General features: G+C 72.0%; 32 protein-coding genes (1 of these 32 cut by a window edge). 27 read left to right on the forward strand and 5 right to left on the reverse strand.

What is annotated here, in order from left to right; translation table 11 throughout:
• Positions 1-4,990, forward strand: the 3' portion of a protein-coding gene (locus tag OP18_RS25840; RefSeq protein WP_156089776.1) for an RHS repeat domain-containing protein. The gene continues 1,229 nt to the left of window position 1, outside the view; the window shows 4,990 of its 6,219 coding nt (coding positions 1,230-6,219); its start codon lies off the left edge, out of view; the stop codon is at positions 4,988-4,990.
• 82 nt (positions 4,991-5,072) lie between these two features.
• On the opposite strand, the gene OP18_RS25845 is transcribed toward OP18_RS25840, so the two are convergent.
• Positions 5,073-8,321, reverse strand: coding sequence for an AfsR/SARP family transcriptional regulator (locus OP18_RS25845; RefSeq protein ID WP_033361602.1), 3,249 nt, complete (start codon positions 8,319-8,321; stop codon positions 5,073-5,075).
• 576 nt (positions 8,322-8,897) lie between these two features.
• Entirely contained in the window at positions 8,898-10,037 is a 1,140-nt protein-coding gene (locus OP18_RS25850; RefSeq protein WP_033361603.1) for a chymotrypsin family serine protease, read from the reverse strand.
• 447 nt (positions 10,038-10,484) lie between these two features.
• On the opposite strand from OP18_RS25850, the gene OP18_RS25855 reads away from it, so the two are divergent.
• On the forward strand, positions 10,485-10,763 hold the full coding sequence (locus tag OP18_RS25855; protein ID WP_033361604.1) for a DUF4242 domain-containing protein: 279 nt from the start codon (positions 10,485-10,487) through the stop codon (positions 10,761-10,763).
• Between the two features lie 64 nt (positions 10,764-10,827).
• Positions 10,828-13,431, forward strand: coding sequence for an AAA family ATPase (locus tag OP18_RS25860; RefSeq protein ID WP_081971107.1), 2,604 nt, complete (start codon positions 10,828-10,830; stop codon positions 13,429-13,431).
• A gap of 119 nt (positions 13,432-13,550) precedes the next feature.
• On the opposite strand, the gene OP18_RS25865 is transcribed toward OP18_RS25860, so the two are convergent.
• On the reverse strand, positions 13,551-13,847 hold the full coding sequence (locus tag OP18_RS25865; protein WP_033361605.1) for a hypothetical protein: 297 nt from the start codon (positions 13,845-13,847) through the stop codon (positions 13,551-13,553).
• A 43-nt stretch (positions 13,848-13,890) separates the two neighbouring features.
• Between OP18_RS25865 and OP18_RS25870 the strand changes: the two genes are divergently transcribed.
• Positions 13,891-14,154, forward strand: a complete 264-nt coding sequence (locus tag OP18_RS25870; RefSeq protein WP_156089777.1) for a hypothetical protein — start codon at positions 13,891-13,893, stop codon at positions 14,152-14,154.
• Positions 14,155-14,221: 67 nt separating this feature from the next.
• Here the strand turns inward: OP18_RS25870 and OP18_RS55525 are convergent, their stop codons facing one another.
• Both OP18_RS55525 and OP18_RS25875 read right to left on the reverse strand, forming a co-directional pair.
• The gene (locus OP18_RS55525; protein WP_081971108.1) at positions 14,222-14,821 is read right to left on the reverse strand and encodes a helix-turn-helix domain-containing protein; all 600 of its coding nucleotides are present in this window, start codon (positions 14,819-14,821) and stop codon (positions 14,222-14,224) included.
• A 165-nt stretch (positions 14,822-14,986) separates the two neighbouring features.
• Positions 14,987-15,547 (reverse strand): hypothetical protein, encoded by a 561-nt coding sequence (locus tag OP18_RS25875; RefSeq protein ID WP_156089778.1) that lies wholly within the window; start codon positions 15,545-15,547, stop codon positions 14,987-14,989.
• A 1,239-nt stretch (positions 15,548-16,786) separates the two neighbouring features.
• On the opposite strand from OP18_RS25875, the gene OP18_RS25880 reads away from it, so the two are divergent.
• The 23 genes from OP18_RS25880 to OP18_RS25990 all read left to right on the forward strand — a co-directional run bounded on the left by OP18_RS25880 (position 16,787) and on the right by OP18_RS25990 (position 42,457).
• Positions 16,787-17,515, forward strand: coding sequence for a hypothetical protein (locus tag OP18_RS25880; protein ID WP_156089779.1), 729 nt, complete (start codon positions 16,787-16,789; stop codon positions 17,513-17,515).
• Between the two features lie 237 nt (positions 17,516-17,752).
• Positions 17,753-18,100, forward strand: coding sequence for a pilin (locus tag OP18_RS25885; protein WP_081971109.1), 348 nt, complete (start codon positions 17,753-17,755; stop codon positions 18,098-18,100).
• Entirely contained in the window at positions 18,100-19,365 is a 1,266-nt protein-coding gene (locus OP18_RS25890; RefSeq protein ID WP_052387318.1) for a hypothetical protein, read from the forward strand. The genes OP18_RS25885 and OP18_RS25890 overlap by 1 nt, the downstream gene beginning before the upstream one ends.
• Positions 19,366-19,434: 69 nt before the next feature.
• Positions 19,435-20,460: a PrgI family protein gene (locus tag OP18_RS25895; RefSeq protein ID WP_052387319.1), complete on the forward strand. Its 1,026-nt coding sequence runs from the start codon at positions 19,435-19,437 to the stop codon at positions 20,458-20,460.
• A gap of 74 nt (positions 20,461-20,534) precedes the next feature.
• The gene (locus tag OP18_RS25900) at positions 20,535-22,394 is read left to right on the forward strand and encodes a VirB4 family type IV secretion system protein (protein ID WP_063745589.1); all 1,860 of its coding nucleotides are present in this window, start codon (positions 20,535-20,537) and stop codon (positions 22,392-22,394) included.
• Positions 22,395-22,597: 203 nt separating this feature from the next.
• Positions 22,598-24,991, forward strand: a complete 2,394-nt coding sequence (locus OP18_RS25905) for a type IV secretory system conjugative DNA transfer family protein (protein WP_063745590.1) — start codon at positions 22,598-22,600, stop codon at positions 24,989-24,991.
• Positions 24,992-25,160: 169 nt separating this feature from the next.
• Positions 25,161-26,102: a replication-relaxation family protein gene (locus tag OP18_RS25910; RefSeq protein WP_052387320.1), complete on the forward strand. Its 942-nt coding sequence runs from the start codon at positions 25,161-25,163 to the stop codon at positions 26,100-26,102.
• Positions 26,103-26,406: 304 nt separating this feature from the next.
• Entirely contained in the window at positions 26,407-27,240 is an 834-nt protein-coding gene (locus OP18_RS25915) for an SMP-30/gluconolactonase/LRE family protein (protein WP_033361609.1), read from the forward strand.
• A gap of 752 nt (positions 27,241-27,992) precedes the next feature.
• A complete protein-coding gene (locus OP18_RS58720) occupies positions 27,993-28,700 on the forward strand; it encodes a hypothetical protein (RefSeq protein WP_162189832.1) in 708 nt (235 codons plus the stop codon).
• A complete protein-coding gene (locus OP18_RS55530; RefSeq protein WP_162189833.1) occupies positions 28,697-29,584 on the forward strand; it encodes a GGDEF domain-containing protein in 888 nt (295 codons plus the stop codon). Before OP18_RS58720 ends, OP18_RS55530 begins: the two co-directional genes overlap by 4 nt.
• Before the next feature lie 134 nt (positions 29,585-29,718).
• On the forward strand, positions 29,719-30,801 hold the full coding sequence (locus tag OP18_RS25930) for a DUF4192 domain-containing protein (protein WP_052387324.1): 1,083 nt from the start codon (positions 29,719-29,721) through the stop codon (positions 30,799-30,801).
• A 189-nt stretch (positions 30,802-30,990) separates the two neighbouring features.
• Positions 30,991-31,692, forward strand: a complete 702-nt coding sequence (locus tag OP18_RS25935) for a diguanylate cyclase domain-containing protein (protein ID WP_162189834.1) — start codon at positions 30,991-30,993, stop codon at positions 31,690-31,692.
• 151 nt (positions 31,693-31,843) lie between these two features.
• Complete coding sequence (locus tag OP18_RS57555; RefSeq protein WP_156089782.1) at positions 31,844-33,091, forward strand: hypothetical protein; 1,248 nt, start codon at positions 31,844-31,846, stop codon at positions 33,089-33,091.
• Positions 33,088-34,071: a DNA-processing protein DprA gene (locus tag OP18_RS25945; protein WP_081971114.1), complete on the forward strand. Its 984-nt coding sequence runs from the start codon at positions 33,088-33,090 to the stop codon at positions 34,069-34,071. The genes OP18_RS57555 and OP18_RS25945 overlap by 4 nt, the downstream gene beginning before the upstream one ends.
• Positions 34,072-34,280: 209 nt before the next feature.
• A complete protein-coding gene (locus tag OP18_RS25950; RefSeq protein ID WP_162189835.1) occupies positions 34,281-35,378 on the forward strand; it encodes a DUF4192 domain-containing protein in 1,098 nt (365 codons plus the stop codon).
• Between the two features lie 268 nt (positions 35,379-35,646).
• Positions 35,647-36,507, forward strand: a complete 861-nt coding sequence (locus tag OP18_RS25955; RefSeq protein ID WP_033361613.1) for a DNA-processing protein DprA — start codon at positions 35,647-35,649, stop codon at positions 36,505-36,507.
• On the forward strand, positions 36,508-37,038 hold the full coding sequence (locus OP18_RS25960; protein WP_033361614.1) for a hypothetical protein: 531 nt from the start codon (positions 36,508-36,510) through the stop codon (positions 37,036-37,038).
• A gap of 405 nt (positions 37,039-37,443) precedes the next feature.
• Positions 37,444-38,151: a C40 family peptidase gene (locus OP18_RS55545; protein WP_081971117.1), complete on the forward strand. Its 708-nt coding sequence runs from the start codon at positions 37,444-37,446 to the stop codon at positions 38,149-38,151.
• A gap of 237 nt (positions 38,152-38,388) precedes the next feature.
• Entirely contained in the window at positions 38,389-38,988 is a 600-nt protein-coding gene (locus OP18_RS25970; RefSeq protein ID WP_033361615.1) for an RNA polymerase sigma factor, read from the forward strand.
• A complete protein-coding gene (locus OP18_RS25975; RefSeq protein WP_033361616.1) occupies positions 38,985-39,164 on the forward strand; it encodes a hypothetical protein in 180 nt (59 codons plus the stop codon). The genes OP18_RS25970 and OP18_RS25975 overlap by 4 nt, the downstream gene beginning before the upstream one ends.
• 362 nt (positions 39,165-39,526) lie before the next feature.
• Entirely contained in the window at positions 39,527-40,237 is a 711-nt protein-coding gene (locus tag OP18_RS25980) for a GGDEF domain-containing protein (protein ID WP_052387326.1), read from the forward strand.
• Positions 40,234-41,532: a hypothetical protein gene (locus tag OP18_RS25985; RefSeq protein WP_156089783.1), complete on the forward strand. Its 1,299-nt coding sequence runs from the start codon at positions 40,234-40,236 to the stop codon at positions 41,530-41,532. The genes OP18_RS25980 and OP18_RS25985 overlap by 4 nt, the downstream gene beginning before the upstream one ends.
• Positions 41,533-41,878: 346 nt before the next feature.
• A complete protein-coding gene (locus OP18_RS25990) occupies positions 41,879-42,457 on the forward strand; it encodes a hypothetical protein (RefSeq protein ID WP_156089784.1) in 579 nt (192 codons plus the stop codon).
• Positions 42,458-42,657 lie beyond the last annotated feature (200 nt).

A 42,657-nucleotide genomic window follows, 5' to 3' on the forward strand; every position in this document is an offset into this window, starting at 1 on the left:
CTCCGGCGAACCCTGCCACGCGAGCACGTTCGCCTCGTCGGGCTGCGACCAGGCGTGGAAGTGGAACCTCGACTACGTCGTGGACACCTTCGGCAACACGCAGTCGTTCTGGTACGCCAAGGAGAGCAACTCCTACGCCAGGGCCGGTTCCACGACGACGCTGGCCGGTTACGTGCGCGGTGGGCGGCTGGCCCGCATCGACTACGGCACCCGCAGCGACACCGCGTACGGCAACGCGCCGGCACGGGTCGTGTTCAACCCCGCCGACCGCTGCCTGAGCTCGTGCTACACCAACGCCAAGCCGAACCGGCCCCAGTGGCCGGACACGCCGTGGGACCAGGAGTGCACGGCGACGCCGTGCCTGGTCGGCGGGCCCAGTTTCTGGGAGACCAAGCGGCTCGCGTCGGTGCAGACCCAGGTGTGGGGCGGGTCGGCGTACCGGCCGGTGGAGACCTGGACGCTGACCCACTCGTTCCCCGACCCCGGCGACGGCACGCGGGCCGGGCTGTTCCTCGACCGGATCAGCCACACCGGTTCGGTCGGCACGACCACCACCGTGCCGGACGTGACGTTCGGTGGCGTGCAGCTGGCCAACCGGGTCGACTCCCTCGACGGGTCGGCGCCGATGAACTGGTGGCGGCTGGCGACGGTGACCACCGAGTCCGGTGGCGTCATCGGCGTCACCTACAAGCCGCAGGAGTGCGTCGCCGGTTCCCGGATGCCGTCGGCGCCGGAGTCGAACACGCTGCGCTGCTTCCCGGTGCGATGGACGCCGGAGGGCGCGACGTCACCGAAGACCGAGTACTTCCACAAGTACGTGGTGGACACGGTGACCGAGACCGACATGGCGCTGCCGTCCAACGCCCGTTCCGTCCGGTCGATCAGCGCCTTCCAGTACCTGGACAACCCGGCGTGGCGGTACACCGACGACGACGGGCTCGTCGACGACGCCAGCAAGACGTGGTCGGTGTGGCGCGGTTACGGCCGGGTCCGGGTCACCACCGGGGACCCGGGCGAACAGCAGCGCACCGAGACGGTGTACTTCCGTGGCATGCACGGCGACCACCTGCCCGGCGGCACCCGGTCGGTCACCATGCCGGCCGCCGGCGGCGCCGCGGCGGTCGCCGACGAGGACGAGTACGCCGGCATGACCCGCGAGTCCATCGTCTACCTCGGCGCCACGTCCACCGAGGTGTCCGCGACGGTGACCGAACCGTGGCGCTCCGACCCGACCGCCACCCGGACCCTGGACGGGGTCACCGTCCACGCCCGGTACGTCGGTGAGGCAGCCACCCGGGTCCGCACCGCCCTCGACGGCGGCCGCGGCAACCGGACCACCGTCACCAGGTCCACCTTCGACGGGTACGGGCTGGCCACGCAGGTGGAGAGCCTCGGCGACGAGGCGGTGACCGGCGACGAGGAGTGCGCGATCACCACGTTCGTGCGCAACACCGCCAGCTGGCTGATGGAGTTCCCCAGCCGGGAACAGCGCTTCGCCACCACCTGCGCCCGGGCCCGCGGGACGGGGCTGACCGACGCGGACATCCTCGCCGACACCTACACCAGCTACGACCAGCTGGCCCGGGGTGCCGCGCCGACGAAGGGCGCGGTCAGCAGGATCGAGCAGCTCGTCGCGTACACCCCCGCACCCGTCTACCGGGTGACCGGCCGGTCCACCCACGACATCCACGGCCGTGCCGTCGAGACGTGGGACGCCCGCGGCAACCGCAGCACCGTGACGTACACGCCGGCGACCGGCGGTCCCGTCACCCGGATCGTCAACACCGACCAGGACGGCTGGCAGACCACCACCACCGTCGAACCCGCGTGGGGCAGCCTGCTGACGTCGACCGACGTCAACGGCAAGACGACCGAGGTCGCCTACGACGGGCTCGGCCGCAAGACCGAGGTGTGGCTGCCCAACCGCAGCCGGGCGGCGGGCCAGTCCGGCAACGGGCGGTTCGCGTACACCATGCGCCGCGACGCGGCCTCGGTCGTGGCCACCGAACGGCTGAACCCCGCCGGCGGCTACGTCACGACCTACGAGCTGTACGACGGGATGCTCCGGTTGCGCCAGACCCAGATACCGGAAGGCGGCACGCAGGGCGGGCGGATCATCACGGACACGACGTACGACTCCGCGGAGCGGCCGGTCAAGCAGACCAAGGGTTACGTGGCGGACGGCGCGCCCAGCGCCACCCTCGTCGCGCCGCTGTCCGACGCGCTGATCCCGGCCTGGAACAAGACCGTGTACGACGGCGCGGGCCGCGCCGCCACCGTGATCACCTACGCCAAGGACGTCGAACTGTGGCGGTCCAGCATGGTCTACGGCGGCGACCGGACCGACATCACGCCGCCGGCCGGTGAGCCACCCACCTCCACGTGGACCGACGCGGACGGTCACACCACCAAGGTGCGCCAGTACGCCGGCGCGGTCGGATCGGCCACCTACACCGAGACCAGCTACGGGTACAACGCCAAAGGGCTGCGTGACCGGGTGACCGACTCGGCCGGCAACGTGTGGGTTACCACCTACAACCTGCTGGCGAAGCCGCTGACGGTCGACGACCCCGACAAAGGGCTGACCCGCATGACCTACACCGCCAACGGCGACGTGGAGACGTCCACCGACGCCCGCGGCGAGGTCCTCGCGTACACCTACGACGCGCGGGGCCGCAAGACCAGCGTGCGCGACGACACGGTCACCGGCACGAAGCGGATGGAGTGGACGTACGACACCGCCGCCCGCGGGCTGCTCACGACCGCTACCCGCTACGACAACGGCAACGCCTACACCACGACGGTCACCGGCTACAACGACCTGAGCCAGCCGACCGGCAGGTCCATCACCATCCCGGCGGTCGAGACCGGTCTGGCCGGCACGTACACCTACGTGACGACGTACAACGTGGACGGTTCACCGGCCACGACCCGGCTGCCGGCCGCCGGTGGCCTGCCCACGGAGACGCTGAAGGTCGCCTACAGCGCCACCGGCCAGCCGTCCACCCTGAAAACCGACCTGTCGGCGACCGGTGACGACGTGTTCCTCGTCAACGGCACCAGCTACACCCGCTACGGCGAGCTGGCCACCGTCGGCCGCCGGTACGACACGGGCGCCTCGCTGGACACCACCATGTACTACCAGGAGGGCACCCGGCGGCTGCAGCGGGTCCTCACCACCCGGATCACGGCGCCCGCAGTGGTGTCCGACGTCAGCTACACCTACGACAGGGCAGGCAACGTCCTGGGTATCGCCGACACCCCGGCCGGTGGCACCGCCGACACGCAGTGTTTCGGCTACGACTATCTGCGCCGGCTGACCGAGGCGTGGACACCCGGCGGCGGCGACTGCGCCGCGACACGGTCCCAGGCCGCGTTGGGTGGCCCCGCACCGTACTGGCACTCGTACAGCTACGACACGGTCGGCAACCGTCGCACGTCCACCGAGCGCACGGTGACGACGAGCAGGTCCCGCACGTACGCGTACCCGGCCGCCGGCGCGGACGGACCGCACACGCTGTCCTCGGTGACCACCGGCGGCGGTGGCACGGTCAGTTACGGCTACGACCCGGCCGGCAACACCGTGAACCGTCCGGCGCCCGCGGGCGGCAGCCAGGTGCTGGCGTGGACCGCCGAGGGCAACCTCGCCTCGGTCACCGACGGCGCCGGCCAGACGTCCTACCTGTACGACGCCGACGGTGCCCGGTTGATCAGCCGGGCACCGGGGAAGAAGACCCTGTACCTGCCCAACCAGGAGGTGACCTACGCGACCGGGACCGCCACGAAGACCGCCAGCCGGTACTACGTCCACGCCGGCCAGCTCATCGGGGTGCGGGACAAGGCAGGCCTGACCTGGATGATCGGTGACCACCAGGGCACGACGACGGCGGCGGTCACCGAGGCCGGCCAGGCGGTCACCAGGCGGCGCACGACCCCGTTCGGTGAGGACCGGGGCACCGCGGTCGCCTGGCCCGACGACAAGGGCCTGGTCGGCGGGGTCCGCGACGGCACCGGCCTGACCCACATCGGGGCCCGGGAGTACGACGCCGGCATCGGGCGGTTCATCAGCGTGGACCCGATCATGGACGCCGAGGACTCCCAGCAGATGCACGGGTACGCGTACAGCAACTCCTCGCCCGTCACCTTCAGCGACCCGGACGGGAAGATCATCGTCGGCGACGACCGGGGCCTGCTGGTCGAGCGCAAGCACTCCTGGGGCTTCGAGATCATCGACCGGCGCCGGCCTTCTGGCGGCGGCGGCAGCGGGTCCAGGTTCTTCGCGCCGCAGTTCCCCACCTGCCGGGGCTGCGCCTCCATCAGCGGGACGAACAAACCCTGGCGCCCCAAGGTCCAGCGCTTCTACTACCCGGTCAAGAAGCCCGCGCCGCGCACGTGCACCTCGTACACCGGCGGATACCCGGTGTCGTGCTCCACCGCGTGGAAGCAGTACATGAAGATCGCCGGGCCGACGCTGAAAGCGATCCGGCAGTGCGAGGAGAGCAACGCCAGCCGCCGGGGACCGTGCAACCGCGATCTCGTGCGGGAGGTGCGCGTCAACGGCGAGTACAAGTTCCTGCCGAAGAACCCGCTGCCGTCCAGGCCGGAGTACGACGAGTTCGGCATGCCGTACGGCGAGGGCAAGAGCGAGGAACGCAAGGGCGGCGGCCGCGTCTTCCTGAGCATCAGCATGTGCAGCGGGTTCCTCTGCGTCGGCTTCAACTTCACCACCGACGGCCCGCAGGTGACGACCGGCACCGGTGGACGGTTCGGCGTCTCGGCGGGCGTCGGCTACACCTCCGCACCGGCCCGGGACCAGTCGGCGATGAGCATCGGCGGCTGTACCGTCATCGTCGTCGGCCCCTGCCTGCAGGGCGGCCAGAAGAAGGCGGAAGCCGGCGGTGGCTGGTGGGGCGGCGGTTCGGTGAACATCGGCTTCGAGATCGGCCCCTCCCTGCCGATCAATCCCCAGTGGAGCAAGGACCTCGACTGACGCGAGCGTCGAGTGATCCATGCATCCACCCGGAGGCGGCCGCGGATCGCGGCCGCCTCCGGCGCTGCCGAAGGGTGCCGGCTCACCGGGGAACGGACGCCACCCGAAGCTGCTTGGGCGCTGGCACGCCCAGCTCCGCGAACAGGTCGAGCGCCGCCCGCCGGTAGAGCCCGCCGTCTCGGCACGCCTCGGCGAGGATCGCGAGCGTGCCGGCCTCACCGAGGCGGTGCCCGGTCCCCCGGTGGTTGTCCAGTGCGCGGCGGGCGTGCTCGACGGCCTGGTCGGGCCGGCCGGCGTCGAGGTGGAGCCGGGCCACCGTGCTCAGCACCTGGCCTTCGAGCAGCCGGAACCCGCACCGTGCGGTGATGTCCAGGGCCCGGCGGGCGTGGTCGAGGCCCGTCTCGTACTGCTCCAGCCGACCGTACGCGGAGGCCAGACCGGCCAGGGCGGCAGCCGACAGGTACGGGATGTCGATCTCGTCGGCGGCGGCCAGCGCATCCCGGTACCAGCGGGCGGCGGCGTCCAGCCGGCCCTGGGCCTCGTGCACCGCCGCCAGGGCCGTGGCGGCGGACGCCTCGGCGCGGCGTTCGCCGATGTCGCGGCTGAGTTCGACGCCGGCCTCGGCGAGGTCGAACGCGCGCTCGAGGTCGCCGAGATCGGCGTGCACCCTGGCCGTCCTGCTGAGCAGGCGTGCCTCGTGGTAGCGGCTGCCGACCCTGCGGTGGATCGCCAGGGCCCGTGCCGACAGGTCCAGTGCCCGGTCGAAGTGGCCCAGGCTGTGCTCGACGGTGCCGAGCGAGTCCATCGCCGCTGCCGCACCGCCGTCCAGGCCGGCCTGCCGGTTGAGGGTGACGGACTCGGTGAGGATCACCGCGGCGTCGACCAGCCGCCCCATGTCGTGGTACACGTTCCCCAGGTTGATCATGACGTTCGCCGCGCTGCCCAGGTGCCCGCCGAGCCGGTACAGCTCGAGCGCCCGACGGTGCTGGCGCAGCGCGTCCGCCAACTGCCCCACCTCGTGTTGGACGAGGCCGAGGTTGCCGGTGAACGCGGCTTCGCCGTCCCGCCAGCCGGCGTGTGCCGCCAGGGCCAGCGCCTGCCGCAGGTGCCCGACGGCCGAGTCGTGCCGGCCCAGCAGGTAGTCGGCGCAGCCGAGGCCGTGCCGCATGCTGCTCTGCCCGCCGAGGTCCGCTGCCGCCTCGGCGGCGGCGAGCCCGGCTCCGGCGACCGCCACCAGGTCGACGAGGTGCCCACCCACGACACAGTGCGGCCGGAGCCGGTCGGCCAGCAGCCAGGCCGTCTCGTGCGGGCCGCGCTCCGCGGCATGACGCACCGCGGCGACCAGGTTGTGCCGTTCGCCGTCCAGCCAGGCGAGGGCCTCGGCCGTACCGGCGAACTCCAGCCCGGGCGGCGCACCGGGCGGCAACGGCAGCAGGGTCATGTGGCCGTGCAGCAGCCGGGTGGCCCGGTCCAGCGTGTGCAGGTACCAGCTGAGCAGCCGCTGCAGCGCGGCAACCGACTCGCCGTGGCCGTCGTCGCCGGTCTCGGCGTGCTCCCTGGCGTACCGGCGCAGCAGGTCGTGGAAGGTGTACCGGTCCGCGGCGCACTCGTCGATCAGGTGGGCCGCGGCGAGCTGATCGAGCAGCGGCGCCGTCGCGGCCGGGTCCGCACCGGTCAGCGCCGCCGCGGCGGCGACCGGGACGTCGGCGCCCGGCACGAGCCCGAGCAGCCGGAACATGCGCCGGGCGGCAGGGGACACCGACCGGTAGGACAGGTCGAACGCGACGCGGACCGCCGCCTCCTCGTCACCGTCGATCGTCAGGGCGGCGAGCCGGTTGCCGGCACGCAGCTCGGTCACCTGGCCCGCGATGCTGCGGTGCGGGCGGCCGGCCAGGTTCGCCGCGGCGATCCGCAGCGCCAGGGGCAGGTAGGCGCACGCGGCCGCGAGCTCGGCGGCGGCCTCGCGTTCGGCCCGTACCCGCTGCTCGCCCAGCAGCCGCTCGAGCAGCAGCGCGGCCTCGGCCGCGGCGAGCACGTCCACCGTGACCCGATGGGCGCCGTCGAGCGCCACCAGGCCACCGAGCCGGTCCCGGCTGGTGATCAGCGCGAGGCAGCCGGGGGCGCCCGGCAGCAGCGGACGGACCTGCTCCGGCGCGCGGGCGTTGTCCAGCACGACGAGCACCCGACGCCCGGCGAGCATCGAGCGGTACAGGGCGGTCGCCTCGCCCAGCTCGACCGGGACGCGCTCGGCACCGACGCCCAGCGCACGCAGCAGCGCTGCCAGCGCGTCGATCGGCGGCACCGGCGGCCCGGCGGCGTAGCCTCGCAGGTTCACGTACAGCTGACCGTCCGGGAACCGGTCCGCCCGCTGATGCGCCCAGTGGACCGCCAGCGCGGTCTTGCCCACCCCGGCGGTGCCGGTGATCGTGACGACTCCGTGGCCCGCGGGGCCGGCGGCCTCGGACAGCACGGTGTCCAACGCGGCGAGACCGGCCGCCTGGCCGGTGAAGGCGGCGACCGCCGGTGGTAGCTGCGCCGGCGCGGCCGCCGCCGTGCATGCGCCGTCTGACGGGCTGGCGGGCGCGTTGCCGGCGCTGCCGTGCAGGATGCTGAGGTGGACGACCTGCAGCTCGCGGCCCGGCTCGACGCCGAGCTCGTCGATCAGCCGCCGACGCGTCCTGGCGTACCGGTCCAGCGCTTCCGCGCCGCGCCCGCCGGCGTGCAGCGCCCGCATCAACGCCGCCGTCAGCGACTCATCGAGCGGATGTTCGACGGCCAGTGCGGTCAGCGGGCCGATGACCGCTGCTGGCCGGTCCCGCCGCAGCTCCACATCCGCCCAGGCCAGCGTGGCTGCCACCCGCTCACCGCACCAGCGTTGCCGGGTCCGGGCCGCCCACTCACCGGGCAGATCGGCCAGCGGCGTGCCCCGCCACAGCTGCAACGCCTCCCACAGCGCCCCGGCCCGCTGCGCGTCACTGCCGGCGTCACCCGAGGCCCCGGTGACGAGGCGGCGGAACCGGTGCACGTCGACCCGGTCGGGGTCGATCCGCAGCTCGTAACCGCCGCTGTGGCGGATCAGCGACGCGGGCTCGTCGCCGGGGACACTCGTCCGGCGCAGCAGCCGCCGGAGCCGGCTCACGTACGTGTACAGGGAGTTGCGCGCCTCAGCCGGCGGCTCGTCGCCCCACACCCGGTCGACGAGGTCCGGCACGGTCACGGTGAGCCCCGCGTCCGCCAGCAGGGCCGCCAGCACGATCCGTTGCTTCGCCGGACCCAGCTCCACCTCGGCACCGGCGGTGTCCAGCGTCACCGTCCCCAGCAAGTGGAACATGGTTTCCCCCGCGATCAGCGTCGGCTCGCGTCGCCGCCGATCATCGCACCGGCGTTCAGCCCGATCAAGCTTCGTCCAGGGTCGATGCGGGCCCGGTGCCGGCGGCGGGCCGGACAACCTTCGGGAGCCCCGCGGCGTGGCGGCGCTGGCGGCGGGAGCAGCTGGTCGCCGGACCCCCGGACCACCAGGACCCGCGGACCGACGCCGAGCCTCAGGACCGCCTGCGGCGCGCGTTGCGGCGACGGCGGCGATCGGTGCGTTGGCCGCCGGTGTCGTCCTGGCCTCGCCCGGCGGCGACTCCCACCACGCCGGGGACCCCCCGGTCGCTCGCCCTCGCCGCGCAGACCACGTCCCAGTCCACGTTGCACTTCAGGCAGACGCGGACGGTGTGGCCCCCGTCGCAGCTTCCGCGGCGTCCTGGACATTTGGGTACACCACCGAACGCACCGCGCACCAGGTGCCGGTCACTGTCACCGGCGCCGTGGCCGTCAACGTCGCGACCGGTCTCATCACCCGCGTCGGTCGCAACACGTCGACGGACGGTGGCCGGGCACCGGACGCGCCCGGCCACCGTGGTCAGCCGGTGGTGATGGTGCTCTGCCAGGATCTCAGGATCGAGGGGATGTCGGTGTAGATGCCCGTGCGGCCGTCCGGGTAGCAGGCCGTGATGATGCCGACGGCGATGACACCTCCCCTGCCGTCGTAGGCGAAGACGGGGCCGCCGCTGTCACCTTCCTGGCAGATCCGCCGGCCGTCCGCGCTGGTCGCTCCCCAAAGCCCGCACGAGTACACGTTATTGATCCACATGCAGTCCTCGATGTTGCCGACGACGGCCAACCGCCGGCCCGTGAACGAGCCGTTGAAGTAGACAGTGCAGCCGATGCAGGAGGCACGGGCCTCGTGGACGGGCTGCGAGTCGGAGCTGTTGTCGTACAGGTAATCGTTGACCCAGATGCGGCCGCCGTAGTCGCGCCCGCCGATGAGCTCGTTGTCGTACGCTCCGTTGCCGAAGCGGCGGAACTGGACGGTGCCGAATGCGTCGTACCCTTCGCCCAGGTTGTTCGTGCCGCCCGTTGAGCGGGTCACCGAGACGCCCGAGCCTTCCGGCCAGCAATGGCCCGCGGTGATGCCGTAGCGGATCCCGTACAGGTTGGTCAGGCTGAAGCCGTAGGTGCAGACGCCGCTGGGGTTGCCGATCCGGTCGCCACCGTAGAAGGGACTGCGGTCGTTGAACCGGCCGAGGGCGTAGAACGGCTCCTCCGTCGGCTGGATCCGGACGGTGTCACCGTACAGTTGTTGCATCCTGCCGGTCAGCGACGCGGTGTCGCCGGTCGCCCGGACCACCACGCTGTTGGTGTCGGGGTCGACGCGGGCACCGATCACCCGGGCCGAGCCGACCGCGGCGAGCTGCTGGTCGGACATCACCGCACGCTTGACGCGGGTCAGTTCGTCGAGGTTGCGTCGCTGGTGGACCACGGTCAGGGTGATGCCCGCGGCCTTGGCCGTCTGGCGGATCCTCCGCAGGTCGGGCTGTGCCGCCGCGGCGGCGTTGAGCAGATGGACCGTCACGTGCGCGGATCCGTTGGTGGAAAGGCCGGCGAATCGCGCGGGGTCACTGTCGACGACCTGCCGCAACTGCTCGATGGCCACCAGCTGATCGCGCTGCCGGGCGTAGTCGTTGCCGGGCGCCGCCTGCGCGGCATCGACGGCAGTCATCGTCGATGCGAGCAGTACGAGCGCAGCGACGACCGTGAGACGACGTCTCAATGCATTTCCCCCATGGCTATAAAGAAATATGTAAATCCATCCTTCTTATCCGCATGGAGGTACGGAACCGGCCGAACGTCCAGAGCGCACTGACTGTCCGGGCTACCGGCGGGCGGTCGCGTGGGTCGAGCCGGTCATGGGCCAACGCACGGTCGCGGGTTCGCTGCGAGCCGCCCACGCTCTTGCGTGGTCCGGCTACGGACGGATCGCGCTGATGATCGCCCTGGACAGCCGCTGGCCGTACCGGGACAGCTCGAACGTTCCTTCTCGTCGGCATACCCAGATGCCGGAAGCCGCTGAATAGGTAGGTGCTCCCGATGTCCGGGCGGGTGGCGGCGGCGAGGCTTACCGCATCGCCGCCGGCACCGCGCCGGGGCAGCAACCGAGGAGCAGCCAGTGCAACGCTTTCTCATCGAACGCCAGATCGAGGGCGCCGCGAACCTGACGCCCGCGCAGCTGGCCGAGATCGCCAAGACCTCCAACGCGGCCGTCGCGTCGCTCGGCGTGCCGTACACCTGGGTCAACAGCTACGTCGCCGGTGACAAGATCTACTGCGTGCACGAGACCGAGGACGTGGAGACCATCCGGGAGCACGCCCGCCGCGGCGGCTTCCCGGCCGACCTGGTGACGGTCGTGTCCAACGAGTTCGGCCCGCACACCGCCGAGGCGGCGTAGACCGGAAGCGGGGTGCCGCCGCCGGGACTTCCCGTCCCGGCGGCGCCGCTCCTACAGTCGCCTCATGGACCTGTACGAACGGGATCGGGAGCTCGCGGCGCTGGCGGGCGCGACCGCCGCCGCGGCCCGGGGCACCGGCGCGGGGATCGCCGTCGTCGGCGAGGCCGGCGCGGGCAAGTCCGCGCTGGTCGAGCAGGCCTGCGCGCGGGCGTCCGGGCTGCGGGTGCTGCGCGGCGGCTGCGATCCCCTCGTCACGCCGCGGCCGCTCGGGCCGTTCCGGGACCTGGTCCCGGGACTGCGCCCCGCCGACCTCACCGACCCGGCCGCCGCCTGCGAGATCGCCTTCGAGGCGTTGCGGGCCGAGCCGACCGCGCTGGTCGTCGAGGACGCGCACTGGATCGACGGCGCGTCGGTCGAGGTACTGCGGTTCCTCGTCCGCCGGCTCGAGGTCATGCCGTGCGCGCTGGTCGTCACCTACCGCGACGATGAGATCGGCGCCCAGCACCAGCTGCGGCCGCTGCTCGGCGACTTCGCCAAGCTTGACGGGCTGAGGACGCTGCGCCTGGAGCCGCTCACCGTGGCGGGCGTCGCGCGGCTGCTGGGTGACGGGCCGCTCGACGCCGCCCAGGTGCACTCGCTGACGGGTGGCAACCCGTTCTTCGTCGCGGAGGTCGCGAAGGAGCCCGACCGGCCGCTGCCGGCGACGGTCAGGGACGCCGTGCTCGCCCGTACCGCCGGGATCGCCGCCGACGATTTGGAGGTGCTGCAGCTCGCCGCCACCGCACCCGACCGGCTCGCCGACCGGGTGCTGCCGACACTCAGCGTGGACCTGCCGACCTTGCGCCGGCTGCACGACACGGGCCTGCTCCTGCGCGACCGGCAGGGCCTGGTGTTCCGGCACGAGCTGGCCCGGCTCGCGCTGGAGAGCACCATCCCGGCGGGCGGCGCCGCCCGCCTGCACCTGCGGCTGCTCGAAGCCCTGGAGCGCATCGAACCGCGTGACCCGGCGGTGCTCACGCACCACGCCGTCGCCGCCGGTGACCCGGCCCGCGCCGCCCGCTACGCCCAGGACGCGGCGGCGGAGGCGGCCAGGGCGGGCGACCACACCGACGCCGTCGCGTTCCTGGAGATCGCCGCGGCAAACGTGACCGGCGCCCCGCCCGGCGAACGGGCCCGCGTGCTCACCAGGCTCGGTTACGAGCAGTACATGACCAGCCGCCTGGACCGCGCGATCGACAGTGTCACCGCGACCTTCCCGCTCTGGCACGCCGCCGGGGACCGGGCCGGGCTGTCGGCCGCGCACGAGTCCTGCGCGCTCTTCGAGTACTACAGCGCCCGCCGCCGGCAGGCCGAGTACCACGCCGACCGGGCCGCGGCCGCCGCCCCGGCCCCGGCGGGCGGCGCCGAGTTCATCAAGGGGTACCTCGCCTATTTGCGCAGCGACCAGGAGCTCGCCGCCCGGCACTGCGCCGACGCGAGCCGCATCGCCGAGGCCGCCGGCGACACCGCCCTCGCGTTGCGCACCGCCGTCGTCGGCGCGGCGGCCGGGCTCGGGCTCGGCACGCCCGGTGCCCGGGACCGGCTGCTCGCCCTCATCGAGGACGCCAAGGCGCACGGGCTGGACGAGCTGGCCTCCACCGGGTACTCGAACCTCAGCTATCTCGACGTCGAGCAGCGCCGCCTCGGCGACGCCGAGCGCGTCCTGGAGGAGTCGCTGGCGTTCACGATCGCCCGGGACATCCCCATCTGCAACCACTGGCAGACCGCGGTCCGGGCGCGGCTGCGCTTCATCGGCGGGCGGTGGGACGCCGCCGCCGAGGACGCCGCCGACGTCCTCGCCCGCGACGGGATGCCCCTCGCCACGCTGTGGCCGCATCTCATCAGCGCGCTGCTGCCGCTGCGCCGCTCCGGCGCCGTCCTCGAACCCGCGCGGACCGTCGACGACCGGCGTGACGTCGCGCGGACCGTCGACGAGCACCTCGAGCTCGCCTGGGCGGTGGCCGAGCGGCTGGACGAGCCGCTGCGTCGGCTGCCCGTCCTGGCCGCGCTCGCCGAACGGGCCTGGCTGACCGGCACGACGGACCCGAGACTCGCGGACGCCCCGTCGGTGCTGGCCGCGGCGACCGGTACACCGGCGACGGCCTGGGTGGCGGGTGACCTCGCGGTGTGGCTGTGCCGGATCGGCGCCGAGGCGCCGGTCGACGTGCTGCGGATCTTCGCGCACGTGGCCGAGCCGCACCGGCTGATGCTCACCGGCCGGCACCACGAGGCCGCCGCGTGGTGGCGCCGGGCCGGCGCGCCGTTCGACGAGGCGCTCGCGCTGGCCGGCTCGCCCGCCGCCGAGGACCGGGTGCAGGCGGTCGAGCGGCTCGACCTGCTCGGCGCGACCGCCGTGTCCGACCGGCTGCGACTGGACCTGCGCCGACAGGGCGTCCCTGCGCCGCAGCGCCCCCGGGCCGGCACCCGGGCGAACCCCGCCGGGCTCACCAACCGCCAGCTCGACGTGGCCAAGCTCGTCGCCCGCGGCCTCACCAACGCCGAGATCGCCGGCAGGCTCTTCATCTCCGTCAAGACCGCCGACCATCACGTATCGGCCGTACTGACGAAGCTCGGCCTCGCCAGCCGCCGCGCGGTCATGGCCCAGGCGGAGGCGCTCAAGCTGTCCTGATCTCCCTCGCCGACGGTGTGCAGTCCTCGGCGCACTACAGATAACCGGTCGTGTGTCGCCTCGCTCATCCACGTGGAAGAAGACCAGGCAGAGCCGGCCGTTCGCCGGGGCGCCGCGGGTCAGGTCGACGCCGCCGCGGTCGTCCCGGTGCTCTCCCCGATGTTCAGGTCGATGCTCGCGCGCGGGCCTGCTGTCGCCGGTGGCAGTAACCCGAGGGCGTAGCTCCCGGACGTGTCGATCGGCGACCCGGGGCCGTTCAGGTGGAACACCCCGGGCGGCAGGTTCAGCGCCGTGGACGTGCCGTCCTCCTCGAACGTGATGAACCGCCGTCCTCGGCCATCGATGCCCGAGTGTCGCACGACGTCCGCCAGGGCGGTGGTCGAGCCCGAGGCGGCGACGCAGCGTCGGTTCGGCATGGTGGCTCCGCACGAGGGTCACATCCCCTCGTGGCTGGATGCCATGCTCAACGATCGTGTGTTCAGCAACCTGTCCGACCCCAGGCAGATCACCAAGGACTTCATCGCCAAGAAACGACCTGCAGAGCGACCCCAACGTGCCGCTCCGCTACGTCGCCCGCGAATGTTCATGGATGATGCCGCCACAGATCAGGTGTCGTCGGACTCGGGCGACGGCGAGATCGACGACCTGCGGCGGCACGTTCAGCGCTCGCGGGCCGAGCGACCGATGCGGCAGAAGACCCACGCCGTTGAACAGTCGGCGTAGTGAACACGCCCTGCCGCGTCAGCGTGAGAAGCTCGCCGGCTACGCCATGTCGTCACCGGCAGGTCCGTCATCGGTTGCCTGCCAGTCTCTCGGATCGGCATGGTCCGCAGTGCTGCGCTGGTTGCTGTGGGTGGGTGGTGCAGCGTGGCACGCCCGGCATCGGCGGCGAGGCGGCGCCGTCGGACCGGCGTCGCTCGCGCGCGCGTGGACCGTTCTTGGACGTATTGGACGTTCGGCGGGCGCAGCTGTGTCCGGGGGCCCCGGACAGCATTGTGTCCGGGGTCCCCGGACACTGCTGTCCGGGGACATCCTGTCCCCCGGGCATCCTGTCCGGGGGTGTCTGGGGGTGCTCCGCAGTGTCATGGTCGGCAGCTGCACCGGCCGGTGTTGGTGTGGTGCCGGGCTGCTGCATGACGACGGTGTAGCGGTTGACGCCGCCTGGTCCGGCGGCGAGTGCGACGTGCAGGTGGCCGCCTTCCTCGAGGCGACGCACGATGCGCCGGACGGTGCGTACGTCGAGTAGGGTTTTGCGGGCCAGGGTGTGCAGGGACGGCCAGGCGTTGGTGCCGTCGTCGGCGGCGTTGTCGGCGATGGCGAGCAGGACCAGCCGGTCGTTGCCGCCGACAGGGCTGCTGTCCCATACCCAGGTCATGACGCGGATGCTCATCGGCTCCTCATCCGTGGTTCGGGCCGGTCGTGACCGGCGGCTGCTGCTGTGTGCGGGGTGTGGGGTGGCTCGGGCTGCTGGGCGGTGCCAGTGCGTTCTCCCGCGGTACGAGGGCGGTGTGCTCGCGGTCGCCCGGCGATGCTGCGGGTGCCGTGCTGTGGCAGGTCAGCGGCCGCGGCGGCGTCGAGGAGCCCCGGCGCGGCGGGCCACGGCACGGGGTGTCGACCGGTGCGGGGCCGGTTCAGGTGGCACGAAGATGAGTACGTGCCGGTACGGCTGCAGCAGCCTGGCAGCGCCGGGTGCGGCCGCCGGCTGGGTCGGTCCGTCGCTGGTGGTGGCTGGGTCGTCGATGACGACGAGGTGCGCGCGGAGTTTGAACCCGGCGTCGTGGGCTTCGGTGAGCAGCCGCCAGCCGTGGTCGCCGTAGCTGTCCTCGGTTGGGCGGATCGGCAGGGTGACGATGGTGGAGCCGTGCTGGTCGACGAGGTGCTCGCCGGCGGCGAACAGCAGCGCAGCGTCGCCTGGCAGCCGGCCTGGCTGTGGTCTCGGCCAGCTGGTGATGAGGATGCCGACGCGGTTGCCTGCGCGGCTGCCGAGGTGGTGCAGTGCGGCGAGGTCTGCGAGGCGGTCGACCTGCCGATAGTGGCAGCCGGCTGCGCCGGCGACACCAGCCAGGATCGGGTCGTCGCCGATGACGACGATCGTGTCGCCTGGGTCGGCGTACATGGCCACGAGCATCGCTGCGAGCCGCGGGCTGCAGTTGCTGCCGGTAGCCGGGTCCTGCGACGCCTCCTGCGATGGTTCGACTGCCGTGTCCCACGACGTGTTCGGCCATGGATCGGCATCCGGGACGAACCACAGCGTGATCGGCACCAGCGGCGAATCCATGCCCGCTGGCGGCGCAGGCGGTGCGAAGGTTGGACCGGGACGGGTACGGCGCCGATCGGGTCGCCGAACAGCGCGTGGCTTCCGCGGAGATGGGTTGGCGTTCACGTGGGTGCATGGCCCAACCGGTTCCCGGTTCGTCGTCGAGGTCTCCGGTATCTCGGCAACGCCGACCAACCAGCGCACTGGTACGGGGACGCCCGCTGAACCTGCCGCGGGGCCGGCGAGTGCGGTTGCCCAACGACGCTGCACGGTTGGGTACCCGTCGTACCGGTCGTGATGCTTCGTTGACCAACGCGTTGGTCAACGCGTTGGTCAACGCGTTGGTCAACGCGTTGGTCAACCAAGCCGGTACGTGTTCGCCGGTACGTATCCGGCGGGCGCGGCAGCGGGTACGAGGTCGCACGGCGGCTCAGTACCGGCTCCGGCGGGTACGGCGGCCGGCCTGGTACGGGACGCCGCAACCCGTCCCCTACCGACGCGGACCGTACTGGACCGTGCGGTGTGTCGCCCGCGTACGCAGCGGCACGGCAGTCGCCGCTCGGTCCGAATCTGCAGCGTCCGGGAACCAATCGGTGCCGTGTTTGCCGGTCCTGCGTGCATGTCAGCGGCCGGTACCGGCCGTCCTGTGCTGCCGCTCCCCCGGATGCGCCGTACCCCGTTCCGGCCGTGCGCGGCGGTACCGGCCAGCTGACCGCGTACCCGTGCATGGCTCGGGCTGGGCTGTGGCGGTGTCGGGTACGGCTCACGCCATTCGCCGGCGTACCCGGTACCGACAGGCAGCGTCAGGCCGTGCCGACCGGATGACGGCTGCGGCTGGTACGGGCCGTGGTGTCGGCGGTTGGGCAACGGGTTGGGTCGAGGTGGGTGAATGTCCCGGCTGCCGGGCCGTGCAGGTGCCCGGCGTACCGACATGGAACGGGGATCGGGATGCGATCTGGCAGGGTGTGGCCGCGGACCGCGTTGGATGCGACGCAGGCAGCGTTCGAGCAGCTGTCGGACGGGGCGGCGCCGGTGGTGTTGGACTGCCGGGGGTTGCCGGGTGTGCCGCAGCGGCCGGTGCCGCTGGCGGAGTTGCGGATGTTGCTGCTGGACGACGGTACGCCGCGGCCGGTCCGGGACGCGGTGTGGCGGGTGCTGGTCGTGAAGGCGCGGCAGGACGGCCCGACGTGGCGGCTCATCGCGGTGGGGATGGCCGTGCCGGGGCTGCGCCGGGTCGCGACGCTGTTCGCCGGGAACTGGCGTGGTGAGGTCGCTGATCGTGACGCGGAGCTGCTCGCTGGGTTCCTGGACCGGCTGTACACGGTCGACTTGGACCGGCCGCGGGTCGCGGGCCGGCTGATTGATGCGGCGGAGCGGGCGGTGAAGGCGGCGCTGCGCCGCGCGACCGACCGTGTCGAGGCGTGCTGGGTCGAGCCGGATGAGGATCGGGTCGTCGCCGGGTTGCGGGCCGCGGGTTCGGCGCCGCCGCAGCGGCCGTGGGATCACCCGGACTGGGTGCTGCTGCGGGCGGTCGCGGCAGGGGTGATCGGCGAGGAGGAATGGACGCTGATTACCCGGACGCGGCTGGAGCGGTGTTCGGTGCAGTCGGTGGCGGCGTTGCTTGGTGTGGACGCCGTGCTGGCGGCGTCGTGGCGGCGGCGGGCGGAGCTGCACGTGGTTGCGGCGATCCGCAGTGGCGAGTTGGAGCACGTGCCGATGCCTGCGCTGCCACGCACGAGGAATCAGACGGCGCGGGCGCGGGTGATGCGCGGTCAGCGCGGCCTGGCATCGACGGTCCTGCCGGCGCTGATCCCCGCAGGCGCGTGACCCGCCCGGACCGGTGAGATCGCGGTTGGGTGACTGTTGGCCGCCGCCGCGGGGCTGCGCCGCTGGTTGGTCACCCAACTGGCGCCTTGGGTGGGCAGGAAGCGGGGTCGGCGCTGCTGGAGGCGATCGGCCCAGATTCTGCGTCATCGGGACATGCCAGTTGAGCGTGCTGAGCCCCGAGGGCGATCTCGATCCGTTGCGACGCCCCCGCAGATGCGGGGATCGGAGGTGTCATCGATGGTCCGTTTCGCTGTCCGTGCTGTGGTTGTTGCGGCGGTGACCGCGTCGGTCACTGCCGTGTTCGTCGGTACCGGCGAGCCGGCGTTCGCCGGTGAACCGGTCCCGCTTGCCGTGTATGACCTGCCGACGGTCATCAGCAACCTCACCAACACGGTCACGACGCTGCTGGCTGCGGTCGCGACGTTGTTCCTGACCCTCGGCGGTTTCCGTCGGGTGACCGCCGGTGGTGACCCGGCGGAGGTGGAGAAGTCGAACCAGGCGCTGCGCTCCGCCGCGATCGGCTACGCCCTTGCGGTCCTCGCACCGGTCCTGCTGACGCTGCTCAAGAGCATCGTGGGCAGCTGATGGGCGGCTTTCTGCTCGGTGAGGTGTTCACCGCGCTGGTCAAGATGACCATGGCGACGTTGGGGCACCTGTGGGGGTTGCTGGCAGCCACGGCGTACACGACCCCGGACGTGACGACATTGCCGCAGGTCACGACGATTTCCAATCGGTTGCTGCTGATCGTGAACGCGTCGTTCGGGCTGGCGATCCTCGCCGCGGCGGTCATGGTGATGGGCCGGGAGACGGTGCAGTCCCGCTACGGTTTGGCTGAGCTGGGACCACGGCTGGTGATCGGTTGGATCGCTGCGAACTTCGCGGCACCGATCTGCGGCTGGATGATCGGTTTCGGCAACAGTGTCACTGTGGCGGTCACCGGCGCCTCGATCAGTCCCGAGCGGGATCTGCGGCAGTTGACGGCGGTGTTGACGGCCTGTTTGAGCAGCCAGAACGATGCGCTGCTGACTGCGGTCATCGCGATGATCCTGGTGGTGCTGACCGGGATGCTGCTGGCGACGTGGATCATCCGGATTGGCACGTTGGTCGTGGTGGTCAGTGTGGCGCCGTTGGCGTTGGCGTGCCACGCGACACCGTTCACCGACGGGGCGGCGCGGCTGTGGTGGCGTTCGTTCGGGGTGTTGCTCGGGACCGTCACCGCGCAGGCGTTGGCGTTGCATGTGACGCTGTCGGTGCTGCTGGACCCGGCGGCCAATCTGCCGGGGATGATGCTGCCGAAGGACCCGACGGGCAACGGAACCGTCAACCTGCTGATCATCGTGTGCCTGTTGTGGGCGACCCTGCGCATCCCGGCATTGTTGCGCCGCGGTCTGGGCGGCGGTCGGCAGCAGAGCGTCGTCGGTGTCGTGCTGCGCATGGCGGTCATGCAGAAGCTCACGGGTGCGCTGCGGTTGCCGTTGCGGGCATTGGGCGTCGGCCGAGCGGGACGTCGGCTGCCAGTGTCCGGCGGTGGTGCGGGTCGGTCTGGTGTCGCGTCCGCGGTGCTGCCGTACTGGCGGCTGACAGCACCACGGCCGCTGCCGTCCACCGCGCCACGCCGCGATCCGAGCAGCGGTCCGAGCAGTCGTGCGGGAGGCCGTACGGGCAGCAGTCCGAGTCCGGGCGGCGGGGGTAGCGGCGCCCGTGGCGCCACACCGGCGTCCCGACCGGCGGCAGCTGCGCCACGGTTGCCGGTGCCGCCCGGTGTCAACCCAGCCACGGCCATGCCGAGGCGTCGACCGGCGTGGCAGGCGCGCACCCCGCCGGCCCGCCCAGGCCGGCCGACCTCATGACCGTCCGCCGGATCTGGACGCCGTCGGCGCGGCGCCCGGTCCCACCACTGTTTGGAAAGGAGCTTGCTGATGGACGCTGAGCTGGAGGTCCGTGCCCGCGTGCCCGCGGATGTCGAGGCACCGGACCGGATCGTGTTCAACCTGACCGCCAGGCAGGCGGCGATCCTTGTCGTGACTGCGGCCGCCGGCTACCTGACCGCCCGGGTCCTCGGCCCGCTCGTGCCGGTGCAGGTCCTGGTGCTGGTGTTGGCACCGTTCGCGGGTGCGGCGGTCACGCTCGCCTTGGGGCGCCGCGACGGGGTGCCGTTGGATGTGTGGCTGTGGGCGGCGGTGCGGTACTGGCGCTCGCCGCGGCTGACGGTCTCTGCACCGGTTCAGGCGGCGCCGGACTGGGCGCCACACACCGATCCGCCGGCCGGTCCGGTGCCGGGGTTGTTGCGGCTGCCGGTGGACGCGATCGCCGCCAGCGGCGCCGTGGACGTCGACGGCCACACGGTGGCGCTGGTGGCGGCCACGACGGTGAACGTCGGGCTGCGCACCGGTGCGGAGCAGGCCGCGCTCGTCGCCGGGTACGGTCGCTGGCTCAACAGCCTGACCGAGCCGGTGCAGGTGGTCGTGTCGACCCGGCGGGTCGATCTGACGTCGGCGGCGGACCGGCTCATGGACGTGGCGGCCCGGTTGCCGCATCCGGCGCTTGCCGATGCTGCGGTCGAGCACGGCGAGTTCCTGCTGGACGTGGCGGCGGAGCGTGACCCGCTGTGGCGCACGGTCACGGTGGCGTGCACGGCACCGGCCGGGCCGGGCGACGGGGTCGAGGTGTTGCGGCGGGCGGAGCACACTGCGGCGGCGTTGGCAGCGCTCGGCGGCCGGACCCGGGTGCTGGACGGCTCCATGGTCGCCGCGGTGCTGGCCGCTGCCGTCGACCCGTTCGCGCCGGCGGATGCGAGCTGGTCGCGGGTGCTGCCGCAGCAGCCGGTGACCGGCCCGGCGCCGCGCGCGGCACAGCTGCCGGCGCAGCCCTCGGTGCACGCTGCACCGCAGGCTGCACCGCAGACGATCCGCGGCGGCGCTCGTGGTACGGCGGTGCCCCGGTGAGCGGCGTGCGGTCGCTGCTGGCGGCGGTGTCCCGTCGGGCGACGCGACCGGCTCGACCGGCTCGGCAGTCGCCGGTGGCGGACCCCGCGACGCATGTCGCCGAGGTGGTTGGTCCGGCGGCGGTGCAGCACACGCCGCATTACCTGCGGGTCGGTGACGGCTACGTGGCGACGTTGATCGTCACCGGATACCCGCCGGAGGTCGGCATGTCGTGGCTGGAGCCGATCCTGGCGTGGCCAGGCCGGCTGGACGTGGTGCAGCACATCGAGCCGGTGCCGGCGGTGACGGCAGCGGCGCGGCTGCGGCGGCAGCGGGCACGGCTGGAATCGAACCGGCGCTTCGACATCAACCGTGGCGGTCTCGGCGACCCGGCCGTCGATGCTGCCGCCGAGGACGCCGCTGATCTCGCCGAGCGGGTCGCGCGCGGCGCGGCCCGACTGTTCCGGGTCGGTCATCTGCTGTGTGTGCATGCCGGGTCGGTGCCGGAGCTCATCGACGCGGTCGCGCAGGTGCGTGCGGCGGCGGCATCGGTGCTGCTGGACACGCAGCCCGCGACGTGGCGGCAGCTGCAGGCGTGGACCAGCAGCCTGCCGCTGGCGGCGGACAGCATCGGCTTGCGCCGCATCGTGGACTCCGACGCGCTCGCGGCGGCGTTCCCGCTGGGCAGCCACGACCTGCCGGCACCGCTGCCCGGTGAGGGCGCACCCGCTGGTGGGGTCCTGTACGGGTTGAGCACCGGCTCGAACGGGGTCGTGTGGTGGGACCGGTGGCAGCAGGACAACTACAACAGTGTCGTGCTGGCCCGGTCCGGCGCCGGCAAGTCGTACCTGGTGAAGCTGGAGTCGTTGCGGTCGCTGTACGACGGCGTCCACGTGGCGATCATCGACCCGGAGGGTGAGTATCTGCGCCTGTGCGACGCGGTCGGCGGGGTCGCGGTCGAGCTCGGCGCGGCCGGGGTGCGGGTCAACCCGTTCAACCTGCCGGTGTCGGACCGGCGCCCGGATGCGTTGCAGCGACGCGCGATGTTCATCCACACGCTGGTGGGTGTGCTGCTGGGTGAGCAGCCGCCGGCAGCGGAGCGTTCTGCCCTGGACCGGGCGGTCCTGGCCGCCTACCAGGCGGCGGGCATCACCAGCGACCCTGCCACGTGGCATCGGCCGCCGCCGCTGCTACAAGACCTGGCTGCGGCGCTCGCCGCCGGCGGCGACCCGGCAGGTCACATCCTGGCGGCGCGGTTGTCGCCGTGGGTGGACGGCTCGTTCAAGGACCTGTTCGACGGGCCGAGCACGGTGCGGGCGGTGGGGCCGCTGGTGGTGTGGTCGGTGCGGCAGCTGCCGGATGAGCTGCGCTCCGTCGGGATGCTGTTGGCCCTGGACGCGATCTGGCGCGCGGTCGACGCACCGACAGCAGGCGCGGGTGGTGGGCCGGACGTGCGGCGACTGGTGGTGGTCGATGAGGCGTGGACGCTGCTGCGGGAGGGTGAGGGTGCCCGGTTCCTATACCGGTTGTCGAAGGCTGCCCGCAAACGTCGTGCCGGGGTCGCGGTCGTCACCCAGGACGCGGCTGACCTGCTCGGATCCGATCTCGGGGTGGCGGTGATCGCCAACGCCGGTACGCAGGTGTTGATGCGGCAGTCGCCGCAGGCGATCGAACGGATCACGGAACAGTTCGCGTTGACCGCCGGTGAGGCGCGGATGTTGCTGTCGGCAGGGCGCGGCGAAGCCCTGCTGCTCGCCGGCGCGCACCGCGTGGCGTTCCAGACGGTCGCGTCCGCCCGCGAGCACGCGTTGTGCACCGGGGTCGCCGACGGACCCACCGCCGACGTCGGTGCCGGCGACCTGCCCGATGACCTGGGCGATGACCTCGGCGATGACCTCGGCGATGACCTGAGCGACGACTTCGGCGACCTGCAGGACGATCGGGGCGCGTGGTGACGGGCGGGGCGCCGCCCGCGGCTGCGGTGAGCGCGTCGGTCGACATGCCAGCTGGTTCGGCGCTGAGCTCGGTGATTTCGGTCGTGGCTGGCGTGTGGCCGTGGCTGCTCGCCGTCGTGTACGCCGTGTTGGCGGCGACGGCGGTTGGACTGCGGGGTGTTGGTGAGCGTCGGCATCGGCGGCTGCTTACGGGTGCGCGGCAGGTGCGGATCACGCCGCCGCCGCAGGTGGACCCGGCCGGTGTCGTCGCCTGGTGGGCGACGGTGCGGGAGCTGCTGGTCACGTCCTGGTGGCGGCGGCTGCGCTTCGGGGCGCCGCACGTGGCGATGGAGTACCGGTGGGTGGGGCGGGCCCTCACCGTGGTGGTGTGGCTGCCCGGGGGTGTGCCGGCCGCGCCGGTGGCTGCTGCAGCGTCGGCGGCGTGGCCGGGCTGTGCGGTGACGGTCGGTGACGCCGACAATCCTGTCCCGGCCGACGCGACGGCGGCCGGTGGCGTGTTCACACCGGTGCTGCCCGGCTGGTACCCGCTGCAGGTCGAGCATGGCACCGATCCGATGCGCACGTTGATCGCGGCCGGTGCGGCGCTGCGCAGCACCGAGCGTGCCTGCGTGCAGGTGCTGGCGCGGCCGGCGACCGCGGCGCGGGTGCGTGCACTGCGCCGGGCCGCGGCCGCGTTGCGGGCCGGCCGACCCACGGCCGGCGATTTGCTGGACCCGGCGGTGTGGCTACTCGGCATCCTTGACGCCATCACCGGTCTGTTGGGTGGTGCCCGCGCTGGCGGTGGAGGCGGCCGCAGCACGGCTGACCCGGTCGGTGCCCGCGATGCCGGCCCGGCGATCGACAAGGCTGTCGGCCCGCTGTGGGAGGTCGCCGTCCGCTATGCAGTCACCGGCGCAGGCGCGTCCAGCGGCAGCAGTCGAGGTGACGGTCGGACTGACGGTCGGGGTAACGGTCGCGGGACTGGCAGGCGCGATGCCGCTATAGAGCGGCGTCTCGGCACGCTTGCGCAGGCTTTCGCAGCCGGATACGGCGTGTACGGCGGACGCAACCGGCTGCGGCACATGCCGATCGCCGGGGCGGCCGGCCTGGTGACGTCACGCCGGTTACGGCGCGGGTTCCTGCTGTCGGCAGCGGAGCTCGCCGCGCTGGCCGGGTTGCCGACCGACATCGCTGTTGCCGGCCTGGAGCGGGCCCGGGCCAAGGCGGTGCCGGCGCCGGTGGCGGTGCCGTCCGGCGGACGCGGCGTGAAGGTCCTCGGCCGGGCGGAGGTCGGCGGGCACGCCGTCGGCGTGCCGGTCGTCGACGCCCGCCAGCACCTGCATGTGCTGGGCGCGACCGGTTCGGGGAAGTCGACGCAGCTGTGCCACATGGTGCTCGACGACGTGCGTGCTGGGCGGGGTGTCGTGCTCATCGACCCGAAGGGTGACCTGGCGTTGGACGTGTTGGACCGGCTGCCGGCATCGATCGCCGACAAGGTGGTGCTCATCGACCCGGACCAGCCCGACGGTGCCACGTTCAATCCCCTCGAGGGCTTCGACGACGACCTCGTCGTGGACAACGTCGTCGCAATCTTCTCCAAGATCTTCCAACGGCATTGGGGGCCGCGCATCGACGACGTGATGCGGGTGGCGTGCTTGACGTTGATGCGCCGCGCCAACGCCACCCTGACCCTGGTACCGCCGCTGCTGAACAGCAAGCAGTTCCGCGCCCAGTTCACCGCGGACCTCGACGACCCGGAAGGGCTGCGCGGGTTCTGGGAGTGGTACGAGTCGACGCCGGCGACGTTGCGGGCGCAGGTGATCGGCCCTGTCCTGGCCCGGCTGCGGTCGCTGCTGCTCCGGGACTTCGTACGCCGCACCATCGGCACCCCGCGCTCCAGCTTCGACATGGGTCGCGTCCTGGATGGTGGGCTGCTCATTGCCCGGCTGCCGAAAGGCCAGCTGGGTGAGGAGACCGCGAAACTCATGGGGTCGTTCGTGTTCGCCTCGGTGTGGCAGGCGGCGACCGCCCGGTCGAAACTGCCGGAGGCGCGCCGCCGCGACGCGGTCTGCTACGTCGACGAGGCCCACAATGTGCTCAATCTCGCCGGGTCCGTCGGTGACATGCTCGCCGAGGCCCGCGGCTACCACCTGTCGTTGGTCCTGGCGCATCAGACCCTGTCGCAGCTGCCGCGGGAGCTGCAGCTGGCGTTGTCGGCCAACGCCCGCAACAAGCTGATCTTCGCCTGTTCACCAGAGGACAGCCACCAGTTGGCCCGGCACACCCTGCCGGAGCTCGACGAGCACGACCTGACGCACCTGGACCGGTACACGGCCGCGGTGCGGCTCGTCGTGGACGCCGCCCAGACCCCCGCGTTCACGTTGCGGACGCGCCCGCCGCTGCCGGTCCTCGGCGAGACGACCGCCCTGCGGCAGGCCGTCGCGCGCGCCGGCGCCGGGCCGGAACGCAACCACCCGGACGGCGCCCAGCGGCGGCGGACAGCGCCACCGTCCGGGGTTGAGCAGCTCGCCGGCCGCGCCTACAACAGCGCGCACGACACTACCTACGACAGCGGCCACGACAGCGACGGCCGGACGCCCCACGCGGCCGAGCGATGACCGGCCAACGGTCGGGCGGATGGGCGGCTGGGTGGGCAGGTGGATGGTCGGGTCGGTGGGCAGGCGGACCCCTAGGTGACCAGAGACTGCCGCCAGAGCACCCAACTGCCCGCATCAGCGCAGGTGGGAGCACATGAGCGGCGACGCCGGCGAAACCCGAAATGTCCCTGTGGGGGACATCTCCCGACCGGGGGTACAGCGCTCCCGGCCATCGCCGCATCCGCAGCCGCTGGGGTGGGCGTCGCTGCGGGCGCTCGCCCGGCGGCTGGAACCCCGCGACCTGGTCCTGGCGCACCTGCTCGAGGAGCACCGCACGCTGACCACCGACCAGATCACCAGAGTGTTGTTCACCGCGGTGCGGACCTGCCGCAACCGGCTCAACGTGCTGCGCCGCCTCGGGTTCATCGCCTGGTTCATCCCGGTGCGGCACCGGCGGCGGCTCGGCACCCACTGGCTACCGGGGCTGCTGTCGGCCCGGTATGTGGCGCTCGCCAGCGGGCAGCGGCCGCCGACGCCCCGCGCGGTCCGTGAGCTGCAGGACCGGGTCGTGGCCAGTCCGCAGCTGTCGCACACCGTCGGCACCAACGGGGTGTTCGTCGCGTTGCTCGCCCAGTCCCGGGCGTTGCCCGGCACTCGGCTGGCCCGCTGGTGGTCCGGGCCGGCGATGGCCGCCGCCGTCAACCGCCGCGTCCAGCCCGACGGGCACGGCGTGTGGCGGGAAGACGGGCATACGGTCGCGTTCTACCTCGAGTACGACACCGGCACCGAAACCCTGGCCACGGTGGTCGGGAAGCTGCCGGCGTACCGGCGGCTGCAGGACGCCGGCGGCCCGCGCTGGCCGGTGCTGTTCGTGCTGCCGAGCCGGGCGCGGGAACGCAACCTGCTGCAGCGGTTCGCGGCGGCCGGCACGTGCGGGGTGGTCGTGGCGACCAGCACCCAGGACCGTGCCGGCACGGACCCGGCCGGCCCGATCTGGACGCTGCCCGGGGACACCGGCCCGCGGCTGCGGCTCATCGAGGTGCCATCGGAGCTGGGGTGGCGCGGTCCGCTGCACCCGGGTCCGCCGTCCCCCGACCAGGATCCGCTGCGGCTGCTACTCGACCCGCCGTAAGCGTCGACCGTGCGTCGTCACGGCGCTCGGGCGAGGACGTCCTGTTCGCGATCGCCGCTGTCCCAGGCGGGTACGACCTGTCGGAGCCGGTCGCCGGAGCCGGTCGGCTGTGGGGAATGCGAGCCGGACGTCGGTGGGCAGCCCGTCGTACGGCGAGGTCTGCGACGCATGCGCGGCGATCGCCTGTTCATGCTCGGCGAGGTACCGTTTCCGCAGCCCGGCGCATGGGACGTCATCCAGGCCGTCGATGAACTCGCTGACGCCGGCATGCGGACACGGACGGTGGTAGGCAACGATGGGTGAGATGCAGACGCTGTTGGCCGGCCGAGGGCTGGTCGAGTCCCCGCGCTGGCACCGAGACCAGCTGTACGTGTCGGACTGGTCCGCCGGCGAAGTTGTCGCGGTGGATCTGGCCGGCCGCGTCGAGGTGGTCGCACGGGTGGCATCCCTTCCGCTGTGCACGGCCTGGCTGCCGGACAACCGGCTGGTCATCGTCTCCTCCGCCGACGGTCGGCTGCTGCGCCGCGAACCGGACGGCACGCTGACAACGCACGCCGACTTCGGCCGCCCAGGCTGGAACGACGTCGTGGCCGACGGGCGCGGCAACGTCTACGTCAACGGCGCCGGGTCCAACCCGATGACCGGGGAGGCGTTCCGACCTGGTTCGGTGTTCTTGGCCGCGGTGGACGGCTCGCTGCGGCAGGTCGCCGACGATATCGCGTTCCCGAACGGGATGGCGGTGACGGCGGACAACGCGACGTTGATCGTTGCGGACTCCTACCGGCACTGCCTGGTCGCCTTCGACATCAACGCGGACGGCGGGTTGTCCAACCGGAGAGTCTGGGCAGATTTGGGCAATGGTGTGCCGGACGGCATCTGCATGGACGTGCAGGATGCCGTCTGGTACGCCGACGTGCCGAACCGGCGGTGTGCTCGCGTCGCCGAAGGCGGCGAGGTGCTGCAAACCGTCGCGCTGGACCGGGGCGGCTTCGCCTGCGCGTTGGGTGGTCCCGACCGCACGACCCTGTTCATCACCGCCGCCGAGTGGCAGGGCATGACCGCGTCGCAGATGGTGACGCCGGGTAGTGGCCAGGTGCTCGCCGTCCAGGTCGACGTGCCGGGTGCCGGCTGGCCGTGATGCCCACGCACGGACACCGGACTCCGACCGGCTGATACCCAACCGGCACCGGCAAGAACCCAACCAGGCCGTCGGCGACGGAAGCCAGTTGGGTGCCGCAGCTACGGTGAGCGCTCATTCATCATCACCACGTTCCACCCGCTTCAGGGCGCTCTGCCCGCCCGATGCCATCGCATCAGCCCACCCGCCGTCCCGGCCGGTCGGCCGCGTTGACGGCATCAGGGCGCACCGCCCGCACCACCGCAACCATCCGGTATCACCCTGAATCACCCGGAATCACCCGGTGCCATCCGGCGCCACCCGAGCCACTCGCTGCCGCGCGGACGTTGCGGCTATTGCCGTGAGCGTTCCCTCGTTCTCACGCGCAGGGCTGTGAGTCGCCGACCGGCGTCACCGTGGTCAGCGTTGCGCTGGTCCTAGCCGACCAGGCCGCTGGTACTGCCTCGGTACCCGACCCGGGCAGTTCGACGGTGCCGGCACGCCGCCTCGCACACGGCCGAGTCTGCCGGTTGAGCCTGGCTCCACGCGTCCAACGGACGCCGCTTGGTCATCGACCGCTGCGTAGGACGCCGCGCACCGGACGAGACCGCCGCCGTGTCGGCGCACTGCCGGCAAGAGCCGCATCCGCACACCTCCGTCGCCTGCCATCGGGGCAGGCCGATGCCCCTGCCCAACAAGTTCGAAGGAGGAACAGCATGCACATCCAGCACCGCTCTCCGCTGCCATCGGCAGCGCCGGTCAGGACCGTTGTGGTGGCGCTGCCGGCTGGCACGCCGACCGTCGACCTGCTCGGCGTTGCCGCCGCCCGGGTGGCCGCGGCGGGCCTCTCCGCTGCCGGCGGCGTCCCGCGTTTCCTGGCCCGGCCCGGCCGGGCCCGACACTTCGTGGACCTGTGGAACGGGTTCACCAGCGGCGCCGTCGTCGCCCGTCTCGACCTGGCCCGGATGCGGCACCTGGCCGCGCTCGCGGCGTCGACCCAGTGGCGATGGTGGCGGTACGTCACCATCGCCACGCCCACCGCCCGTACCTGGGCCGACTTTTGCGCCCGCCTCGAGCACGACCCGAGGTATTCTGCGGACCGCGCGTCGCGGGACTTCCACGCCCAGCCGCGCGTCGTGGCGATGCAGACCCACAACGCGTTGCCCGGCCAGCGGTGGCCGTTGCACCCGGTGGACCTGGAACTGTTCCAGGCCGGGCAGCATACGTACACCAGCCTCGGTTGGTTGGCGGCGGTGCCCGGCGACGGGTTCATCTGCGCCGACGGGCCGCTGCTGCAACCGAACACCGAGCGGGTCGCAGACCGGATCACTTACCTGCGGTTGGCCAACGCCCACCTGGAGGGACTCAACCGGGACGCCGCGCTCGTCGCGGTGCACGTCACCAGCTCGCAACCGGCCCGACGCAGCGGCCACGCCCCGAAGTTCCGGCAGCAGCCGCACCGGCAGGAGGCGAGGGCATGAACCGCTCCCCCCGGCAGCCTCGAGTGCCGGTCTACGCCGATGCGCTGCTGGTCGCCGCCGCGCAGGCGGTGGCGGCCGTGTGCGGCGGCCTGCTGGTGTTGCACCGGCACAGCACGACAGTTGGCGCCGCGGCGGCCGCGGTGGCCGGCGCAGCTGTGTGCGCCGTCGCCACGCTCACCGTCATCGCCTGGTACCGGCGGCTCACGACCGTCGCCGTGCGCAAGGCGGTGCACGATGCGGTGCATGACGCGGTGGACTCGGCGGTCCGGGAGGCAGAACGGGACCCGTTGACCCGGCTTCCCACCCGCGCGGCCCTGTATCGGGTGTTGCAGCGCGCCGACGCGTCCGGTGCACCGTTCACCGTCGCGCTCGTCGACGTCGACGGCCTGCACGACGTGAACCTCACCTGGGGACACGCCGCCGGCGACCAGTATCTGGCCGCGATCGCCGACCGGCTGCGTGCCAGCGTCCCGGTGGGCGGTTGCCTGGTCCGGCAGGGCGGCGACGAACTGACCCTCGTCGCCCCGGGCAGCGACGCGACCGGATTGCAGGCCGCGATCTCGGCAGCCCTTGCCGACCCGGGGCCGGTCGCCGGGCGCCTCGTGCCGCTGCGGGCCAGCGTCGGTGTCGCCGTCGGCGGCCCCACCCAGGCCGACTGCCCCGCCGCGGTCGCCTCCGGCGCCGCCACGTACGTGCTGGCCTGCGCTGACGCGGCGATGTACTCGGCGAAGCACGCCGGTGGCGGGCAGGTCCTGCTGTACCGGGCCGACCGCGACGGCCGGCCCGCGCTGGACGGCACCCGACCGGCGATTCGCAGACGCGACACCCGACCGCACCTGCCCACCATCACAACCCGCGCCGCCGGCTCACCCACGACCCGGTGACAGCACGCCCCACCGGTGCACCGAACCGCCGCGAGGCGGTGCAGCACCCGCCGCCACGATCCGCGGCGAGCAAGCAATCCGCCAATTCACCAGCGGGCCTGCGGTCAACGACCGCAGCGCCGGAAAGGACCCTGATGACCAGCACGCCCATGCCGCTGCGGTTGAGCAGCCCGACGGACCTGCTCAGCGCCATCCCGTACCTCGTCGGCTTCCACCCGAATGACAGCGTCGTCTGCGTCGCCGTCCGCGACACGCAACGCCCGTGCTTCGTCAACCTGCCGGTGGCGGGCGTCGACGCCGACGGCGGCGCAGCGGTGCGGCGGACAGTCGCGTACGTCGCCGCGACCGCCCACACCGCCATCATCGTCGGCTACGGCTCACCGCAGCGCGTCGACGCCGTGGCCGCGCAGCTGCACACCGCGCTGACCTCGCTCGGCGTCGCCGTGCCAGGCGTGTGGCGTAGCACCGAGGGCCGCTACTACTGTCTGATCCCGGGCTGTGCCGCCTGCCCGGTCGACGGCGAGGCGTACAACCCGGACACCTCACCGGTTGCCGCGCAGCTCGTCGCGAACGGCGTGGTCGCGCTGCCGGACCGCGCCGCGCTCGCCGCGCAGCTGGACCCGGTTCGAGGCCGGCGTCGCGCCGCCATGGACACCGCTTGCCGCCGAGCCGTCCACCGGCTGCAGGCAATGATCGGCGACAACACCGGACGCATCGATAACCTCCCCGACCATGGGCCGCGTTCACGGCTGGACGCGACGCCCGGCCCTGCCGTGCAGCCGGCACCCACGCACGTTGTCGACGCCGGGGCGCGTGCCCTGCGCGATGCGTTGCACGACGCGGAACAGGGCCGGGTCCTGAGCGACGATGAGGTCGGCTGGCTCGCTGTCCTGCTGCACCTGCCGGCGGTCGAGTCCCTGGCCTGGCGGTGCACCACGGACGAGCCGTGGCAGCGGCAACTGTGGACCGACGTGACCCGGCGGGCCACACCGCCGCTGGTCGGGGCACCCGCATGCCTGCTGGCGAGCTGCGCCTACCTCGCCGGCAACGGCGCCTTGGCCAACGTGGCCATGGATCTCGCGCTGCAGACCGGGTTCACCAGCAGCATGGCGCGCCAGCTGGAAGTGGCGCTGGACGCGGGGATGCCGCCGGCGCAGTGGCGGTCAACGCTGCGCGCCGCGACCGCCGGCTCAGCACCACGCCAACAGCACTGCTGACCATCCGCGGCTGACCAAGGCCGCTCTCTGCTCCGACCGGGTCCATGCAGGTCCATGCAGGTCATGCAGGTCCATGTAGGTCCCGACGCACCACCTGCCACCGGCAGGTTCGCACATCCACCCGTTGGATGCGGACAGCCGGGGCACCGGCCGTCCGCATCCTCCTCAACGAACGGAGGTGTGGACGCCATGTCCACCATGCACGTCGTCGTCGCCGCGATCGGCGCCGTCGCCCTTGCCGCCGCTGCCGCGGCGCTCGCCGCCGCGCTCGTACGGCGGCGAGCCGCCGACCGCCATACCGCTGCCCTGCTGCAGGCCCGGAAGACCGCGTACAACGACCTACTGACCAGCCTCGGCAACCGGGCCGCGTTCCACCGGCTGATGGCCACCCCGCACGGCCAGGGCGGCACCGTCATCCTGCTCAACATCGACGGCTACCGCACGCACCTGCGGACCATCGGCGAGCGGGCGTTCAACGACGCCATCGTGCGCATCGCGCGCCGGATCCAGCACGAGGCCGCAGCGGCCGGCGCGGACGCGTTCCGGCTGCGCCGCGACGAATTCGCCGTGGTCGTGCCCGCCCGAGCGTTGCGTGGCACCACCTACCGGCGCGGGTCTACCGCAGGAACGGGCGACCTGTCCGGTGATGTGGCCGGTGCACGGGCCGGGGTGCTGGCCGGCGTGCTGGCCGGGCGTCTCGTCGCTGCCGTGCACGCCGCGACCGCGAGCCATCGCGCCGCGGTCCCGATGCGGGCACGGGCAGGCATCGCCACCGCGCCCGCTTACGAGGAGCCCGACGGCCGTCTCGTGCTGGCACACGCCGACGTCGCGCTGCGCTCGGCGAAACAGAGCAATGCGGCCTGGGTACGGCATCCGGCCGAACCCAGCTGATGCGTCTCCGCACCCGTTGGGAACGGCACCGCCACCGGCGGGTGCCGTAACCGGCTGACCGACCGGTCCCACCTTGTGCCCACGGGCAGGCTGGGGCCGGCGGGTCCCAACCTGTCCGCCGCCACACGGCGGAGACAGGAGGCCACAGACGATGGCCACAGCTCGTTCCGGCGCCACGCCGGACGCCACACCCACCAGCCAGCGACAGCGCGGCGCCAGCAACCGCGGCGCACGTCCCGCCTCAACCGGTCGAGCCGATGGCCGAAGGGGGGCGGCACACCTGGAGCAGTTCCAGGCGGACTGCGACGCCCGGCTCGCCGGCATGGCCGGCGAGCCGCGGCAGTGGGTCGAGTTCGTCGAACAAGTCGCCGCGTTCGGCGCCCGGTACAGCGTGTCCAACCAGCTGCTGCTATCAATCCAGGCGGCACAGCGGGGCATCACCCCGCGGTACTTCCTTCCGTACGGCGGCAAGGACCGCACCTCCGGCTGGCTCAGGCACGGCCGCCAGGTCCGCCGCGGCGAACAGGCATTCCGGATCTGGGCGCCGATCATGCGCCGTCCGAGCGAGGAGCAGGCCGCGCAACTGGCCGCCGCCGGTAATCCGGTGCTGCGTGACGCTGACGGCCGGCCCGTTAAGCAGGTCGTCGGGTTCCGTGCCGAGTCCACGTTCGAGTTGAGCCAGACCGACGGTGCACCGTTCGAACCGCCGACAGTGCAGCGGATCCGCCGACGATCGGTCGTCGGACGGCGACTGCCGCAGCCGGTGGACGGCGACGACCCGACCAACGTCCTCAACGACCTGATCACTCTGATCGAAGCTGAGGGGTTCACCTTTCAGCTGGTCCCGCCAGGGTCGGGGCATCTGGGCGCCGCGAACGGGGTGACCGTGTTCGGTGCGGCACGTCTGGTGCAGGTGCGTGCCGATGGCAGTGCCGCGCAGCGGGTCGCGACCACTGCGCACGAGCTGGCCCACATCCGCTGCGGGCACGTGTCGGCGGCCCTGTCCGGTGCGCAGGTGCACCGTGGCAGGGCCGAGACCGAGGCGGAAAGCGTCGCCCACGTCGTGTGTGCTGCGCTCGGCTTCGACACTCGTAGCTACAGCGACGCGTACGTGCTCGGCTGGGCTGACGGGGACATGGAACTCGTGCGTTCATGCGCGGAAACCGTACGGCGGGTGTCCCGACGCATCCTGCTGGACCTGACCCCCGGCGACACCGACGACGAACCTGGCGACGAACCCGGCGACGAACCCAGCAACGAACCCAGCGAGGTGCCCAGCGAGGTGCCCGACGACGCTGCCAGGGAGAAGCTCGGCGGAGCGGCTGCCGGCGACGCGGCCGATGCCGTCCAGCCTGCCGGAACTGGTGCCGCTGATGCCCTTGTGGGGGCGACCCGATGACGGCTGTTGACGAGATCCGTACCGCACGGGCCGCGTTGAGCTGGCTGTTCGAGCCGGGTGAGCCGACGGTGGTTGCCGCCGTACGCCAATACGGACCGGTGGAGGCGCTCGACCGGCTCACCGCGACCACGCCGTCGGAGGGTCTGCTGCGCGTCGAGGTGCGGCACTTGCCTGGCAATGCCCGCGAGCTCGCGGCCCGCGGCGTGCACGAAGGGCTGGCGTCGTGCCGGGTGGTGATCCCCGAGGACATCGAGTGGCCGACCGGCCTGGCCGCGCTCACCGGGGAACACGGCTTGGATCCGGTGTGCCTGTGGGCGCGTGGCAGCGCAGACCTGCCGGTACAGGGCACGTCGGTGACCATCATCGGTGCCCGCGCCGTCACGACATACGGCCAGTATGTGGCCGAGGACCTGGCTGTCGGGGTTGTCGGCCACGATCGGCTCGTGGTGTCCACCGGCGACGTCGGTGTCGGTGCTGCCGCGCTGCGTGCGGCGTGCGCTGCTGGCGGTTCACCGGTCGCGGTCCTGTCGTGCGGGTTGCAGCACCTGTACCCGGCCGCGAACGTGCGGCTGCTGCAACGGGTCGCCGACACCGGTCTGCTGCTGTCGGCGTGGCCGCCGGACGCACACCCGGCCCGGCACCGTTCCCGGTCCGGTCGGGCGCTGCTCGCGGCGCTCACCGGCGGCACTGTCATCGTCGAGGCCGGCGTGCGCAGCACCGCGATTGACGTGGTGCGGCACGCGGTGCGGTTCGGTCGGCCCGGCATGGTCGTGCCGGGTCCGGTCACGTCGGCGATGTCGGCCGGCTGCCACATGCTGCTGCGTGACGACTCGCGGATGCGGGTTGTGTGCACCGTCGAAGATGTCCTCGCCGAACTCAGCCACCGGCCCGACGACACCGACGGCACCGGCGACACCGGCGAGTCGGATGCTTCGAGGGGCGAGCCCGACGCCAACGGGAAGCCCTGCGCGGCCCGGTAGCGCAGAGGACCGGACGCGTTTGACCGCGGTGTTTCCCAGCTGTTCAGCGGCGGCCGCGGGAGCCCAGCTGTGCAGCAGCCGCCACCCGTAGTCGCCACGGTGACGGCTGCCGGTGGCAGCTCGGGCGCCAGGCAGTAACCAGCCAACCAACCGGACGTTCCGGCGGCGGGTTGCCGCCGGAACGTCCTTCACTGATGAAGGAGCCACCCATGTCCGATTCATCTCCACCGTCGCAGGCCGCGTCCGTGCCGGGCCTCCTCGCCGACGTGGCGGCCGCGCTTGGCCGGCACCCTGCGCATAGTGCGGTCGTCGTCGGTTTCCGCGACCAGCGCCTCACCTTCGTCGCGCGGTTTGACCTGCCCGCCGAGTCCTTGGCGGTGGACCCGACCAGCGACGCGACAGCTGAGGCGGCGCAGGTGCTGCACGACATCGCGGTGCAGGGGCACGGTCTCGGCAGCGTCAACCTGGTCGTCGTCGGTTACGGCGACGCGGCGCCGGTCATAACAATGTTCGAGGTGGCCACGGCGGTGTTCACCGTGCACGGCCTGACCGTGATGCACCTATTCCGTGTTACCGGTGAGCGGTACTTCGAGCACCGTCCCGATCAGCCCACCTCGACCGGCGGTGGTACACCGTTCACCCTGCCGCCTCGGCCCACCCGGACCACGGCCGGTGCCCCACCGCAAGCGCACTGCGCCGCTGATCCTGGAGCTGACACTGGAGACGACACCGGCGACGACACTGATGCCGAGGCCGTGCTACCGGTCACCGGCGACGCGGCGACGGCGATGCGAGTGGCCCACAAGCGGGTTATGGCCCGATTGAAGGCCATGGTGCTGCCCGCTCCACCCACCGGCCTGGTGGAACGCGTCGACACGACGGTTGGTGAGGACCTGGGGCGGCTGGTGCATGCCGTCGTTGACAACGCGATGCGCACCTGCCATGCCGGCGGGACCCTCGACGACGATGCCGCCGCGGAACTCATCGTCCTGCTGGGCAGTGACGTCGTCCTGGATTACGCGTACGTGAAGACCGACAACGGCGACGGCCGGTATTTGCAGCTGTGGCTGGACTTGACTCGCCGGGCGATGCCCGGGTTCGTGACCGGCCCTGCCTGCCTCGCCGCGTACTTGGCGTGGCGGGCGCACCAACCGTCGCTCGCCCGCCACTGCGTTGGCCGTGCGCTGCGCGACGACCCCGGCAACCCGTTCGCCGTTCTCATCCAGCAGCTGCTGGACGAGGACATACCGCCGCACCTGGCGCACTACATCGCGCTGCTGCGCAACGCCGGCGGCGCCGGGCGGTAGACACCCGCACCTCCACGGGTGCGTGCTCACCTCGCGTCGACGGGCCGGCTGGGGCGTGGGGCGTCCCAGCCTGTCCGCCGCCACGAGGCGGGGAGAGGAGGCCATCAACATGGCCACACACCACATCACGATGCCGCCACCCGCGGCACCGCCCGGCCACCACGGCCAACATCTGACCACACGAGCGAGCGCCACCGATGCCGAGGCACGGATCGCGCGGGCGAAACTCAGCTGGGTATTCGGCCCGAGCCGCGCTCATGTCACCGCCATGGTCGCTGAGCACGGCCCGCAAGCCGCCTACGAGCGGCTCTCCCACGGGGACGTCGCACGCGAGACCCTCCGCCCGGAGGTTCGTCATCGCCTCCGGCCGATCCGTGAGCAGGCCACCGACGGCGTCGCCGAGGCGATGACGTGGTGCCGGGTGGTGATCCCGGAGGACCCGGACTGGCCGGCCGGGATCAGCGACCTCACCCGCGTCGTCGGGTCCAGCCCGGTCTGCCTGTGGGCGCTCGGCCCCGCGCCGACACCACAGCCAGCCACCACGGTGACCGTCACCGGCACCGACGTCGCCACCCCATACGGTGTGTGGACCACCGACGAGATCGCCACCGAGCTCGCCGTCGCCGGCCGCACCGTCGTGTCGACCGGCATTCGCGGCATCGACGGCACCGCGCTACGGGCCGCGGCGGCCTGCGACGCAGCGGTGGCGGTTCTACCGTGCGGGCTGCGGCAGCTGTACCCGCAAGCCAGCGTCGACATGTACCGGCGGCTCGCCGTGACCGGGTTGCTGCTGAGCGCGTGGCCGCCGGACGCGCAAGCCAGTACCCGGCGGTGGTCGGCGAACCGGTCACTGCTCGCCACGGTCAGCGGCGGCACCGTCGTCGTTGAGGCCGCGCACGGCGCCGTAGCGATCGGCACGCTACAGCGGGCGTTGCGGTTCGGCCGCCGCGGCATGGTCGTGCCGGGGCCGGTAACCTCGACGGTGTCCGGCGGCTGCCACCAGCTGCTGCGCGCCGACCCGCGGGTCCGGGCGGTCACCAGCGCCGCCGACATCATCGCCGACCTCGCCACGGACCCCATCGCGGACCGCATCACCACACACGCGGCCATGTCGACGGGCGGTGCGTAGATGACGACGCCACCTGCGGTCCCGCCGCACCTGCTGGACCGGCCGCTCGCCGGCGGGCTCGTCGTACCGTGGATCACACCGGTCACCAACGCCGGCGTGTCGCTGTTCGGCAACATCGCCGAGGCGAACCAGCACCGGTGCCTGCGTGAGCGGCGGTGCCAGATCTGCGGTCGGCACCTGCCGGACACTGCGGTGCTGTTCGCCCGTCGGTCCGACCTGCTGCTGCAGTGCACGTCGGAACCGGCGACCTGCCCACCGTGCGCCGTGTACAGCGCCCGGGCGTGCCCGATGCTGTCCGGCGCCCGCACCACCTACCGCTCCGGCACGCATCCAGCGCTCGCCGACGCACCCGCGGACCCGCAGCGGCGACTGCGGCAGAGCGCGGCTGCGGAGCGATGGTTCGCCGTACACGTCCAGCAATACACCGTGATCCGCCACCCGGAAGTGCCGGACACCCTGGCCGCGTCATGGCGGCGGATACCCCCGCTGCGCATCGATCCGGCACTGGCGATCGGCGGGCCGGCCGCCTGACCCGGTAGCGCAACCGGCGCTGCCGGCGGCGTCCAGCACCGCGGGTGCACCGTTCACGGGCCGCACCACCGGTCGCACGTTCGCAGTCGCTCCCACCTGGGCCGACCCTCGGGTCCAGCGCACTGCCTACGCCAACCCGATGCCGGGTCCGCCACGGCACGTCGGCGGCGGACCCGGCACGTCGTCACCGGCATCGCCGCAGCCACGACGGCCATCACCGCGACACGCCGGCATTACCAGGCATTCCGACCGTCGACGCGCCGAGACCCTGCACCGCCACAGCGCCGGCCACCGTGTGCCGTTCGCCCGATCAGCGCGCACAAGCGCGCCCTTTCTGTGTTTTGTGGAGGTAACCATGACCACTCCCCTACGCCCGTCCGCACGCCCGTCGGCAGGATCACGTCGATGAGCGCCAAGATTCTTGGCCTCGTCGTGGCAGTGTGCGCCGCCGCCGTCGTCACCTGCGCCGCTGGCCTCGGCGTCCTAGGCGGACACGCCGCGTGCAGCAGCACACTCGAACCCGGCACCGCGTCGAGCACCTACAGTGCTGGCCAGGACTCCCCAGCGACGGCTCCCGCCACCACCGCGTCCGCGCCGACCAGCGACCAGACGACCCCGGTCTCGTTCGCGTTGCCCTGCACCGCGGACGGCGGCGAACTCGCCGGTGAGGTGATCGCCGCGCCTGCGGATTACCGAGTGCCTGCCGGCACGTCACCGGTCGCAGCGGCCGCGATCACCTGGGCACTCGCCCAGCTCGGCACCCCGTACACCTTCGGCGGCGACTGCACCGCTCCCCGCTCCGGCATCCCCGCCCGGCAATGCGACTGCTCGAGCCTGATGCAGATCGCGTACCGCCACGCCGGCGTCAACATCCCCCGCACGACCACCGAGCAGGTCCACGCCGGCGTCGGCGTCCCCGTCGATGATGTCGCACCGGGCGACCTTGTGTTCATTCCCGGCAGCGGCGGCACCCGCAGCAGCCCCGGCCACGTCGGCATGTACCTCGGCAACGACCTACTGATCCAAGCCCCACATACTGGCGACGTCGTCAAGATCAGTCCACTGTCGCGGTGGCGGAACCAGGTTGCGGCTGTCCGACGGGTCGTTGAATAGGACGGTTCAGATCATCGTCCCGGGTCCAGCTCCTCCATCGGAGGCGGCCATCAGATGGTGGCCGCCTTGTCGCATGTCCACGGGAGGACAGACCTCATCGCAACCCGCTCCGCGAACACGGTAGCCGCTCCATTCGCCACCGACTCCGGCCGACGCCCGGCCGACCGCGCACACGCACCTTCCGGGCACGGCCGACAGCCGTGCCCGGATTCCCGCACACGCCAGAGGAGGAATCCCATGCACGGCAACAGCTCCAGCGGCGCACGCCGCCGACGCCCCGACGTCACCCCGCAGGTCCCTGCCCTGCTGCACCGCGCCCAACTCGGCGACCGTAACGCCTTCGCCGAGCTCTACCGGACTTACCACGAGCCTGTCACCCGCTACGTCAACGTCCGCATGCGCGATCGTGACCGCGACGCGATCCCGGACCTCGTCCAGGAAGCGTTCACCGGCGCCCTGACCGAGCTGTCCACCACGCTGCTCGACGTCCGCGGCTGGTGCATCATCCAGGCCGCGAAGACGTGCATGCGCCACGACTGGTCGCGCCGCCGCTATACCCGCGCCGCACACACCATGCACCGTCACGCCGCCCTCGACACCACGCCCCCGCCCGTCGTCGATCCGGCCGCCCGGCCCGAACACATCACGTTCGTCCACGCGATGGCCCGGCTCACCGCCGCCGAACGCCGCGCGATCCAACTGCGCTACCTCGACGATTACCCCCGCGACGCAGCGGCCCGCCTCATGGACCGCAGCCCCGAGGCGATGCGGTGCCTGGAACGACGCGCCCTGCGCCGCATGCGAGCCACCTTCACCACCGCAGCGGCGACGTCATGACCGGCCCAATCACCGGGCCAGCGATCGATGGTAAGGAGCTGCACCGGCTGTGCGTGTTCGCGCTGGCGCTGACCTGCGGCCATCGCGTCACCCTGGCTGTCAACGGCTGGTATCCGGTCTCCGTCGCCTGCTGCGACCGGCTCGGCGGCACGATCCTGCACCCCCTACGCCTCTGACGTCGACTACGTCAGCGTCGTCTCCGAGGACTACGAGTACCGGCCCACCGGCAGCCCGCGAGAGCCGGACCAGCTCCTCGCCCGGCAGTCCCGCACCGACGAACCCCAGCGAGCTTCCAACGGCAGGTGGGTCAGCGCCGGACGCTATCCCGCCCGAGTCGGGACGGCCGACAGCCTCGACGGCACGACCGCGCCGGCAACGGCCCACTGACCCTCGTACCTCGAGGACACCGCCGGCACCGGCGTCAGCACCACAACAAACGGCCCGCCAGCGGCGGGCCGTCGTCATATCCACAGGACCCGGGACGCAACGCGCCTAGACAACGAGAGCGTCCCGGGCCTCCATCGAAATGGAGACCCCAGTGTTCATCACGATCCTCGTGATCGCCACCATCGCCGCGGCGATCCTCAGCATCGGCGTCGGGCTCGGCCGCCTCGCCGCCCGGCCAGCCCTCAACCGCACGTACCGCGAGCTTGCCGACGCGGCCTGGCAGCTCGCCCACGACCCGCTCACCGGACTGTTCAACCGCACCGGGCTGCACGCCGTCTACACCGGGCTCGCCGCCGCACCTGGACCGCAGCCGCTCATCGTCATGCTCCTGGACCTCGACGGGTTCAAAGCAGTCAACGACACCTACGGCCACGACGGCGGCGACACGCTGCTCATGGAGGTCGCAGACAGGATCAGCTCGATCACCGAGATCAACGGCGGTGCCGCCGCCCGACTGTCCGGAGACGAGTTCGTCATCATCCTGCCCGTCCGCGACCAGCAGATCGCCAGCCTCGCAGACACGATCGTCTCGGCAGTCGGCAGGCCCGTCCAGGTCGACACCGACAACGGGCCGGTCACGACCGCCGTCACCGCCAGCATCGGCGTCGCCGTCATCGAGAGCACCGACCACCTGCAAGACGTCGCCCTACACCGGGCCGACACCGCCATGTACCACGCCAAACACCAGGGCGGAAACCAGCACATCACCTACGCGCCCGGCATGACCATGCCCGACCGGCAACACCGTCGCGGACCCCGGCCGCGCGACCTGCGCCACAACCGCCCGGGGGTGACCGCATGATGCCGGCCCGCGACGAGATGGCGTGCGCTGTGTGCTTCGTACCGCTCAACGTCTTCAACGGCGAGTACGGGCACCCCCTGCACCACGACACCGACGGGCACCAGCCCGTCCCGGTACCGGTCCGCACCCTGGACACCGTGCGGCGCGTCTGCGACTTCTGCGGCGACCCACAATCCGCGTGGACGATCACGGGCGGCAACGTCGCCGTCCTCGGCGTCGGCGTCGGCGACCAGCAGGGCCTCCTGCAAGACCTGGGCGCGGTCTGGGCGGCGTGCGTGCCCTGCACCATCGACATCGAAGCAGGCCGCACCGATGCACCCGCCGAACGAGCCGCACGCCGAGCAGGGCTGCACCGCGACGCCGTCACCCGCGCCGCATACCGGACGCTGCATGCCGGGTTCCTCGCCGACCGGCGTCCCGGCCGAACGCTCATCACCACCACCGCCTGGCCCGACCTCACCCTCGATGCCCGCCACCTGCCGCGCATCCGCGACGGTCTCACCCGGCTCTGCCGGGGGCCGCTCGGCCTGCCTGCGACAACAACAGTTCCGTATCGCCGGACCGACCTGGCCGACTCACTGGACCGCGCACGCCTCTACTGGGTCGACGACGACTTCACCGACATGGCCGAAGCCGCCACAGCCGACCTTCCGGCAGTCACCGCCACCAGCAACCTCGCACCGTGCGACGACGGACTGCTCATCTGGTCCCGATCCATCGCACCTCGCGGCATCACCGCCGCCAGCTGGAAACGCCGCGACAACGCCACCTGGATCGTCCTCTACCGCGCCATCGGAGGCGGCCTGCGGGACGAAGCCATGCAGGCACTCCGCGGCGACGCCGGCTGGCTCACCCCGATCCGCGACCACATCCTCGACGCCGGCCAGCAACTCGGCGAGTGCGGAAGTCACCCGCTCGCGCCGGTTCTAGCCACCTGGCTCCTCATCGCTCAGGGCGCCGCCGAAACCGAACCCGCGGCGATCGACAAGAACGTCCGCAAAAAATACGCACGAGCGAAACGCCCACTACCCGACGTGCGAATCATCCACATTCGAACCCGCCACAACGCGAACACCGGCAGCTCCCGGACGGCGACCAGCAGGGCGTACACCAGCCGAGTCTGGGTAACCGGGCACTGGCGCGACCAGCCCTACGGACCAGGCCGAGCACTACGCCGCCCCGTCTACATCCATCCCCACCTTCGAGGCCCCAAGGATGCAGAGATCAAGCTCAGCACTACGGTGCGCATCCTAAGCAAACAAAAGCCAGACGATGCGCCGGAGGCCGACGTCTAACGCAGATCGATGTGGCGGCGGAGCACTTCCGCCGCCACATAACAACGCTTGTATGCGCGTCGCTCACCACCGAAGCGCCGGTGGTGCTGGCCTGACGGTGACCAGCACAGCCCTGCCCACGCGCACCAGATCTTGGCCAGGTGCATCGTCGTCTTTGAACGCGGGTTGCCTAAACGCAAATGCGGAGGCGATGCGGTGCAGTCCGTCCCTCCGTCCTCCCCATCCTCCGGCAGCTCCGCCATCGCCGTCACCCCGTAGGTGCGGCCGGCACTTTCGGCGGGTTCGGCGCGGCGGGTCAGGCGCTATTTCGCTCGCCGAGCTCCTGATGGGCATGGACCATGATGCGATGACGACTCCGCGAGAGCGCCAGCGGCTTTACTGGCAGGGGCAGGTCTACACCATGACCTGGATGAACGCCGCGAACCTGCAGGGCAATCGAATCCTCGACCACATCCGCAGACCTGGCACTGCAGATCTTGTGGAGCATGTCGCAACGCAAGTCGTGATCGCGTCGGACACGCTGACGTACCCGATCAGCCTCAGCCTCGTGCGCCGAGCTGCAACGTTGGCGATGCGGTACGCCGTTCCGACCCGCAGCGCCGAGATCCGCGATGCCGTGCAGTGCTTCGACTTGGCCGTACCAGCGACCGCAGACGTCCGGAACATCCTGTCCCACTTCGATGCGTACGCGGATGGAGGCGGTCACCTCCAGGCCGCCGGTGCGGTCGACCCGGGCTCGGGTCTTTGGCACACCATCCGCTACGTAACGCACGTCGGTACCGACGGCGATGTGATCGTCGACGCCCACTACATCAGCGTCTCCATCGACATGACGCAACCACCGATCGAACTGGACATTGTTAGCTCACTCCAAGCTGGCCACGACCTCACCGAAGTGGTGCTGAGCGACATACCATCCGCCTGAAAACGCCCGATGGCCGAACGACCCGGCCAACTTCAGCCCCGACCTGGGTCGATCGCCCTTTCGGTCACGGCACCGCCCTCGCCTACGCCGGGCACACCGCACTAGGTCGTGTGTCGAAGTCATAGCCATTCGTTGATCGCGGCGATGTGCAGGGTGGCTTCGTACCGGACGGCGAGCTTGTCGAAGCGGGTGGCGACACC

Origin of the sequence: Dactylosporangium aurantiacum (assembly GCF_000716715.1) — a bacterium.
Taxonomy (GTDB): domain Bacteria; phylum Actinomycetota; class Actinomycetes; order Mycobacteriales; family Micromonosporaceae; genus Dactylosporangium; species Dactylosporangium aurantiacum.

What these genes read in the sequence shown, in the direction of transcription:
- OP18_RS25845 (WP_033361602.1), bottom strand. Translation starts at nt 8,321, where the DNA reads ATGTTCCACTTGCTGGGGACGGTGACGCTGGACACCGCCGGTGCCGAG.
- OP18_RS25850 (WP_033361603.1), bottom strand. Translation starts at nt 10,037, where the DNA reads ATGACTGCCGTCGATGCCGCGCAGGCGGCGCCCGGCAACGACTACGCC.
- OP18_RS25860 (WP_081971107.1), top strand. Translation starts at nt 10,828, where the DNA reads ATGGACCTGTACGAACGGGATCGGGAGCTCGCGGCGCTGGCGGGCGCG.
- OP18_RS25865 (WP_033361605.1), bottom strand. Translation starts at nt 13,847, where the DNA reads ATGCCGAACCGACGCTGCGTCGCCGCCTCGGGCTCGACCACCGCCCTG.
- OP18_RS25870 (WP_156089777.1), top strand. Translation starts at nt 13,891, where the DNA reads ATGCTCAACGATCGTGTGTTCAGCAACCTGTCCGACCCCAGGCAGATC.
- OP18_RS55525 (WP_081971108.1), bottom strand. Translation starts at nt 14,821, where the DNA reads ATGAGCATCCGCGTCATGACCTGGGTATGGGACAGCAGCCCTGTCGGC.
- OP18_RS25875 (WP_156089778.1), bottom strand. Translation starts at nt 15,547, where the DNA reads ATGTACGCCGACCCAGGCGACACGATCGTCGTCATCGGCGACGACCCG.
- OP18_RS25880 (WP_156089779.1), top strand. Translation starts at nt 16,787, where the DNA reads ATGTTGCTGCTGGACGACGGTACGCCGCGGCCGGTCCGGGACGCGGTG.
- OP18_RS25885 (WP_081971109.1), top strand. Translation starts at nt 17,753, where the DNA reads ATGGTCCGTTTCGCTGTCCGTGCTGTGGTTGTTGCGGCGGTGACCGCG.
- OP18_RS25890 (WP_052387318.1), top strand. Translation starts at nt 18,100, where the DNA reads ATGGGCGGCTTTCTGCTCGGTGAGGTGTTCACCGCGCTGGTCAAGATG.
- OP18_RS25895 (WP_052387319.1), top strand. Translation starts at nt 19,435, where the DNA reads ATGGACGCTGAGCTGGAGGTCCGTGCCCGCGTGCCCGCGGATGTCGAG.
- OP18_RS25915 (WP_033361609.1), top strand. Translation starts at nt 26,407, where the DNA reads ATGCAGACGCTGTTGGCCGGCCGAGGGCTGGTCGAGTCCCCGCGCTGG.
- OP18_RS55530 (WP_162189833.1), top strand. Translation starts at nt 28,697, where the DNA reads ATGAACCGCTCCCCCCGGCAGCCTCGAGTGCCGGTCTACGCCGATGCG.
- OP18_RS25930 (WP_052387324.1), top strand. Translation starts at nt 29,719, where the DNA reads ATGACCAGCACGCCCATGCCGCTGCGGTTGAGCAGCCCGACGGACCTG.
- OP18_RS25935 (WP_162189834.1), top strand. Translation starts at nt 30,991, where the DNA reads ATGTCCACCATGCACGTCGTCGTCGCCGCGATCGGCGCCGTCGCCCTT.
- OP18_RS57555 (WP_156089782.1), top strand. Translation starts at nt 31,844, where the DNA reads ATGGCCACAGCTCGTTCCGGCGCCACGCCGGACGCCACACCCACCAGC.
- OP18_RS25945 (WP_081971114.1), top strand. Translation starts at nt 33,088, where the DNA reads ATGACGGCTGTTGACGAGATCCGTACCGCACGGGCCGCGTTGAGCTGG.
- OP18_RS25950 (WP_162189835.1), top strand. Translation starts at nt 34,281, where the DNA reads ATGTCCGATTCATCTCCACCGTCGCAGGCCGCGTCCGTGCCGGGCCTC.
- OP18_RS25955 (WP_033361613.1), top strand. Translation starts at nt 35,647, where the DNA reads ATGGTCGCTGAGCACGGCCCGCAAGCCGCCTACGAGCGGCTCTCCCAC.
- OP18_RS25960 (WP_033361614.1), top strand. Translation starts at nt 36,508, where the DNA reads ATGACGACGCCACCTGCGGTCCCGCCGCACCTGCTGGACCGGCCGCTC.
- OP18_RS55545 (WP_081971117.1), top strand. Translation starts at nt 37,444, where the DNA reads ATGAGCGCCAAGATTCTTGGCCTCGTCGTGGCAGTGTGCGCCGCCGCC.
- OP18_RS25970 (WP_033361615.1), top strand. Translation starts at nt 38,389, where the DNA reads ATGCACGGCAACAGCTCCAGCGGCGCACGCCGCCGACGCCCCGACGTC.
- OP18_RS25975 (WP_033361616.1), top strand. Translation starts at nt 38,985, where the DNA reads ATGACCGGCCCAATCACCGGGCCAGCGATCGATGGTAAGGAGCTGCAC.
- OP18_RS25985 (WP_156089783.1), top strand. Translation starts at nt 40,234, where the DNA reads ATGATGCCGGCCCGCGACGAGATGGCGTGCGCTGTGTGCTTCGTACCG.
- OP18_RS25990 (WP_156089784.1), top strand. Translation starts at nt 41,879, where the DNA reads ATGACGACTCCGCGAGAGCGCCAGCGGCTTTACTGGCAGGGGCAGGTC.